At 43.0% G+C, this 57,671-nt stretch carries 54 protein-coding genes (1 of these 54 running past the window's edge); 30 read left to right on the top strand and 24 right to left on the bottom strand.

The window, feature by feature from the left end:
* The 6 genes from RMX89_RS09035 to RMX89_RS09010 all read left to right on the top strand — a co-directional run.
* Window positions 1–265 carry the final stretch of a (2Fe-2S)-binding protein gene (locus RMX89_RS09035; protein WP_322671617.1) on the top strand. The gene continues 359 nt to the left of window position 1, outside the view, so 265 of the gene's 624 nt are visible here — the last part of the coding sequence; its start codon lies off the left edge, out of view; its stop codon occupies window positions 263–265.
* Complete coding sequence (locus RMX89_RS09030) at window positions 252–1,235, top strand: xanthine dehydrogenase family protein subunit M (RefSeq protein ID WP_322688688.1); 984 nt, start codon at window positions 252–254, stop codon at window positions 1,233–1,235. Before RMX89_RS09035 ends, RMX89_RS09030 begins: the two co-directional genes overlap by 14 nt.
* Window positions 1,232–3,445, top strand: a complete 2,214-nt coding sequence (locus RMX89_RS09025; RefSeq protein WP_322688687.1) for a xanthine dehydrogenase family protein molybdopterin-binding subunit — start codon at window positions 1,232–1,234, stop codon at window positions 3,443–3,445. Before RMX89_RS09030 ends, RMX89_RS09025 begins: the two co-directional genes overlap by 4 nt.
* Before the next feature lie 157 nt (window positions 3,446–3,602).
* Window positions 3,603–4,541: a cation diffusion facilitator family transporter gene (locus RMX89_RS09020; protein WP_322671614.1), complete on the top strand. Its 939-nt coding sequence runs from the start codon at window positions 3,603–3,605 to the stop codon at window positions 4,539–4,541.
* Between the two features lie 311 nt (window positions 4,542–4,852).
* On the top strand, window positions 4,853–5,857 hold the full coding sequence (locus RMX89_RS09015) for a hypothetical protein (RefSeq protein WP_322688686.1): 1,005 nt from the start codon (window positions 4,853–4,855) through the stop codon (window positions 5,855–5,857).
* Between the two features lie 71 nt (window positions 5,858–5,928).
* Window positions 5,929–6,834: an S-4TM family putative pore-forming effector gene (locus tag RMX89_RS09010; RefSeq protein WP_322688685.1), complete on the top strand. Its 906-nt coding sequence runs from the start codon at window positions 5,929–5,931 to the stop codon at window positions 6,832–6,834.
* 178 nt (window positions 6,835–7,012) lie between these two features.
* Here the strand turns inward: RMX89_RS09010 and RMX89_RS09005 are convergent, their stop codons facing one another.
* Complete coding sequence (locus RMX89_RS09005) at window positions 7,013–7,387, bottom strand: hypothetical protein (protein ID WP_322688684.1); 375 nt, start codon at window positions 7,385–7,387, stop codon at window positions 7,013–7,015.
* A gap of 571 nt (window positions 7,388–7,958) precedes the next feature.
* Between RMX89_RS09005 and RMX89_RS09000 the strand changes: the two genes are divergently transcribed.
* From RMX89_RS09000 to RMX89_RS08985, 4 genes are all read left to right on the top strand, one after another.
* Complete coding sequence (locus tag RMX89_RS09000) at window positions 7,959–8,336, top strand: DUF6632 domain-containing protein (RefSeq protein ID WP_322688683.1); 378 nt, start codon at window positions 7,959–7,961, stop codon at window positions 8,334–8,336.
* A gap of 464 nt (window positions 8,337–8,800) precedes the next feature.
* On the top strand, window positions 8,801–9,697 hold the full coding sequence (locus tag RMX89_RS08995; protein ID WP_322688682.1) for an AraC family transcriptional regulator: 897 nt from the start codon (window positions 8,801–8,803) through the stop codon (window positions 9,695–9,697).
* 281 nt (window positions 9,698–9,978) lie between these two features.
* On the top strand, window positions 9,979–10,491 hold the full coding sequence (locus RMX89_RS08990) for a quercetin 2,3-dioxygenase (protein WP_322686206.1): 513 nt from the start codon (window positions 9,979–9,981) through the stop codon (window positions 10,489–10,491).
* A 99-nt stretch (window positions 10,492–10,590) separates the two neighbouring features.
* Window positions 10,591–11,496: an aromatic alcohol reductase gene (locus tag RMX89_RS08985; RefSeq protein ID WP_322688681.1), complete on the top strand. Its 906-nt coding sequence runs from the start codon at window positions 10,591–10,593 to the stop codon at window positions 11,494–11,496.
* Between the two features lie 491 nt (window positions 11,497–11,987).
* On the opposite strand, the gene RMX89_RS08980 is transcribed toward RMX89_RS08985, so the two are convergent.
* Window positions 11,988–12,149 (bottom strand): hypothetical protein, encoded by a 162-nt coding sequence (locus RMX89_RS08980; protein ID WP_322688680.1) that lies wholly within the window; start codon window positions 12,147–12,149, stop codon window positions 11,988–11,990.
* A gap of 156 nt (window positions 12,150–12,305) precedes the next feature.
* Here RMX89_RS08980 and RMX89_RS08975 point away from each other — a divergent pair, with 156 nt between their 5' ends.
* From RMX89_RS08975 to RMX89_RS08960, 4 genes are all read left to right on the top strand, one after another.
* Entirely contained in the window at window positions 12,306–13,019 is a 714-nt protein-coding gene (locus RMX89_RS08975; protein ID WP_322688679.1) for a DUF4142 domain-containing protein, read from the top strand.
* Between the two features lie 486 nt (window positions 13,020–13,505).
* Complete coding sequence (locus RMX89_RS08970; protein ID WP_322688678.1) at window positions 13,506–14,822, top strand: Gfo/Idh/MocA family oxidoreductase; 1,317 nt, start codon at window positions 13,506–13,508, stop codon at window positions 14,820–14,822.
* Window positions 14,823–15,306: 484 nt separating this feature from the next.
* A complete protein-coding gene (locus RMX89_RS08965) occupies window positions 15,307–16,464 on the top strand; it encodes an XdhC family protein (RefSeq protein WP_322688677.1) in 1,158 nt (385 codons plus the stop codon).
* A gap of 5 nt (window positions 16,465–16,469) precedes the next feature.
* Window positions 16,470–17,105, top strand: coding sequence for a nucleotidyltransferase family protein (locus RMX89_RS08960; protein WP_322671605.1), 636 nt, complete (start codon window positions 16,470–16,472; stop codon window positions 17,103–17,105).
* 307 nt (window positions 17,106–17,412) lie between these two features.
* On the opposite strand, the gene RMX89_RS08955 is transcribed toward RMX89_RS08960, so the two are convergent.
* From RMX89_RS08955 to RMX89_RS08920, 8 genes are all read right to left on the bottom strand, one after another.
* Window positions 17,413–17,823 carry a peptidoglycan-binding domain-containing protein gene (locus tag RMX89_RS08955; protein ID WP_322671604.1) on the bottom strand — a complete coding sequence of 137 codons (411 nt, stop codon included), beginning with the start codon at window positions 17,821–17,823 and terminating at the stop codon, window positions 17,413–17,415.
* A gap of 458 nt (window positions 17,824–18,281) precedes the next feature.
* A complete protein-coding gene (locus RMX89_RS08950) occupies window positions 18,282–19,649 on the bottom strand; it encodes an NAD(P)/FAD-dependent oxidoreductase (RefSeq protein ID WP_322688676.1) in 1,368 nt (455 codons plus the stop codon).
* A gap of 154 nt (window positions 19,650–19,803) precedes the next feature.
* On the bottom strand, window positions 19,804–20,049 hold the full coding sequence (locus RMX89_RS08945; RefSeq protein WP_322671599.1) for a hypothetical protein: 246 nt from the start codon (window positions 20,047–20,049) through the stop codon (window positions 19,804–19,806).
* A gap of 38 nt (window positions 20,050–20,087) precedes the next feature.
* Window positions 20,088–20,753 carry a heme-copper oxidase subunit III gene (locus RMX89_RS08940; protein WP_322686230.1) on the bottom strand — a complete coding sequence of 222 codons (666 nt, stop codon included), beginning with the start codon at window positions 20,751–20,753 and terminating at the stop codon, window positions 20,088–20,090.
* 165 nt (window positions 20,754–20,918) lie between these two features.
* Window positions 20,919–22,574 (bottom strand): cytochrome c oxidase subunit I, encoded by a 1,656-nt coding sequence (locus RMX89_RS08935; protein WP_322688675.1) that lies wholly within the window; start codon window positions 22,572–22,574, stop codon window positions 20,919–20,921.
* Window positions 22,564–23,487, bottom strand: coding sequence for a cytochrome c oxidase subunit II (locus RMX89_RS08930; protein WP_322688674.1), 924 nt, complete (start codon window positions 23,485–23,487; stop codon window positions 22,564–22,566). Before RMX89_RS08930 ends, RMX89_RS08935 begins: the two co-directional genes overlap by 11 nt.
* A gap of 32 nt (window positions 23,488–23,519) precedes the next feature.
* Window positions 23,520–24,125, bottom strand: coding sequence for a DUF2231 domain-containing protein (locus RMX89_RS08925; protein WP_322688673.1), 606 nt, complete (start codon window positions 24,123–24,125; stop codon window positions 23,520–23,522).
* A complete protein-coding gene (locus RMX89_RS08920) occupies window positions 24,122–24,616 on the bottom strand; it encodes a DUF2231 domain-containing protein (RefSeq protein ID WP_322688672.1) in 495 nt (164 codons plus the stop codon). The genes RMX89_RS08925 and RMX89_RS08920 overlap by 4 nt, the downstream gene beginning before the upstream one ends.
* 766 nt (window positions 24,617–25,382) lie before the next feature.
* On the opposite strand from RMX89_RS08920, the gene RMX89_RS08915 reads away from it, so the two are divergent.
* The 4 genes from RMX89_RS08915 to RMX89_RS08900 all read left to right on the top strand — a co-directional run bounded on the left by RMX89_RS08915 (window position 25,383) and on the right by RMX89_RS08900 (window position 30,261).
* On the top strand, window positions 25,383–26,195 hold the full coding sequence (locus RMX89_RS08915) for an SDR family oxidoreductase (RefSeq protein ID WP_322686217.1): 813 nt from the start codon (window positions 25,383–25,385) through the stop codon (window positions 26,193–26,195).
* Between the two features lie 143 nt (window positions 26,196–26,338).
* Window positions 26,339–27,277 carry a cation diffusion facilitator family transporter gene (locus tag RMX89_RS08910; protein WP_322688671.1) on the top strand — a complete coding sequence of 313 codons (939 nt, stop codon included), beginning with the start codon at window positions 26,339–26,341 and terminating at the stop codon, window positions 27,275–27,277.
* Window positions 27,278–27,350: 73 nt separating this feature from the next.
* Entirely contained in the window at window positions 27,351–29,747 is a 2,397-nt protein-coding gene (locus RMX89_RS08905) for a glycoside hydrolase family 15 protein (protein WP_322688670.1), read from the top strand.
* A gap of 55 nt (window positions 29,748–29,802) precedes the next feature.
* Complete coding sequence (locus RMX89_RS08900; protein ID WP_322688669.1) at window positions 29,803–30,261, top strand: cupin domain-containing protein; 459 nt, start codon at window positions 29,803–29,805, stop codon at window positions 30,259–30,261.
* 167 nt (window positions 30,262–30,428) lie between these two features.
* Here RMX89_RS08900 and RMX89_RS08895 read toward each other — a convergent pair whose 3' ends face one another.
* The 4 genes from RMX89_RS08895 to RMX89_RS08880 all read right to left on the bottom strand — a co-directional run bounded on the left by RMX89_RS08895 (window position 30,429) and on the right by RMX89_RS08880 (window position 33,158).
* A complete protein-coding gene (locus RMX89_RS08895) occupies window positions 30,429–31,337 on the bottom strand; it encodes a glycine betaine ABC transporter substrate-binding protein (RefSeq protein WP_322686220.1) in 909 nt (302 codons plus the stop codon).
* A gap of 3 nt (window positions 31,338–31,340) precedes the next feature.
* On the bottom strand, window positions 31,341–31,973 hold the full coding sequence (locus RMX89_RS08890) for an ABC transporter permease (protein WP_322671588.1): 633 nt from the start codon (window positions 31,971–31,973) through the stop codon (window positions 31,341–31,343).
* Window positions 31,970–32,728, bottom strand: a complete 759-nt coding sequence (locus tag RMX89_RS08885) for an ATP-binding cassette domain-containing protein (protein ID WP_322688739.1) — start codon at window positions 32,726–32,728, stop codon at window positions 31,970–31,972. The genes RMX89_RS08890 and RMX89_RS08885 overlap by 4 nt, the downstream gene beginning before the upstream one ends.
* Before the next feature lie 274 nt (window positions 32,729–33,002).
* Window positions 33,003–33,158, bottom strand: coding sequence for a hypothetical protein (locus RMX89_RS08880; protein WP_322688668.1), 156 nt, complete (start codon window positions 33,156–33,158; stop codon window positions 33,003–33,005).
* 60 nt (window positions 33,159–33,218) lie between these two features.
* Here RMX89_RS08880 and RMX89_RS08875 point away from each other — a divergent pair, with 60 nt between their 5' ends.
* Both RMX89_RS08875 and RMX89_RS08870 read left to right on the top strand, forming a co-directional pair.
* Window positions 33,219–34,562 carry an adenylosuccinate synthase gene (locus RMX89_RS08875; protein ID WP_322688667.1) on the top strand — a complete coding sequence of 448 codons (1,344 nt, stop codon included), beginning with the start codon at window positions 33,219–33,221 and terminating at the stop codon, window positions 34,560–34,562.
* A gap of 91 nt (window positions 34,563–34,653) precedes the next feature.
* Window positions 34,654–35,271, top strand: a complete 618-nt coding sequence (locus RMX89_RS08870; RefSeq protein WP_322686221.1) for a 50S ribosomal protein L25/general stress protein Ctc — start codon at window positions 34,654–34,656, stop codon at window positions 35,269–35,271.
* A 586-nt stretch (window positions 35,272–35,857) separates the two neighbouring features.
* Here the strand turns inward: RMX89_RS08870 and RMX89_RS08865 are convergent.
* The 3 genes from RMX89_RS08865 to RMX89_RS08855 form a co-directional block, all read right to left on the bottom strand.
* Window positions 35,858–39,073: a CHAT domain-containing tetratricopeptide repeat protein gene (locus RMX89_RS08865; RefSeq protein WP_322688666.1), complete on the bottom strand. Its 3,216-nt coding sequence runs from the start codon at window positions 39,071–39,073 to the stop codon at window positions 35,858–35,860.
* A 233-nt stretch (window positions 39,074–39,306) separates the two neighbouring features.
* Entirely contained in the window at window positions 39,307–39,516 is a 210-nt protein-coding gene (locus tag RMX89_RS08860; protein ID WP_322688665.1) for a hypothetical protein, read from the bottom strand.
* Between the two features lie 143 nt (window positions 39,517–39,659).
* Window positions 39,660–40,253: a hypothetical protein gene (locus tag RMX89_RS08855; RefSeq protein WP_322688664.1), complete on the bottom strand. Its 594-nt coding sequence runs from the start codon at window positions 40,251–40,253 to the stop codon at window positions 39,660–39,662.
* A 379-nt stretch (window positions 40,254–40,632) separates the two neighbouring features.
* Here RMX89_RS08855 and RMX89_RS08850 point away from each other — a divergent pair, with 379 nt between their 5' ends.
* From RMX89_RS08850 to RMX89_RS08830, 5 genes are all read left to right on the top strand, one after another.
* Entirely contained in the window at window positions 40,633–41,508 is an 876-nt protein-coding gene (locus RMX89_RS08850) for a hypothetical protein (protein WP_322688663.1), read from the top strand.
* Between the two features lie 176 nt (window positions 41,509–41,684).
* The gene (locus RMX89_RS08845) at window positions 41,685–43,214 is read left to right on the top strand and encodes an AAA family ATPase (RefSeq protein WP_322688662.1); all 1,530 of its coding nucleotides are present in this window, start codon (window positions 41,685–41,687) and stop codon (window positions 43,212–43,214) included.
* Window positions 43,215–43,345: 131 nt separating this feature from the next.
* Window positions 43,346–43,852, top strand: coding sequence for a hypothetical protein (locus tag RMX89_RS08840; protein ID WP_322671580.1), 507 nt, complete (start codon window positions 43,346–43,348; stop codon window positions 43,850–43,852).
* Between the two features lie 139 nt (window positions 43,853–43,991).
* Window positions 43,992–44,783, top strand: a complete 792-nt coding sequence (locus tag RMX89_RS08835; protein WP_322688738.1) for a YdcF family protein — start codon at window positions 43,992–43,994, stop codon at window positions 44,781–44,783.
* A gap of 129 nt (window positions 44,784–44,912) precedes the next feature.
* Complete coding sequence (locus RMX89_RS08830; protein ID WP_322671578.1) at window positions 44,913–45,134, top strand: hypothetical protein; 222 nt, start codon at window positions 44,913–44,915, stop codon at window positions 45,132–45,134.
* A 5-nt stretch (window positions 45,135–45,139) separates the two neighbouring features.
* On the opposite strand, the gene RMX89_RS08825 is transcribed toward RMX89_RS08830, so the two are convergent.
* From RMX89_RS08825 to rimI, 5 genes are all read right to left on the bottom strand, one after another.
* The gene (locus tag RMX89_RS08825) at window positions 45,140–45,361 is read right to left on the bottom strand and encodes a ferredoxin-thioredoxin reductase variable chain (RefSeq protein ID WP_409882227.1); all 222 of its coding nucleotides are present in this window, start codon (window positions 45,359–45,361) and stop codon (window positions 45,140–45,142) included.
* A gap of 517 nt (window positions 45,362–45,878) precedes the next feature.
* Window positions 45,879–46,205, bottom strand: coding sequence for a hypothetical protein (locus RMX89_RS08820; protein ID WP_322688661.1), 327 nt, complete (start codon window positions 46,203–46,205; stop codon window positions 45,879–45,881).
* Between the two features lie 349 nt (window positions 46,206–46,554).
* A complete protein-coding gene (locus RMX89_RS08815) occupies window positions 46,555–46,827 on the bottom strand; it encodes a hypothetical protein (protein WP_322671576.1) in 273 nt (90 codons plus the stop codon).
* A gap of 84 nt (window positions 46,828–46,911) precedes the next feature.
* Window positions 46,912–49,380 carry an ATP-dependent Clp protease ATP-binding subunit gene (locus RMX89_RS08810; protein ID WP_322648268.1) on the bottom strand — a complete coding sequence of 823 codons (2,469 nt, stop codon included), beginning with the start codon at window positions 49,378–49,380 and terminating at the stop codon, window positions 46,912–46,914.
* A gap of 576 nt (window positions 49,381–49,956) precedes the next feature.
* Window positions 49,957–50,508, bottom strand: a complete 552-nt coding sequence (gene rimI / locus RMX89_RS08805; protein ID WP_322688660.1) for a ribosomal protein S18-alanine N-acetyltransferase — start codon at window positions 50,506–50,508, stop codon at window positions 49,957–49,959.
* A gap of 92 nt (window positions 50,509–50,600) precedes the next feature.
* Here rimI and lysA point away from each other — a divergent pair, with 92 nt between their 5' ends.
* From lysA to RMX89_RS08790, 3 genes are all read left to right on the top strand, one after another.
* A complete protein-coding gene (gene lysA, locus RMX89_RS08800) occupies window positions 50,601–51,998 on the top strand; it encodes a diaminopimelate decarboxylase (RefSeq protein WP_322688659.1) in 1,398 nt (465 codons plus the stop codon).
* A 102-nt stretch (window positions 51,999–52,100) separates the two neighbouring features.
* A complete protein-coding gene (cdaA, locus tag RMX89_RS08795; RefSeq protein ID WP_322671573.1) occupies window positions 52,101–53,024 on the top strand; it encodes a diadenylate cyclase CdaA in 924 nt (307 codons plus the stop codon).
* Complete coding sequence (locus tag RMX89_RS08790) at window positions 53,021–53,770, top strand: isoprenyl transferase (protein ID WP_322671572.1); 750 nt, start codon at window positions 53,021–53,023, stop codon at window positions 53,768–53,770. Before cdaA ends, RMX89_RS08790 begins: the two co-directional genes overlap by 4 nt.
* A 300-nt stretch (window positions 53,771–54,070) precedes the next feature.
* On the opposite strand, the gene RMX89_RS08785 is transcribed toward RMX89_RS08790, so the two are convergent.
* Both RMX89_RS08785 and RMX89_RS08780 read right to left on the bottom strand, forming a co-directional pair.
* Entirely contained in the window at window positions 54,071–55,087 is a 1,017-nt protein-coding gene (locus tag RMX89_RS08785) for a potassium channel family protein (protein WP_322671571.1), read from the bottom strand.
* A gap of 132 nt (window positions 55,088–55,219) precedes the next feature.
* Complete coding sequence (locus RMX89_RS08780) at window positions 55,220–55,402, bottom strand: hypothetical protein (protein ID WP_229458098.1); 183 nt, start codon at window positions 55,400–55,402, stop codon at window positions 55,220–55,222.
* A 125-nt stretch (window positions 55,403–55,527) separates the two neighbouring features.
* Here RMX89_RS08780 and RMX89_RS08775 point away from each other — a divergent pair, with 125 nt between their 5' ends.
* Window positions 55,528–55,746 carry a hypothetical protein gene (locus RMX89_RS08775; RefSeq protein WP_322671570.1) on the top strand — a complete coding sequence of 73 codons (219 nt, stop codon included), beginning with the start codon at window positions 55,528–55,530 and terminating at the stop codon, window positions 55,744–55,746.
* Window positions 55,747–56,127: 381 nt separating this feature from the next.
* Window positions 56,128–57,408: an aspartate aminotransferase family protein gene (locus RMX89_RS08770; RefSeq protein WP_322688658.1), complete on the top strand. Its 1,281-nt coding sequence runs from the start codon at window positions 56,128–56,130 to the stop codon at window positions 57,406–57,408.
* Window positions 57,409–57,671 lie beyond the last annotated feature (263 nt).

Below are 57,671 nucleotides of genomic sequence, written 5' to 3'. Positions count from 1 at the left end.
AATCACAACTATTGAAGGGTTGGAACAAGGAAATAATCTGCACCCGATGCAAGCCGCGTTTGTTGCCCGCGATGCGTTTCAGTGCGGCTACTGCACGCCAGGACAGATTTGTTCGGCGGTGGGTTTGGTGAACGAGGGACACGCTAAATCAGATGCCGACATTCGCGAACTGATGAGCGGCAATATCTGCCGTTGCGGTGCTTATCCAAATATCGTGGCTGCTGTCCGCGATGTCTTAGAGGGAAAAAAAGATGCAGCCGTTTAGCTATAAGAAAGCAGGACAGGCAGAAAATGCCGTGGCGTTGGTTACTCCAGATGCCCAAGCTTCGTATCTCGCTGGTGGTACTAGCCTCATCGATTTGATGAAGCTGAATGTCCAGAATCCAAGAGAGTTGGTTGACATTAACCCACTCCCACTGAGCAAGATAGAAATGCAGGGTAACGGTGTGCGGATTGGAGCAATGGCAAGCAATAGCGAGGTTGCTTATAATCCGATAATTCAGGAGCGTTACCCGGTGTTGGCGGAGGCGTTGCTGTCTGGGGCATCACCGCAACTGCGAAATATGGCAAGTGTCGGCGGAAATTTGCTGCAACGTACTCGGTGTTACTACTTCCGCGATACCGCCTTCCCCTGCAATAAACGCGTTCCTGGTTCAGGTTGTCCGGCAATTGAGGGTTATAACCGCATCCATGCAATTCTTGGCGGTAGCGATCGCTGTATTGCTACCCATCCTTCTGATATGGCTGTGGCATTGGTGGCACTTGATGCCGTTGTGCAAACACGCGGGCCGAGAGGAGAGCGCAGTATCCCGCTGGTAGATTTTCATCTTCTACCTGGCGAAACTCCAGAAAGGGAGACGGTTTTAGAACACGGAGAGTTAATTGTTGCCGTTGATTTACCTGCTTTAAACTTCGCAAGGCGATCGCACTATTTAAAAGTTCGCGATCGCGCCTCCTATGCCTTTGCGATGACATCGGTTGCAGCAGCATTAGATATTCAAAATGGAATTATTCGCTCGGCACGCATTGCCCTTGGTGGCGTTGGGACAAAGCCCTGGCGTGCCTTGGAAGCGGAAAAAGTGCTTCTGAACAAGCCGGCAAACCAAGCAACATTTCAAGCAGCAGCATTGGCTGCGATCGCCGGTGCTAAACCTCAAAAATACAACGGCTTTAAGGTCGAACTGGCTAAACGCACAATTGTTAAGGCGCTGACAACAGTGGGAGGGATGGCATGAATACAGGGGATAAAAATATAGTTGTCGGCAAACCGCTAAATCGAGTTGATGGATACCTGAAGGTGACTGGTGGCGCACGTTACGCGGCTGAGTTTCCGGTCGCCAAAATGACTTATGGCGTGACAATTCAAAGTGCGATCGCCAAAGGTAAAATAGCCCAAATCGATACCAAGGCGGCGGAACAAGTACCGGGTGTATTAGCAGTAATTACCCACCTCAACGCGCCCAAAGCTTCTGGAGAAAAGGGCGGCGGTCGCAAGCTGCAAGTCCTGCAAGATAACATTGTGCTGTATAGCGGTCAGCATATTGGTGTTGTGGTTGCTGATACCTTTGAACGAGCGATGTATGCTGCTTCGCTGGTGCAAGTTCGCTATGACAAAGAGAAACCAACCATTAATATGCGGGACAATCTCGCTAAGGCATACTTGCCTAAAGGTAAAATCCCTAGAGAGGAACCGCCCGATTTAGAGCATGGCAATCTCAGCCAGGGACTAGCGGCGGCAGCTGTCCGCGTCGAGCAAACCTATACCACGCCAGTCGAAAATCACAATCCGATGGAGCCTCATGCTACAACAGCAGTTTGGCAAGGCGATGAACTGCTGCTGTATGACGCAACTCAGGGCATCTTTCAGGCTCAACAAAAAGTTGCAGGGGTATTAGGAATTGAGCCTGAGAAAGTGCGCATTATGTCTTACTTTGTGGGCGGTGGCTTCGGTTGCAAAGGGTCGGCTTGGTCGCACGTCCCGCTAGCGGCGATGGCCGCAAAGCAAGTTAATCGCCCAGTGAAATTAGTTCTGGGACGGATACAAATGTATGGGCCTGTGGGCTTCCGACCGGAGACAATTCAACAGGTTTCTCTCGGTGCAACCCGCGATGGCAAATTGACTGCTTTGCGACACGTCGGCACTTCCCAGACTTCAACTTTCGATGAATTTATTGAACCTGTTGGTAAAAGCGCCCGAATGCTCTACGCTAGCCCGAATATCGAAACTAGCCACCATCTGGTTCAGGTCGATCAAGGAACACCAACCTATATGCGGGCCCCAGGCGAAGCTTCTGGGTCGTTTGCCTTAGAATCGGCAATGGACGAACTAGCTTATGCACTCAATATCGATCCGGTAGAGTTGCGTTTGCGTAACTATGCTGAAGTCGATCCTAGTAAAGAAATACCTTGGTCGAGCAAGTCACTGAGAGAGTGTTACAAATTGGGGGCAGAAAAGTTTGGCTGGCAAAAGCGCAATCCTCAGCCCCGTTCGATGCGAGATGGTAATTATTTGATTGGTTGGGGTATGGCGACAGCTACTTATCCTACCAACCGTTCCCCAGCATCAGCGATCGCTCAAATTATGGCAGACGGTACAGCCGTGGTGCGAAGCGGTTCGCAAGATATTGGTACGGGAACTTATACTGTGATGACTCAAGTTGCAGCTGAAGCACTCGGTTTACCAGTTGAGAAAGTGCGGTTTGAACTAGGTGATACCAAGATGCCACAAACCCCTATTTCTGGTGGTTCCCAAACTGCCGCCAGTGTCAGTTCAGCCGTGCATTTAGCGGGAAATCAAGCACGCAGTCAGCTTTTGCAACTAGCACTTGCCGATCAAAAATCGCCGCTTTATAGTTCAAAGGCTGAGGATGTGATTGCTCAAGATGGCAGCTTTTTCTTAAAAAATAAATCCTCCGCCAGCGAAACATATCAGGCAATCTTGGCACGACATGGGATGAAAATGCTCGAAGCGCGTGCAGATGCCAAGCCTGGAGAGGAACAAAAGAAGTTCTCAATGCACTCATTTGGAGCGCAGTTTGCCGAAGTACGCGTTGAGCCTGATTTAGGCGAAGTGCGAATAACGCGCTGGGTGGGAACTTTTGGCGTAGGACGCATCCTCAACGCTAAAACAGCCAACAGTCAGCTGATCGGTGGGATTATTTATGGCATTGGCATGGCGTTAATGGAACATACGCTAACAGACCCCAACCGAGGACGCGTTGTCAACCATGATTTAGCTGAGTATCACGTACCAGTGAATGCAGATGTTCCTGATATTGAAGTGTTGTTTGTCGATGAACAAGATCCACATATCAACCCGCTCGGTGTCAAAGGAATTGGTGAAATTGGCATTACCGGCACTGCGGCGGCGATCGCTAATGCTGTCTATCATGCCACCGGTAAGCGCATCCGCGATTTGCCAATTACCTTAGACAAGCTGCTGTAGATATGGCGATCGCAACACTTGTAGAGACGCGATTTATCGCGTCTTAAATTTATCGCGTCTTGAAATACCAATCAGTAGAAGACTCAAGATTGATGACCGCTCAAGTAAAATTTGGTACTCTTAGCTCGGAATCACTGTAATTACGTCCGTGACCGAGATGAGTAGTCCAACAGCCCGATCCTACGCTTTCTTATCGATTGCAGCAGCAATCATCACTATTGCCTTGAAATTTGGCGCTTACCTGCTAACCGGGTCAGTAGGTTTGCTTTCAGATGCTATTGAGTCAATTGTAAATCTCGTAGCAGCATTGGTTGCTTTATGGGCATTGACCTATGCTGATAAACCAGCCGATGCCGAACACGCCTTTGGGCATTCTAAAGCCGAATACTTCTCCAGTGGTGCAGAAGGTGCGTTGATTGTAATAGCCGCTATCAGCATTGCTGTTGAAGCTTGGGGACGCTTGCTGCATCCAGAACCATTAACACAGCTGGGATTAGGGTTGGCACTTTCCCTCATTGCAACCGCAATCAATGGCGTTGTTGCCTTTATCTTGCTACGGGCAGGGCGGCGGTTGCGTTCCATCACACTCAGGGCTGATGCTCACCACCTGTTTACTGATGTGGTGACTTCGGCTGGTGTGGTAGTTGGAATCTTACTCGTCAAGCTAACAGGCGCTCTCGTGTTCGATCCAATTATTGCACTGATAGTAGCAGCAAATATTACTTGGACAGGATTTCGTATACTGCGGGAAACCAGTAGCGCTTTACTGGATGCAGCTTTACCTAAAAAAGAAATTGACGCAATCAAGAGCATCCTTAACGAGTACAAAGGTCAAGACATCCAGTTTCATGCCTTGCGAACCCGCGCTGCTGGAACCCGTCGCTTTGTTTCCTTTCATGTTCTTGTACCTGGATCTTGGACAGTGCAACAAGGGCATGATTTATGCGAAGCAATTGAGCTTGCGATTGTTCGGGTGCTGCCTTCAACCCACGTTACAACTCATTTGGAACCTGTAGAAGATCCAGTTTCTTGGGAAGATTTGGAGTTAGAGCGTTCGAGCAATCAGCAAATGCAAGATATGAGCGCAAGAGATTAATTGCTGCCGTTGAGCTTTCAGGAATGACGCGATAGCGAAGCGCTGCCGCCTTTGGCAGTTCGCATATCTCATCAACTGCAACGCCAAATACTGCACGCCAATTTCTAGGCCCAGGCGGCTAAGATTGTTGCTGAATAGCTGTTCTACAGCTTTGAAACTAAAGCTAAGTACGGTTATCTCTATATCTTAATTAGTACACATGTACGAATTGATAAGCTAAAATCTCAAGAAATCCCAAGTTTAGCATTCACCACTGAAATAATAGGCTAAACATGGGGTTACTTTCTGAATTTTAGTATGCCTAAACGAACATGGTTAGAACAGTTAACGAAGCTTTCAACATTTTTTTGAAAGATTATGTCAACTTAGACCCAGATGAAACTCAGTTAGCAAGAAGTAGTCGGGATTGGCTTTTAGACCAAATACGCTTGTTCCCTAGTAGGGAGATAACTTTTCCAAAGTTGTACTCAGAAAAAGATATATCTTTTGGTTCTTTTGCTAGACGCACCAAAAAGAGAGAACTTGATGACATTGATATAATGATTGCCTTCATTGCTGAAGGAGGTTGTTACCAAGAATACATCGATAGGATTGAAATATATGTCTCTGATTATGCTTACAAACTGAAACCTCTCTGTTATGACAACACAAATACACTCAATTCCCGAAGAGTCATCAATAAACTTATAAGCCTACTTGATCGAGTTCCACAATATGACAAGGCTAATAAAAAACGTAATATGGAAGCCGCCACTCTTAATTTAAAAAGTTATCCCTGGACTTTCGATCTTGTACCTTGCTTTTTTACACAAAAAGACTGGCTAAACAAAGATTACTATCTTATTCCAGATGGTAAGGGACATTGGAAAAAAACAGATCCAAGAATTGATAGGAATCGAGTAACTGAGGTCAATCAGCTTAATAATGGGAATGTCTTAAATGTAATAAGATTGATGAAATATTGGAATGAGAGACCAATTATGCCCTCAATGTCTTCGTACTTGATCGAGAATATGATACTAGATTTATATTCCACACAAAGCTATACAAAAGCCTCTGTATATGTAGATTTAGAGGTTCCCAAAGTGCTGCAATATATTCAAGACAAAATTTTCTCTCCAGTAAACGATCCAAAAGGCATTCAAGGTGATATCAATAAACTGAATAGTGAGGAGCGAAATAAAATTTTTACTAGAGCGTATATTGATTATAAAAAAGCTTTAGAAGCTAGGGAATTGGAGAGTAAAGGTGATCAAAAATTATCCATTGCAAAATGGGGTAGTATATTTGGATTTAACTTTCCTACTTATATTTAATACAGTATTTAAGTTTAAAAAGACAATCTTTTTTGTCTCTGAATTTTAAAGTTACTTCATCAAAACTATTTATGAACAATATTCCCCAAGAACAAAACACTCAGCGACAGCTAGATAAATTGGCTGCACAACGCCAACTTTATTCTGATGCAAAAGCCTTACAAGTTATTAGTGTAGTTATTAGCGTTCCACTGGTAATTGCCTGGTCTATTTTGGTTGCAATATTTCCTAAAATGGCAGTTTATGCTGGCTTATGGGGGATTAGCGTCACTTTCCTAGAACTTCTTATTTTTTCTCGGTTACAAAATTCTTCTCAAGAGAAAGCTGCAAAAATTCAACAACTTTTTGATTGTGAAGTCCTCCAATTTAATTGGTTAAATTTAAACTGTGGAATTCGTATTGAGCCAGAAACTATTATTGATGCTTCCACTAGGTTTAAACGTAAAAATCCAAACTATTCAACTCTTAAAAATTGGTATGCAGTTAGTGTTGGAAAATTGCCAATTCATCAAGCACGAATTATTTGCCAACGTTCTAATATCTGGTGGGATGCTCAACTGCGTCGTCGCTATTCTAAGTGGGTGATTTCCATATTGGTTACTTTAAATATTATTGTCTTTCTGATTGGTTTAATTGGAGGTTTAACTCTTGAAAAGTTTTTGTTGGCTGTTCTAGCCCCATTGACACCTGCGTTTGTTTTTGGGTTGCGTCAATATATTGAGCATAACGAAGCTGCAAACAGACTTGATAGGCTTAGAGAAAATGCTGAGGCTCTTTTACAAGAAGTAATTAATGGAAGATTTACTCCTCAAGACCTTGAGAGAGAATCATACAGCTTACAAGCTCAAATTTATGATAACCGTCGTCGCAGTCCATTAATTTTTGACTGGCTCTACTCTCGCTTGAGACGCAAGGATGAGGAACAAATGAATAGAGGTGCAGAAGCTATAATCCAAGAGTTGAGCCAAAGTCCTTAACACCATTTGTTGTGAGCGGCATAATAAATTGCTGTACCGGAAGTGAGGTGGTAAATTGAGTTGCAAAGGTTATTTGTGTCACGCTAGCTTTAAAGAATGACGCGATCGCATTTTTATATAAACTACAACGCCGAATACTGCAAATGCGATCGCCAATTTTCAAACTTAATTAAGTTAATTAACTTGCGATCGCAACTGTCTTTTTCCGCGAAGGACGTTTGCGGTCTGATTTTTTCTTCAATCCCACAGCTTGAGCTTGATCGCTATCTGAACCATATTGCCCGCGTACAACTTCTTTCATCGCTAATACGGCATTATGAAATTCCCACTCTGCTAATCGCGCAGCATCAGCAGCAGCACGGTATAAAGCTAATTTCTCGGTTTCGGTTTGTTGAGAAATCAACATTGCCTGATAAGCTTCTTGTAAATTAGCAGATGAAGCATCAGCACGAGTTGTGTTGTAAGTGCTGACGGTTTGTAAACCGTGGAATGAGTCAATATCTTGACTAATCAGTAGAGGACGCAAACGGTTTGTTGTATTTTGGGGAGGCATATATGCATACTTAGTAAATTGTACATTTAACGTACCCATTAAAACAAAAAAAGTTATCAGTAAGATGAAATTTTCAGATAGAGCAAGGTTAAAAAGGATAGTTTAAGATAACAGGTCGATGTATTGGCATAACAGACCGATGTATTAACATAACAGACCGATGTATTGGCATAACAGACCAATGTATTGGCATAACAGACCGATGTATTGGCATAACAGACCGATGTATTGGCATAACAGACCGATGTATTGGCATAACAGACCGATGCAATTACAAAACTGTTAGACGATACTAAAAACACGTGAGTTCGACAGACCTCTCCCTCCCAGCCTCCCTCTCCTTTTAGGAGAGGGAGGAGTAACGAAAAAAGAAAAGTTTTTTCCCCTCTCCTGGTAGGAGAGGGGCTGGGGGAGAGGTCAAAATAGACCCGTCGAACTCACGTTAAAAACCATGAGGAGCATTAAAATTTCTAACACTCTAAAGCTGAAGTGTCACTAGTCGGAATACAATCACAAAATGATGCAGTTTTGTTAGTAAAGACTGCACTAGAAAATAGTGGAGGTTAAAGCAATGGATGGGCGCGATCGCTACTTACGAATCGCTCTGGTTCTTGTTGGCATAGCTTTTCTACTTATATATCCGCTAACTCAAGTCTGGGCATCAGGCTGGTTATGGCAACCAGGTCAGCACGAATACGAACAGATGATCGTTGGTGTTTATGCGACGCTTGGTGTATTTTTGCTGTTGGCTTCAAGACAACCAGAAGCTCACCTCAGTTTAATCTGGTTCACCGTCATATCAAGTGCAATCCACGGGCTGATCATGGCGGTACATGCAGTAATTGACCCTGTTGAACAGGGACATCTGTTTGGTGATGTTCCAGCATTGTTCTTGGTAGCGATCGTCCTTGGCTTTTTAGCGCCCCGCAAAGTGGTGTCAAGTACATGAACGGGCGTAGAATGTCTGTGTATTTCCCATCATTAAAGAGATACAGCACATTTTAGATAAATATAAAACCTAAAACCTTGTAGAGACGTAGCAATGCTACGTCTCTACGTGTATTCGATTAGAGCGCAATTTGCTGTCAGCAGCTACCAGTCTATCTAAATAGCTGATTAACCAAAGTTTTACCCCACCCTAACCCTCCCCTTATAAAGGGGAGGGAACTAGATTTTCCGGTCTCCCCCCAATATATCGGGGGGATTAAGGGGGGTAATTCGACTTGTGTGTACACCGTAGCCTTTTAGGAAAGAGAAATATGAAGTGAGGTTTTCCAGATGCCGTGAAAAGTCAGTTCTACAAGAAGTAATTAATCCTAACTCCAGATAGATATCAAGGGGTAAGAATGAGTGCTATTTGTAACCAAAGTATTTATTAAATTTAGTGAGACTTTAACAGCCAGTAAAAGAAGCATGACTACAGAACAGCCGTTAATACTTGACGCTGCCAGCGACGAATTCATTTCAAAAATTGGTTCAAGTGCGCCTGTTCTTGCTAGTCAAAAAGGATTCTGGAATGGAGTCAGAGTTAGCTATTACGAGTACCACAATGCTGTTGAGACTCCTGAGCATTGTTTCTCGCAGCATTTGATCACAATTCATCTCAATCACGCCGTCGCGATCAAAGAGCAATTGCTAAATGGTCATTTACGATGCGCGAGCTTCAGCAACGGCGATATTTGTTTAACTCCTGCAACTGCTCCTGTATCAGTGCGTTTACAGGATGCAAGCGAGTGGATTGCTCTACACCTTGAACCTACGTTTATCGAGCAGATCGCGGCGGAAGTGGTCGATCCGGATCGACTTGAGATTATACCCCAATTCAAGTTAAATGACCCGTTAATTTATCAAATTGGAATTGCTCTAAAAGTAAATCTTGAATCTGAGAATGCCTGCGATCGCTTCTACACCGAGTCAATGGCAACCGCACTTTCTGCTCATTTACTACGGCACTACTCGACTCAAAAGCCCAAAATTGCAAGCTATTCTGACGGATTATCGCAGGCTCGATTACGACAAGTGACTGAATATATTCACCAGCATTCAGCGCAGAATCCTAGCCTGACGCTCATGGCTGAAATGGTGCAGATAAGTCCTTATTACTTTAGCCGTTTGTTTAAACAATCGACCGGATTAACACCACACCAGTATTTACTCAAATGCCGCACAAAAGAGGCGAAACAGCTACTCAAGACTACAAATCTCTCGATCGCTAACATTGCAATTCAAGTAGGCTTTGTCGATCAAAGTCACCTGAACCGCCATTTCAAGCGCCATTTTGGTGTTTCACCCAGCCAGTTCCGCGCTTAGGAACGTGGATTAAATAAAATGCAAAACTTCATCCTGTCTCTAGCTTCCCTCTCCTTTATAAGGAGAGGGATTGAGGGTGAGGTAAGCCAGGGACATAAACATAAATTGTATGTTGTTTAATTCTTATTCCTTAGAGCAAGAATGTACTGTTAAAAAGCAAGATCGTCCAAGACAGTCAGGCTTTATTTTTCCTACGATTTCTAGAGATTGGTTAATCAAGGGATAAAAATAAAGCTTTTTCTACCATGAAATTCTAACTAATTGAAATAAAGGATTTATACATGAACGCACAAAACAAGCCACAAGCTTTTCAAGTTAATAGTGCCGAAGGTCGCGCTTATTGGGGTATGGGCATTCTCTGGATTATGCTGGCAACTGCCGAAGATACTGATGGACAGTATTCTTGTATAGAAGAAATTATACCGCATGGGCCGGCAGCACCACCTCACATTCATGAGGCGGCAGATGAAACCTTTTACATTCTCGAAGGCGAAGCCACCTTCTTTGTCGAAGACCAGCCGATTAAAGCAACTGCTGGATCGTTTGTGTCAATTCCACGGGGTACAAAACACGCTTTTCAAATCGATTCTGAAACGGCTCGACTACTCAATACTTATGTCCCCGCAGGTTTTGAGTATACAATCATGGCAACGACAGTGCCCGCAGAGGCACGCACATTGCCTCCTGCTTCAATACCTTTTCCCGATCGAGAACAAGCTAATCAAGCGCTTGAGCAAGTCATTCAGCAGTATCCTGCCGCTAAAACAAAATTCTTACAAGGCTTTGCAAGCTAAATTACCCAACACCAAATTATTCGAGTTTGGCTCTGGCAGATCGATCGCTTTTCAAGTAACGAGTCTGCCTCATTAAATTCTGTAAATACAAAGAAAATCATGACAACAAAATTGACGGTTCTAGTCGCTGGCTCTACTGGGATGCTGGGTTCTAAGATTGTTTCTGCTCTACTCGACAAAAGCAACCTTGATATTCGAGCAATGGTGCGCTCAATCAACGACAGCAGTGCAAAAAATCGTCAAAAAATTGAGGCGATGCAAGCTAAGGGTGTCACGATCGCAGAAGGCGACTTAATGAAACCTGAAACGCTGCTGTCTGTTTGTGACGGGGTTGATGTGGTCGTCTCTGCGATCGGCAATAATGACGTGACTGTGCCAGGGCAGAAAAACCTGATTGATGCTGCCAAACAGCAGGGCGTGAAGCGGTTCATTCCTTCCGATTACTCCGTGGACTATCGCAAACTGGATTATGGCGACAATGATAACCTGGATATGCGGAAGGAAGTGTTTGAGTATCTCCAGCTCATGGGTTTGGAATATACCCTAGTTCTCAACGGGGCATTTATGGAATTCATCACCTATATGCCACTGTTTGACCTAGAACATCAGATATTTCAATACTGGGGCGATGGTGAAACACCGCTCGATCTTACCACTACTGATGATACCGCCAAGTATGTGGCGGAAGCGGTGAGCGACCCAAGCTTAGGAAACACGGCATTGTCAGTCGCAGGTGACACTTTAACCGCGAAGCAGTTGAAAGCCACTTATGAAGCGGCAACAGGCAGCAAATTAACCGAAAAATCATTGGGCAGTATCGCCGAGATGAAAGCTTGGATTGCTAACAAAAAAGCGTCAGCCAGTTCACGCGAAGAGTACGTTTACCACCAGTATATGTACGCGATGGTATCGGGTAAAGGCAAACTCGATCGGATTGGGAGCGATCGCTATCCCCACATTAAACCTAAGACGGTTAAGCAATTTCTAAGCAAAGGAAATTCGTAAAATGGCACAACAGCAGGTTTAGTGGAAAAAGTGGTGGTGCTTTCGTCTCTCGCTTGCGAGTTTGTTACGAGGCAAAAAACAGAGGGTTTTCCTGCTGCCCTTTAATATCATGTCCGGTTAAAGACTTATCATTAAGACGGCAGGGGAGCAGGGGGCAGGGGGAAAGAGGGTTTCCTGGTTTTTGCACAGATGCGGGAATTATAACTAATTAGGCGGACATGATATAACTCCTACTTTTATTGATAAAGTTTTAAATCAAGCAAGTTTAAACAAAAAGTAAGTTTTTACAATACATCGACTTGCATTAGGAATACATCGACTTGCATTAGGAATACATCAACTTGCATTATGAATGCATTGACTTGCATTAGGAATACATCAACTTGCATGGTGAATGCATCGATTTGCATTGTGAATGCATCTTGCGGAGTATATTTAAAAGCACACCTTAGCTAGAGTCTCTGTGCCAGATAGCAGTGATAATATACGGCTCATTCCTGTTGGTGCTTGTAGGAGACAATTATGGAAATCAGTAGACGCAGGTTGTTAAAAACTGCTTCTGCTTCGGGATTAGTGGCAGCATTACAGTTTCGGAAAGATTTTTGCAACCGCTCCTCGCCCAAACAGAACTCAACCAGATGATATCCCTGCATTCAATCGAGAAATCTTGAATCTATTTGCACAATTTGCACCACCGGCATCTGCTTCACATTAATCGGCTTTGTTTGTAGCTTACTCAACTGTGCGATCGCGTTTAATTTTTCATTCAACGTTTCAAAATATAGCTTTATCCAAGGAGAACACTAATTATGTCTAACTTCAAAATATTTTCTACTGGTATAGTAGCGATCGCTTTATCTCTGGCGACTGGTTGCACACCGACTACTCCGCACGACCAGACTACATCTGAAGTTCCAGCTGCTGTACCTGTACAAGGAACTGAGAGTCCATCCCCAACTGTATCGCCAACTACCTCACCAACTCCATCAGGGCAAAATAACCTCAGTTCGGCAGACAGACAGTTCATGACTCAAGCCGCTCAAGATGGTTTAGCAGAAGTCCAACTAGGACAACTGGCATTACAACGTGGAGCTAGCAATGTGGTAAAACAGTTTGGACAGCATATGGTTGAAGATCATACGCAAGCAAACAATCAACTTAAACAGCTGGCGGCTCAAAAAGGTGTGACGCTGCCAACTACTATTGGCGCCAAAAATCAGCAAGTAAAGCAACGTTTATCCAAACTTTCTGGTGCTAACTTCGATCGTCAATATCTGAACCAGATGCTTCAAGCTCATCAAAAGGATGTCGCCGCATTCCAAACTGAAGCTGAACAAGGACAAGATGCAGACGTGAAAGCATTTGCGGCTCAAACGCTACCAACCCTCCAACAACACCTGCAAGAGGTTAGTTCTCTTGTTAATCCTGGAAGTTCAACTAGCACCCCAACTCCAACTAGCACCTCAACTCCAACTAGCACCCCAACTCCAACTAGCACCCCAACTCCAACCACTACCCCGTAAGGCAATAAAGTTCAGTTAAGCATTTCTTCTTTCCCTTTGTATCTGCTGCGCGTACTCTTGCAAACAAGCAAGCTACGCGTAGCGTTTTGTAGAGAAGGTGGTAGGGGTACAGCAATGATTAAACTTCTTGGCATTGTAGGGAAAAGGGTAAGGGGTAAAGGTATAGGAATTTTCCCAAACCCAGTAACCTTTCTAAAATAGCTGAGTAACCAAGGTTTTACCCCACCCTAACCCTCCCCTTATAAAGGGGAGGGAACAAGAAATCTTGTTTCCCCCCAATATATCGGGTGGATTAAGGGGGGTAATTTGACTTGTGTATTACAAGCCGATGCTTTGGGGTGGGGTAAAGCGTTTGTGGGACAAACGTTTGAGCTTAAGTTGACAACAATGAGCAATCATGTGTCCCTACGACAGATGTGGTTCAAATATATGAAAACTGCTGGAAGCCGAAAATTTCATCATTAAAGAGAATTTTAAGGAACCACGATGTCTAAATTGTTTAAAGGAAAAATTTCTCGTCGTCAAATTCTAACTACAGCTGGGTTAGGAGCCGTTTCAGCCGCCGCAATTGGTAGTATGGGCGAAGAGGTTACTGCCCAACAACCAACGGGACAAGCCACTCCTCGCGGAGGTTCGTTGCCGCCTCAGATTGAGTTTGCGCCCATCTCAGAAAAAACTGAGGTTGATACGGGTGGGCCACCAACTGCATTACCTCCAGAGCGACGTTTGGGATTTGCGATCGTTGGACTTGGCAGACTGACATTAGAAGAAATCATGCCTGCCTTTGCAGAATGTAAACTAGCAAAGCCAACTGCATTAGTTAGTGGTGATACAGCTAAAGCAAATCTTGTTGCCCAGCAGTATGGCATTAAACCGCAGAACGTTTACAACTATCAGAATTACGACAATCTCCGCAACAATCCAGACGTTGATGTAATTTATATTGTACTGCCTAACAGTATGCACCGGGAATATACGGTGCGTGGTGCGAAAGCTGGAAAGCATATTCTGTGTGAAAAGCCAATGGCAACCACAGTCGAAGATGCTCAACAAATGATCGACGCGTGCAAACAAGCCGATCGCAAGCTGATGATTGCTTATCGCTGCCAATATGAGCCGCACCATCGCGCCATGATTCAGATGATCCGTAGCAAAGAATTGGGAACTGTGAAGGTGATTCAGGCAGACAACGGACAAAACCAGGGAGGTGACTTAAATCAGTGGCGATTGAAACGCGCCTTAGCTGGAGGTGGCTCTTTACCGGATGTAGGAATTTATTGCTTGAATGCAACTCGCTATTTAACGGGAGAGGAACCGATCGCAATTAGCGCCCAAATCTTCAGTACTCCCGGCGATCCGCGCTTCAAAGAAGTAGAAGAAAATGTCACCTTCCAGCTGCGGTTTCCCAGTGGAATACTAGGGATTTGCTCCACCAGCTACGGCTTTCATGAAGGGCGGCGGTTTCGCGTTTTCGGCTCTGATGCTTGGGGACAACTCGATCCGGCGTTCTCCTACAATGGCTTGCGAATGATGATTTCGCGCAAATCCCCAACCAACAGCATGGCAGAAAATATTAGCGAAGTGCGGATAGGTGAGAAGAATCAGTTCGCCTTAGAAATCGATCACATGGCGGATTGTGTGATTCAAAATAAACAACCTCATACACCTGGTGAAGAAGGTTTGCAAGACCAAAAACTTATAGCGTTGATTTACGAAGCGGCACGAACAGGCAAAACGATTACCTTGCCTCGTGTCTCAGGATTGGATACCACTCGCGGCCCCGCTCCGCGAATGCTGAAGTAATCTGTGCATACCGCAGTCATGACCAAAGAGGGGGAAGGGGAAGGGGTACAAGTCCCTGTTTTTAAACATGGAGACAGAAAAAGATGTATTTCGAGATACGTAGTACGAGAAATACAGCGTCATAGTATCAAGCCCCTAACTTTAGTTATGGGGTTCCCTTTTCCCTGCCCGAAGGGTTTGACAACCTCTGCTTGAAGTCTGCTGCGTAAATCTTTGTTTCGCGATCGCCCGATTGCCTAAAGTTGGCAACTATCCTGTGGGGCATGATTTCAGTAGTGTTTTCGCTTATCTTGGATAGCAGAACACCGCGATGCTTGCGGCGGTAAACAACGCACCTCAATCTAACGTACTATACTGTAATCGTTAAAAGGCAGCAAATCTAAGGAGTGTTTGACACTAGCAGCGATGCACAATGGCACAGCGATCGCATTGTTTGCATTGAGACTACCTACTCAACTTCATAAACTGCTAGAAACAGAAACAAATGAACGAATTACAAGCAATTTTAGAAGGCTTCCAGTCAAGTCAAAAAAATGGTGAAATTACTTTTCTTGCTACTGTAGTCAAAACTCAAGGTTCAACCTATCGCCGACCGGGTGCCAAAATGTTGATGACAGATACAGGTCGGACGATCGGAACAATCAGCGCGGGTTGCTTAGAAAATGACGTATTTGAGCATACTCAACAACGAATGTCGGACGGCGAACCAATTGTTGTTACTTACGATAACACCGCCTCGGAAGATATTCTTTGGGGCTTTGGTTTGGGGTGCAATGGGACAGTGCAAGTTCTGATCGAACGTCTGGAAAAAGAAAGTTCACCAAATGCGATCGCTTTTATGCAAGAGTGCTTTCATCAAAAACATTTGGGTATTATTGCTACAGTCATTGCTTTTGAAGGCGAGGTAGATGTGAAACTTGGGTCGCGTTTACTGCTGTATCCTGATGGTAAAATTATCGCTGACATCAAAGATCCAAATTTAATTCAATCTCTGCAAGTAGATACTCAAGCAGCTTTTATTAATCAAAAGTCTAGTGTAAAAAACTATCAGTTACCTTTAGGCAGTGCAGAAGTTTTTATTGAAGTCATCCAACCACCCACGCCTTTAGTAATATTTGGTGCTGGTTATGATGCTGTACCCGTAGCACAGTTTGCTCAAGCATTAGGTTGGGACGTTACTGTAGTCGATTGTCGGGCTAATGAGGCAACTAAAGCGCGATTTCCGACAGCTTGTGACGTGATTCTGACTCAGCGAGAAATTGTCCAAAAACAAATATTTATAGATGTCAAGACAGTTGCCGTAGTGATGACGCATAATTATCTTGATGACCTGGAAATTTTGAAAACATTGCTGCCATCTCCCGCACGCTACATAGGGGTTTTAGGCCCAAAAGCACGTACTGAAAGATTGCTTGAAGATTTACGTTCGCAAGGAATAGTTTATACTACTGAACAATTAACCAGATTGCATGGCCCGATTGGGATTGATATCGGAGCAGATACACCTGAAGAAATAGCGATCGCGATTATTGCAGAAATTCAAGCAGTGCTAACAAACCGCAATGGTAGTTTTTTAAAAAATCGCAATCAACCGATTCACCAATGTTATGAAAGCAACTCAAACTTACTACTTACCCCATAGTTTTTATGACTGCTATAGACAACGAAAAATCAACCATAGCCGTTATGATTCTTGCTGCTGGTGCATCTACTAGGATGGGTACACCGAAACAACTATTGCTTTACCAAGGGCGTAGTTTTTTACAATATATTACAGAAATAGCGATCGCTTCAGTTTGTCAACCTGTGGTAGTAGTACTTGGAGCCAACGCAGAACAGATTCATCCCCAAATTAAACAACTTCCCGTTAAAGTAGTTAAAAACTTAGATTGGGCTTGTGGAATGAGTACCTCAATCAAGAGTGGTATTGAATTGTTAAATAATCTTCCGCAAAAAATAGAAGCAGTAGTTATTACACTTTGCGATCAGCCATTTGTTTCTCCCCAAATTCTCAATCAACTTGTTGATGCATATTATTCGACAAAAAAACCGATTATTGCTTGTGAATATGGAGATACATTAGGTGTACCTGCTCTATTCAGTCAGACATTTTTTTCAGAACTTGCCGCTTTAAAGGAAACTTCAGGAGCGAAAAAAGTTATTAATCATAACCTTAATGAAGTGTTTTCTATTCCGTTTCCATTAGGGGATATAGATATTGATACACCAAAGGATTACGAACAATTGCTATCAATTACTAAAGGAATTTTTGAAGCATCTTGAACAAGAACGCTAAAAGCGAACAAGTAGAAAAGACCGCGCTAGCTCCACAATGCAGTGCCTCCCCGACCTATACAGATAGAAAAATAGAAAAAGTTGGGTTAGTATTTTAAGGCTAGAATTTTTTTCCTAGCCTTTTGTCTTTAAAGCATTTTAGGAATGAGGATATAGGACTCCTATTTTATTTTTAAACAAGACTCAGTACGGATCTATGCCTTCTTTCCTGTTCCCTATTCTCTATTCCCTGTTCCCTGCCCACGCGCAAGTAAATTCTCCGAATCAAACCGGATTCCTATATTAGGAAACAATTTTATTTAAGAGCTGCTAAAGTTCTGCGTCCAATTATTCCGTCTGCTCTTAATCCCTTAGACTTCTGAAATTTGATCGCAGCGGCACGAGTCTTGTTATCAAACACACCATTCACACTTCCTGTATAGAATCCTTGCTGTTTTAAAGAATTCTGAACAGTTTTCACTGTCTCTCCTTTGCTGCCTACTGTTAGTACAGTACCAGTACTACGCTTTGCCAGATGATTAGACTTGTGCTTGGCACTAAGCTTTGGTACAGCATTAGGCTTTTTCATGGTATTGCCTTGCTGAGTACTTTGGGCAATGTGGGTAGCAGTAGCCGAATTTTGGTTTTTATTATTAGTTAAAGAGTAAGCAGGTACAGCAGTAGCTAGAGTCAAAGCAGGGAGCAAAGCAAGTACTTTCCAATTCATTTTCTTGTTCCTTACAACTGTATGAGATTTTGCAATTTCTATCTGAAGAGTCATCTTCATAAGGTACTGTGCCTTAAGTGATTCTCCTCTGTAGATTCTGGTGTGTGGATTTAGTCTGAGACTATTTCTAAAGCCAGAGCTATAGCATCACACGTCGTATTGACAAAGCTATTGCGAAATTGTGACAAAACCATGACTAAATGTATTAAAATTTATGTCGCACGAAATTGCGCTAGTACCGCAAGGCGGAATTAAAAATTAAAAATTAAAAATTAATACAGCGTAAGCATTTCATTGGTTTTGAATGGAATGGCACGCTTGTTAAGATACAGCCCTTGCCCCAACTGGTTCCCAACCTGGAGGCTGGGAACGAGGATACACGAGGATACAATAAGTGTTTGGGCTTTACAAGCGTGCCATTCGGTTTTGAATGCGTGGTTTATTTACGCCGTACTGTACTAATCTCTTTTATCTTCCGAACCCAACATTTTCAATAATTTTCTGGCAGCTAAAACACCCATAACTCCTGCGCCAACCACCTCCACTGCTTGAACAACTTTTTTGCCCACATCATGAGGATCGAGATGGTGATGAAAAATCTCTTCATCCACCCATTCAGTTGTTGCTTTAAAGTCATGAATTGGTGTTGGTAATAGCGTTAAATAAGTTCCTTGACGAATTAAATGCCCGGATTCTCCTGCAACTTCAAAAATATTGAATAAGTTAGCGGCAGCATCATTTAACCCTAATTTTAAGAGAGTTCCGCGTATATTTACCTTTACTGATTTGAGGGCTTCGCCTAAAGCTAATGCTTTTAAATTTTGGGCAATATTGGCTCCTTGCTGATAAGCAACTTGGGCTGTTGGCGGTAGTGAATTATCTTGAACTGCTACACAATCCCCGCCTGCAAATACTTCTGGAAAGTCGAGTAGTTGCATTGTAGAATTCACTAGGAGGCGGTTGTGGCGATCGCGATGTTCTTGAGAAATTGGTAAATCTTTAATTAGTGGGTGAATAGAAGTGCCAGCTGTCCAGATTGCGGTGTATGTTGGCAATGTTTCAATTTGCTCATTGCGTTTATATTCAATGGCATTGGCATGAATAGTAGTGGCTTCTGCTCCGGTAAGTATTTCAATTGGGATCGTGCGTTTTTGTAATTCTTTCTCAGCAATTGGACGCAGAGGATTGTTAATATCACCATTGAGAATTTCTTGTCCGTGATTGAGCAATACCACCCGGATTTCACTAGAATTTCCTCCCATAGCGTTATACCAATGTGGCAGTAAATCAGCTAGAGTGGCTGCCATTTCTACACCACTTGCACCACCACCAACTATAACTACTGTTAGCAGTTGACGACGTTGTTCTGGATCTTCAGTTTTGATTGCTTTTTGCAAACAATCACCTAAATGCCGATCGAGAGCGATCGCATCTGCTTCTGTCCAAAAAGGAAAAGCGTATTCTTTAGCACCTTCAAGATGATGATAACTAGTAACACTACCCAAAGCTAAGACTAAGTTACTGTAGTTGTATGAGTTTCCCGAAGCTAATTTGACTTGTTGTTGATGCAAGTCTATCGATTCCACTGCATCTTGAACAAAAATTACACCACTACCTTTAAGCAATTCTGTAAAATGCGGTACTACTTGAAAACCATCCATCTCGCCACTGAAATATTCGTAGAGTAATGGCTTAAAGCAAAAGCTTTCATTGCGATCAATCAAAATTACAGAGCGAGGATAATGTTCGTGAGCTAGGTGTAAGGCTGTAAATAAGCCAGTGAAGCCACCACCAAGAATCACAGTTTGATAAACTGGGCTGTTCATAAAATATTCTCCAAACTCTCAGGAATTTTTTAGGATGTTACGCATTTAAATCCAGATTTTTTGGTCTCACGCCAAGGCGCAGAAGTGGAAAGAAAAAGTCTAAAAATAAGACTTTTGCGAAAATAAAAACCACAAATGGCAAATGACAAATTCGCTATACGAATAAAAATAACGCAATTAAAAAGACGCTGAGGAATAAAGCGAAAGCAATAGCGTATTCGACTCTGCGACTAAAAAATCCCACCGCAGCAATTAGAGCGATCGCTAGCCCAATAATGCCAATATATTGCTCTTTTTGTAAACCTTGTGCAATCAGTGGGTCTTTACCTGGTGCGGGAGTTTCTTGAACTGCTTTTGGCGCGAGTTCTGATGCTGGTAATTCTTGAATGAATAAATTCATAAAGTTACTCCTGAAAATACTTAGTGAACTGAAAATCTTTATGCCCGCCAAAGGTAGAGAAGCGAGAAAAGGAAGACCCAAACTACATCAACAAAGTGCCAAAATAGAGTTGTCGCACTTGTACCGAAGTGAGTTTTATTATAATTGCCTGGAATGAATGAGCGAATCAGCATAATTATCTGAAGCACTACACCAGCTAGAACGTGTAAACCGTGGAAACCTGTTAGCAAATAGAATGTGGAACCAACTAATCCCGTAGTGAGCTTGAAATCGAGATTTTTCCACTCAATTAATAGACCAATTAAAAAGTAGATTCCCATTGCGATCGTTATCAACCAGAGCCAGCGAAATTTACCCAATTGATTACGCTTGAGGGCATTTTCTGCTGGTTGAATCACAAAGCTACTAGAAAGTAAAACTACTGTATTAATAATCACGAGTTTAGACAATTCTGGCCCAGAAACACCAGGTGGTAGCCAGTTAGTAGTATTCAGTCGTAAAGCAACATAAGTAAAGATAAAACTCAAAAAAATGATACTTTCCGACAACAAGAATACACTAAACCCAAACATTCCTTTGCCATGATGATCTTCATGACTTCCGCCACCACTTGGCAGAAAGCGCTGTAACCAATTCGGTAAGCGTCGCCGCCACCGATCGAAACGGATCGGGCTTTCATCTATATGGATGCTGCGCTGTTGCATAATTCGTAATTCGTAATTCGTAATTAATAAATTCAGGTTCCATCTGATTTTTCGGACATAGCGAATTATCTTTAAAAAACCTCCGCGTCCCTTTGCGCTAACCTTTGCGTACCTTTGCGTTAAAAAAAAAGCTAAAATTTAGCGCAGCTTTATAAAGAAACGCAATTACTCACCATTATCAGAATTTTCCACGAATGAATATTTTGGATCGCCATAGTCGTAAGGAGGTCTGGTGACAACAGGAATCTCTTCAAAGTTATCTCGCAAAGGTGGTGAAGAAGTTGTCCATTCCAATCCTGTTGCGTGCCAGGGATTATCAACTGCCTTCGCTCCATATAGCCAAGAACCGACAATGTTAGCAATAAAGGGCAGCGTAGATACTCCCAGTAAGAACGATCCCAGGCTAGCGATAACATTCCAACCTTGATACTGGGGATCGTAGGAGGAAATTCGGCGTAGCATTCCTTGCAAACCTAACGGATGCATCGAGAAAAAGGTGATATTGGCAGGAATAAAGGTTAACCAGAAATGCAGTTTACCCCAACCTTCGGCGTACATCCTGCCAGTTATTTTGGGAAACCAGAAGTAAATTCCGGCAAAGATTGCCATTGTAATTGTATTAAAAACGATGTAATGGAAGTGACCGACGACAAAGTAAGTATTATTGACGTGGATATCAAATGGCGTAGCGGCAAGCATTACACCAGTGACACCGCCAAAAATAAACATCGCTGCACCTCCCATCGCAAACAGCATTGGTGTCTCTAGGTGTAACTTGCTCCTCCAGATTGTGGCAGTCCAAGCGAATGCTTTAACACCAGTGGGTATGGCAACTAACATCGAGGTGGCCATGAAGGTCATCCGCATCCAGCCAGGGGTTGCACTGGTGAACATGTGATGCACCCAAACGAAGATGCTGACTACAGCAATACCTAAAGAAGCAAGAGCAACTGACCGATAGCCAAATAAAGGATTGCGAGAAAAGGCTGGGAGAACTTCCGCAATAATACCGAAGGCTGGGAGCGCCATGATATACACTGCGGGATGAGAGTAGAACCAAAATAAATGTTGGTAAACGATCGGATCGCCACTTCCTTCCGGTTTAAAGAATTGTGTACCGAAGGAGAGGTCAAGCAACAGCAGTATCAATGCACCCGTCAAGGAAGGTAAGTTAATCAGCTGCAACAACTGGGCGCTAAAAACTGACCACACAAAGACGGGCATCCGAAAAAATGTCATCCCTGGCGATCGCATCCAAAAGATAGTAGTAACAAAGTTGACAGCCCCCATAATTGAAGAGATGCCGATTAGTACTAGGCTAACTATCCAAATAAATTGACCGTTAATCAACTGACCGGCTGGAACTTGCAGACTAACTGGTGGATAAGACCACCAACCAGCTTGTGCAGTCCCGCTTGGTAGTAAGAAACTAGATAGTAGTAAAAGACCAGCTGGTGGCAAAATCCAAAAAGAGATGGCGTTGAGCAGGGGAAAAGCCATATCCCGCGCTCCAATCATCAGCGGTACTAGGAAGTTAGCAAGACCTGCATTGAAGGGTATAATCCACAGGAAAATCATGATTGTCCCGTGCATGGTGAATAAACCATTGTAGAGGGGGCGGTCAACTAAATTTGCTTCCGGGGTGAGCAATTCAGCCCGGATAATCATCGCCAACAGCCCGCCAAGAAGAAAGAAAATGAAGGTCATCACCATGTACTGAACACCGATTACCTTATGGTCAGTACTGAAGCTGAAATATTCCCGCCAGTTGTTCTCAGGTTCTCTATTGTTGGCTATAGCTTCACTCAAATCATGTGTCATTATTTATCTTCCTTTGATTGGCTACAGCAGGTTGAGCAGGTGCGACGGTGTACCAGCCGCTTTTGAATAATGTCTTTGGCGGTTGAATATTTTCGGCAACTGCCTGATTTTGAGTGTTTGTAGTTTCGCTAGAGACTGTTTGCGCGAGCCACTGATTATACTGATCGAGGGATTCAACGTATACATCTGCTTCCATCAAGGCAAAATAAGTACCACTGAATTGAGAATCTTTCAGCCGATATTTACCTGGGCGAATGGGTGTTAGCACAATGTCAATGTTCCGCCCTGGAACAATATCTTGCTTTAAGCGAAACTCAGGAACGTAGAAACCGTGGATTACTTTCTCTGCTTGCATATTTAAGCGAGTGCTGCGATCGCTCGGCAAATGTAATTCCTTACTAATAAGATTATTTGGATAGTGGAAAGACCAATCCCATTGCTTAACGAAAACATCAATTGTTTCAGACGCAGGTTTGGGGACATCGCTAACCTTTGCAGCATAGGCGGGTGCAGATTCTAGGGGCGAGTGCAAATGCACAATTTGGTTTAGACCGAGAATATTTAATTGCTGATAAATATTGAAGCTTTGGAAGGCAATCCATACTACTAATAAAGTTGGGGTCGCTGTCCACAATATTTCTAACTTCCCATTACCTCTAGAAGGGTGTCCTTCGCTGTAGTCTTCTGGGCGGGCGCGATGAAAGGCGATCGCATACACGATAACACCAACTAGCCCCAGCAAAATAAATGCTCCAATTGAGACTAAAAAGCTAAATAAATCATCTACCCGTTGTGCTTCTGCTGTCGCCTGGGGAGGCATCCAAGAAAATGCCTGTTGTCCAATCCACCGACTGACAATCAGCAGTCCTGCGACATAAAACGCTATTAGTACATATTCCCAGGAACTAAACATAATAATTTCATCTAAGAGTACTTCCCGCTTGATTATTTGGGTAGTAAGTTTGGGCTTCTACCTTCTTGGAGTAACCTCGCAGCAGTAACGTGTATTCCAAACTCTTCTCCCAATTGCGCCCCCAAAGTTCCGTGAACAAACAAGATGCCCAATATTGCAATACCTGCTAATAAGTAACTCCACTGCACCTGCCTAGAAGCATCCTTGCGCCAGCGATAGCGTTGTAAACCTCTCCATACAGTCATGGCAACAACGATCCCCAACAATGAAATGCCACCCAAACCATGCAAAAGCATCGTCCAACCAGCAGTTAACCCCCAAACGCTCTTTTGATCGATTGGTGGATTTGCTAGCAATAGCTCGAAAAAACCAGCTGCAACGGTGAAAAAAGTGATAAAAGCTGCTCCAATGAGGTTATACCAGCCGACATCAAAAAAACCAGAACGGAGGGTAGGCAAACCCAAAAATTTGAAGATTGGTTTTTCTAAAGCAAAAAGCGCTCCCGCGATATCAAAAATAATCGCAAGAATGAATAAACCCAATGTTAGATGCACAAATTGCGGATGTATGGGAATCTCATAAGGTAATCCGTTAGCATTCAGCTTCAATCTCAACTGGTCAATCAATTGCCAGTTCATGGCACAACTCCCTGCTTCATCCCTTGCACGACTGGCTCGATATGTAACCCATACACCCAAACTAGCTTGCTTCCTAGATAGACTTGCAAGCACACTAGGCAGACTAAAAACGTTGCTACACCAAGGTAAGCTGGCGGTACTTTCCGTGGAGTACGTTTGCGAATCACGAAACGCCAAGCTGTAATGCCAACAACAATAGCCGCCAGCGACCAACCCATCACCGTATGAAAATTCAGTGTTGGTTGCACTGCTGGGTAGATGTTCGCCAGACCTGCTTCAAACTGACCAAGAATCACCGCTATAAAGATAGCTGCTGAGGCCACAAACATATTCCAGAAACTCACCTCAAACAACCGCACGTTACGGGTAAAATAACCCAGCACATCGCACACAAAAGAAAAAAGCACCATCGCAATTACGAAGTGAACAACGATCGGATGTAGAGGGTCAGGGTATGGTAAATTTTGGTTATTCAGAGACAGAGCAGGCATCGCTTTCTCCTTCATAGGTCAAATATATATATATGCGTTGCATGGAATTGCCATCCGCTTAACGTACCATTCATATTTTCCAGAATACTGTGCTAACGTCACAGATCGACCAATTAAAAAACATTGAGAATTCCCGATACACTGCAATAATTTTTCAAGTAGCTTTTGAAATAAAAATACATAATTACTCTTTTTCAGTAATTATTTTCTCCAAAGGTAAAAACTCACTAAAACAACTACATTTCTGATTGATATCATATCTTGATTAGTATTTCCAAAAAATAAAAATTTTCTTTTTGATTAGATGGTATTGCTAATAGCCAATCTAATCAGACCCTTGAGAGGCGCGTAAAGAAAAATATTTAATGTCTTATATAGTTCTCTGATTAACTAAAAAATTTACTTTAATCAATAATCAAACTTGCTTTGAATATACCATAAATCTTTATTGAGATTGATATAAGCTTGAAAATCACATTTTTACAAATCTTAAAAATAAAAACATACTATTGTCACAGAAATGACAAAGGATTTCAATATTTTTTAGTAAAAAATATGCTGTTTATCTTTCTCTAGATAGATTAGAAAAATACTAAAGGTTTTTAAAATCGTTAAAAAAGCAAAACTTTTTTAATCCATAATTTCCTGATTTAAAAATTAAAGTTGTCAGGGTAATACTACGCGCAAAAAGCAAAAATATCATGAAGGTCTTGCAAATATTGAGATATTCACAACGAATACAAGTCTTAAAAATATCGAAAGCATTATGAGTTATTCCCCTTACCTGCTCAAAGGTCAAAAAGCACTTGTGACGGGTGCTAGTTCTGGTATTGGTCAAGCGATCGCTCGCTATTTAGCTTTATCGGGTGCAGCAGTAGTCGTCAATTATCGTTCGGAAGCTGAATCAGCCCAAAAACTTGTTGATGACATCAAAGCGGCTAATGGTGAAGCATTTGCTATTCAAGCTGATGTTAGCAAAGAAGACGAAATAAAGGCGATGTTTAGCCAGACAATCGAGCGATTCGGCACTATTGACATTTTGATAAACAATGCAGGTCTTCAAAAAGATTCACCGTTTGTAGATATGACCCTCGATCAATGGAATAGAGTTATTGAGGTGAATCTGACAGGACAATTCTTATGTGCTAGGGAAGCTGCAAAGGAATTCTTACGCCGAGGTATACAGCCCGATATTTCATCTGCCGCAGGTAAGATTATTTGTATAAGTTCAGTACATCAAGTAATTCCTTGGGCGGGTCATGTTAATTATGCTGCGAGTAAAGGCGGTATAAATATGATGATGCAAAGTATTGCTCAAGAACTTGCACCCCATAAAATTCGCGTTAATAGTATTGCGCCTGGTGCAATCAAAACCCCCATTAATAAATCAGCTTGGGATACTCCAGAAGCAGAAGCAAAGTTATTAAAACTGATTCCAGCAAAACGTGTGGGTGATGTAGAAGATATCGCTAAAGCAGCGGTTTGGTTAGCTTCGGATGACTCAGATTATGTCTATGGTACAACTTTATTTGTAGACGGTGGTATGACCTTGTATCCAGGTTTTGCAGACAATGGTTAATTGATAATGCCTACAAAAGTTAGTGTTAACCCTGGTTTGATCGCAATCAAGGAATTAAATTTGGCTGTAGGAGACGTTTTGGCACAATGTCGAACAAACCCAATGGTGAATTAGAAGTTTCTGCATAATTATTATTAACTCTCATGGCATCTGATTTATCTCATAAAACTATATTTGCAGCGATGGGCGCTAACTTAGCGATCGCTATTACTAAATTTATCGCCGCCTCCATTACTGGCAGTTCCGCCATGATATCTGAAGGGATTCATTCGGTGGTAGATACTGGCGATCAACTAGTACTTTTGCTGGGAATTCGCAGAAGCCAAAAGCCAGCAGACGATCGCCATCCCTTTGGTTACGGTCTAGAACTTTATTTCTGGACTTTTATCGTTGCTATCCTCATCTTTGCCCTTGGCGGCGGGATGTCAATTTATGAAGGAATCACTCATTTAATTCATCCCAGCCCTTTAGAAAACCCAATGTGGAATTATATTGTATTAGGTATTGCAATATTATTGGAGGGGTTTTCTTGGACTGTAGCTTTAAAAGAGTTTTTGCCGACTAAGGGTAAACAAAATTTCTGGCAAGCAATCAAAAATAGTAAAGACCCCACAGTATTTACAGTATTATTTGAGGATTCGGCGGCAATTTTAGGCTTATTCGTGGCCTTAATCGGAATCTTCTTAGGACATTTATTTAATAATGTTTATTTGGATGGCATTGCTTCGATTATTATTGGCATTATCTTGGCTATAGTAGCAGTGGTATTAGCGAGAGAAAGCAAAGGATTATTAGTTGGTGAAAGTGCCGATCCTCAAACTATAGCCAATATCCGGTCTTTGTCCAAAACAGAACCAGGAGTGCAAGAAGTTATCCGGGTGCTAACAATGCAGCTTGCTCCCAAAGAAGTATTACTTAACTTAGAAATTCAATTTTCTAAAAATCTTACAGGTGAGGAAATAGCCTTAACTGTAGAAAATTTAGAAGCAAGTATTCGCCAAAAGCATCCTGAAATAAAACAAATTTTTATTGAAGCAAAATCCTTTACTGCCGCTCGGAAATTTTCGCCAACTTCTCAATAAATTTATAATCGCATAAATATCAAACACAGCATTTTCTCAATGTACTCAAAGCTTATCGGCACAACAATGCAGTATGGTAAAGATTATTGATCGAGCAAAAGCTTTTGGCTCACCAGGTATTGAGCCTCGATGGACTCATGCTAATAAAGATGGAGTCGGAACAGCCTACTCTACCTCTAGTAACATTTGGTTTACTCTTTGGAACGGTATTGTCACTGAAATCTACCATCCCACAGTAGACAAACCTCAAATTCGGGATTTGCAGTATCTAATTTCTGATGGGAAAAGCTTTTTCCACGAAGAGAAACGCCATCTCGAATCCAAAGTGGAACCGATGTGGACTCATGGTTTAGGATACCGCATCACTAATTCCGATCCCCAAGGACGTTATGCCGTAATCAAAGAAGTGATTGCCGACCCGCATTTTCCCTGTATCTTACAGCACACCACATTAACAGGAGAGAGCGATTTTATTTCCCAACTCCATTTATATGCTTTGTGTGCGCCGCATCTGGATGTTGAAGGTATGGGTAATAATGGTTACGCTGTAGAGGCTGCTGGACATCGGATTTTGATCGCCGAGAAACAAGGAACATGGCTAGCGCTGGGTGCAACAGTTCCCTTTAGCCGCCTTTCTTGTGGTTACGTTGGTGAAAGTGATGGTTGGACAGATTTAGCTGATAATTTCCAGATGGATTGGGAGTTTGATAATGCTGTAGATGGCAATCTTGCTTTGACTGGAAAATTAAATCTAGATAGCACTAAAGAATTTACTTTAGGACTGGCGTTTGGTACAAACTTGCATAATGCAATTTCTACACTATTTCAGTCGCTCAATATTCCTTTTGAACAGCAGAAGCAGCAATACAACGAACAGTGGAAGCGATCGCGCCGCAATCTCCGACCGCTAGAATATGTTTCATGCAATGATGGAAAGTTGTATCACAACAGCATTAGTTTGTTGTTAGCACATGAAGACAAAATTTATCCCGGTGCGTTGATTGCATCCCTGGCTATCCCTTGGGGTGAAGCCAAAAACGACCAAGACCAAGGAGGATATCACCTTGTCTGGACGCGGGATATGGTCAGTAGTGTAACAGGTTTGGTGGCTGCTGGCGAAACAGAAACGGCAGTGCGATCGCTAATTTATCTTGCAACCAGCCAGCAGGAAGATGGCGGTTTTGCTCAAAATTTCTGGGTTGATGGCGAACCTTACTGGAAAGGTATTCAACTAGATGAGGTGGCATTTCCGATTCTTCTAGCATGGCTATTGCACCAGCAGAAGACTTGCTTAAAATTCGATATTTATCCGATGGTTTTGCGGGCGGCGGGTTATTTAATTCGTAACGGCCCGGTTACTCAACAAGAACGCTGGGAAGAAAATAGCGGTTATTCACCATCAACACTAGCATCCAATATTGCCGCTTTAATCTGTGCTGCTCAATTTGTTCGCGAACGTGGAGATGAAGCAACAGCAAAGTTTATAGAAGAATACGCAGATTTTTTAGAATGTCACATTGAAGCTTGGACAGTAACTACTGAAGGAACTTTGGTTCCTGGGATCAAACGGCATTATATCCGAATTACTCCTTCAGATATTAATAATCCTCAAGCCGACGAAAATCCTAACCAAGGAACTCTTTTCATCAGCAGTCAGCCACCTGGTGAACCAGCAGAATTTCCCGCCAAGGAAATTGTCGATGGCGGATTTCTCCAATTAGTACGCTATGGAATTCGCAAACCTGATGACCCGATTATTGTTGATTCTGTCAAAGTAATTGATGCAGTTTTAAAAGTAGATACACCCGTTGGGCCTTGTTGGCATCGTTACAACCACGACGGTTACGGCCAGCAAGAAGACGGAAGTCCTTATGTCGGTTCGGGTAAGGGACGCGCTTGGCCTCTCTTGACAGGAGAACGAGGACATTATGAACTAGCTGTTGGCGGCGATGTCAAAACATATATTAAGGCAATGGAAGGATTTGCTTCAGATACTTGTTTGCTACCAGAACAGGTTTGGGATCAGGCAGATATCCCTGATATCTATATGTTTTTAGGAAAACCAACAGGTTCAGCGATGCCTTTAATGTGGGCACACGCAGAGTATATCAAGCTGCTACGGTCAACTGATGACGGACAGGTGTTTGATTTTATTCCAGAAGTGGCAAATCGTTATCTAGGCGAAAGAAAGCAGTGTAAATCATTGGAAATTTGGAAGTTTAACCGACAAATCAGCCAAGTAAAAAAAGGTCAGACATTGCGAATTGACGCTTTAGCATCTTTTCAATTGCACTGGTCAGATGATGATTGGCAAACTACACAAGATATGCTTTCTACTTCTACAAAGTTAGGAGTGAATTTTGTAGATATTTCTATTTCTGATAATCAGCAACAATCAATTAACTTTACCTTTTTCTGGATTGAAAGCAGCAAATGGGAAGGACACAATTATACGGTTAAAATTTCGTAATTCCTAATTTCTAATTCGCCTTTCAATACATTTCGGATCGAAAAGAGCCATTATTATGCAGAATAACTCATCATCCAAACCAACAATTGAATACTGGCACGTCTGGACTGACAACGACGGTATAAGTCATCAATCCCGTTGTCAAATTGAAGACTTTATCGAAAAAGGCATAGCCCCGGATACCTCACCGCAGTGGCTTTCTAATTTGAAGCAGTCCGGTGCTACAATCACCTTTACTGTGCTACCTGTGGGATGGGTTGGTAACTGGCATGAAAACCCAAAACCCCAGTGGATTATACCTTTGTCAGGACGCTGGTTTGTGGAGACTATGGACGGTCAGCGAGTCGAGATGGGGGAAGGCGAAATTTCCTTTGGAGAAGATCAAGGTACGAAAACAGACGCGCAAGGTCATAAAGGTCACTTATCTGGAACAGTAGGCGATGCGCCAGCTGTTTTAATAATGGTGCAATTTGAAGAGACTCCGACTGTAAACCAATCTTGTCGATTTAGGTAAATAAGTTAGTATAGTGGCTTCACTCACTGCCCAAAACTTGCTCCTCACCCAGAGGAAATCTAGTTCCCTCACGCCACTTGCTTCAAGCCGGGAAACCCGTCCAACGCAGTGGCTCCCCTTTATAAGGGGAGGGTTAGGGTGGGGTAAAGCCTATCCTTAATTACGAATTACGAATTATTTAACCCCTTCGATTTCCGAAACTCCTGGACAACATCTTTAACATCACGTAATTCCCCTTCAACTAAATAGTTTAATTGCCGCATTTCATCTGCTGAAATCTTTCCAGCTAGTTGTGCGATCGCTGTTCTTAATTGTGGATATTTTTTTAAGGTTTCTTGTCGGACAATTGGTACAGTTTCGTAAGGTGGAAAATAATGTTTATCATCCTTGAGTACAAATAAACCCAAGCGAGAAATTTGCCCATCAGTGGAATTTCCTGCCACCATATCCACTTGTTTTTGAATCAAAGCACGATATATTAAACCCAAGTCCATAATTTGGGGTGGTTTAGCAAAACGTAAATCGTAAGTTTTAGCTAATCCTGGAAAACCATCTTCTCTTTCTAAAAATTCGTAACCGAAACCGCCACGCCACTGTGGTGTATATTGAGTAGCTTGGGAGAGAGTTTGAATATTGTTGAGTCTAGCATCTTCAGCCCGAATAATCATCGCAAAAGTATTTTCAAAACCCAAGCTGGGCATCACTTCCAGATTGAATTGCTGGGCGTATATTTGTTTGATTATTTCGTAAACTTCTTTGGAGTTATTAACTGGTTTTTGCTTTAAAATTGCAGTCAAAGCTGTGCCTGTATACTCAATATAAGCATCAATTATGCCAGCTTTAATAGCGTTATGACAAACAAATGAACCACCTAAACGGGGACGACGAGCTACTTTTAACTTAGTTGTTGCCTCGATTTGCTGCGCTAACAATTCACCTAAAATATCTTGTTCGGTAAAATCTTTGGAAGCCACAACTATATTAGCATCGTTATTACTATTGATATTTGCCGTGCAGCCAGCGATTACCAGTAACAAAGCAAAAGTTAAAAAGCACAATGCCAAAAATCTTTTCATTACTTAACTTTTAATTTTTAATTTATTCTCCATCAAACCAATTGCGAAGTCAGCTAGTAATGCAATTGCCGCCGCCGGAACTGCACCAGCTAAAATTAACTGATTATTCACTACTGATATGCCGCGAAAAATAAATACTCCTAAACCACCGGCACCAATAGCCGCTGCAATAGTTGCAATACCAATGGCAATAACTGTTGCGACTCGCACTCCTGCTAAAATGACTCCCAGTGCTAAAGGAATCTCAACTTGCAACAATAATTGTCTATCCGTCATTCCCATGCCTCTCCCAGCTTCTCGAATCGCTGGATCTACGCCAGTAATACCTGTGTAAGTGTTACGAATTATCGGCAGCAAGGAATATACAGTCAGGGCAACAATTGCTGGTACTGCACCAATGCCGCCAATTATGGGAACAGGAATGAGTAAACCAAACAGTGCCAAACTGGGAATAGTTTGGAAAATATTTGCTATGCCGAGAATTGGTTGACGAAGAAAGGTTTTACGTGTAATTAAAATACCTAATGGAATGCCTACAATGATGGCAATTCCAATGGCGATGCCTACTAAAAATAGGTGTTCTAGAGTATGCTGAAGAATTTCTGGGGCATACTTAACCAGGAAGAAATTTTTCATAAAGTATCTTGCAGGGAACGCAGACATTGCAGAAAGGCGAGGCTTTCTGGGTGTTGCGATCGCATAAATTCATCTTTCGTCCCCAATACTATCAATTCTCCGGCATACATTAAACCAATTCTCGATGCCAACACAAAGGCTTCTTGAATATCATGGGTGACGAAAACAACTGTTTTACCTAACTCTTGCTGCAAATGCCGAAACTCTTGTTGCAGTTCGAGGCGCGTAATCGGATCGAGTGCGCCAAAGGGTTCATCCATCAACAACACTGGCGGATCTGCTGCTAAAGCCCTAGCTACACCAACTCTTTGCCTTTGTCCTCCCGAAAGTTCGTGCGGGTAACGTGTGGCGAATTGTGCTGGTTCTAAGCCTACCAATTGCAACAGTTCATAAACTCGCATTTTAATTTGTTTTGGTTGCCACCCTTCTAAAGATGGGACTAAACCAACATTGCGTTCGACAGTGAAATGGGGAAATAAACCAATTTCTTGAATAACGTAACCAATTTTTCGCCGCAGTTTAATTTCATCCCATTGAGTTGTGGGAATGCCATCAAATAAAACTTCGCCTTGTGTAGGTGTAAATAGGCGATTAATTAACTTCATTGTCGTGGTTTTGCCGCTACCACTGCGCCCAAGTAATACCAGTGCTTCTCCTTGGCGAATAGTGAAATTGAGATTTGACACCAATGGGCGATGATTGCGGCTAAAAGTGACATCGCGGAATTCGATGGCGGTTTGACTATTTTGCGGCATGAGTGACTTTTGGGGGACGCTAGCTATTGTATTATGTGCTGATTTTGCTAGCGTGCTAACGCCCATTTGCTTTTCCTAAAATTAGTCTGAGTGGTTATTTTCTCCAAAGTAGGGATTACCTAAAGCTTTCGGGGGTGTAGATTTTCCCAGCTTACCGACTAATGCCTATAAGTAAGGAAAAAATCACTTTCTCGTTTTTGATAAGCTAAAACACATATTTCTTGCATAGTGAAGGAGTGAGGTTTTTTGACTGCTGATAGTTAACAGTCAAGAATTAACACTCAACAGCCAACACGACCATATATGATTTAAAAAGTGTGGAACAGCTTAAATAATGTTTAAACAGTGTTGCGATCGCAGAAGTTGAGCTTCTAGTTGTTTCTGTTGCGTAATTTCGGTGTTCGCGCTCAAAATAGATTTTGGTTGACATGATTCACGCAATATGTTAATAATAATAGTTTGTGGAAACTTTACTTCTTAATTTAAGCTCTTGGCTAACGTCATTGTCATAGGTGCCCAATGGGGCGATGAAGGAAAAGGTAAAATAACTGACTTACTCAGCCGTTCCGCAGATGTTGTGGTGCGTTACCAAGGGGGTGTCAATGCTGGACACACGATTGTAGTTAAAGGTCAGACCTTTAAACTGCATTTGATTCCCTCTGGGATTTTGTATCCAAATACCGATTGCATTATCGGCTGTGGAACAGTGATCGATCCACAGATTTTGATCGCAGAACTCGACCAACTAAAAGAGTTAAATATTTCCACTGACCACCTGCTGATATCTGAGACAGCCCACGTAACCATGCCTTATCATCGATTGATTGACCAGGCATCTGAAGAACGACGGGGAAGCCATAAGATCGGCACAACAGGTCGGGGCATTGGGCCGACTTATGCTGACAAATCTGAACGTACAGGGATTCGGGTTTTAGACTTAATGGACCCGGATGGGCTACGCGAGCAGCTGGGGTGGACGATTAATTATAAAAACGTCATTTTAGAAAAGCTTTACAACTTGCCGCCTCTAGATCCACAAGAGGTAATTGAGCAGTATTTGGGGTATGCAGAACGCTTGCGACCTCACGTTGTTGATACATCGTTGAAAATATCCGATGCAATTTGGCGACGACGCAATATTTTGTTTGAAGGCGCACAAGGTACGCTCCTAGACTTAGATCACGGAACTTATCCTTATGTCACCTCCTCTAACCCAGTGGCGGGTGGGGCTTGCGTTGGTACTGGGGTAGGGCCGACAATGATTGACCGGGTAATTGGGGTGTCAAAAGCCTATACAACCCGTGTCGGAGAGGGGCCATTTCCCACTGAATTAGATGGAGAGTTGGGAGAATTGTTGTGCGATCGCGGTGCCGAATTTGGTACAACCACCGGACGCAAACGGCGCTGTGGCTGGTTTGATGCGGTCATCGGTCGCTATGCCGTGCGGATTAACGGCATGGATTGTATGGCGCTGACCAAACTAGATGTTCTCGATGAATTAGAGGAGATCCAAGTTTGTGTCGCTTATGACATAGATGGACAACGCAGCGAACACTTCCCCACCAGTTCTCGTCAATTTGCTAGATGTCGCCCCATCTACAAAACCTTACCGGGGTGGAAAGTGTCAACAACTCACTGCCGCACCCTAGAAGACTTACCACAAGCAGCATTGGATTATCTGAAATTCTTAGCCGAATTGATGGAAGTTCCGATCGCGATCGTCTCATTAGGAGCCAGCCGCGATCAAACCATAATCGTAGAAGACCCCATCCACGGGCCCAAACGCGCTTTATTGCACCCTGACGGTACACCTGCTACCCTACTTAGTGCGTAAATTTAGTCATTAGTCATTTGTCATTGGTCATTAGCAAATGACTAATGACAAAGGACAAAGGACAACTGACAACTGACAAAGGACAACTTTTATGGCTATTACAGTCGAATCTCAAAAACGTCCAGAAGGTAGCAAGCCAAAAGCTTTGCGCCGTGCTGGATTGATACCTGCCAATTTGTATGGTCATAAGGGTACAGAATCCATTTCTTTGACCATTGAAGCCAAAACTGTTGAGCGTTTGCTCAAAAGAGCTTCCGTTAACAACACCTTGATTGAGTTGAATATTGCTGATGCACCTTGGCGCGGTAAAACCTTGCTGCGGGAACTTCAGATTCATCCCGCAAAAGGTACGCCTTACCACCTCAGCTTTTTTGCAGTTGCTGGCCACGGCGACACCACTGTAGAAGTACCGCTGCGTTATGTGGGAACTGCTGTTGGTGTTAAACAAGAAGGTGGTTTTTTAGACACTGTTATCACTGAATTACAAGTGAGCTGTGCGCCAGAAAACATCCCAGAAATAATTGAAATTGATGTCTCTAACCTGCAAATCGGAGACAGCTTGCGTGTTCACGAGCTAGTCTTGCCTCAAGGCGTCACAGTTCTTGGCGATACGGAGCGAGTTGTAGTTAGCGTCTCGCAGCCGCAAATCAGCGCTGCTGCTGAGGATGAAGCTGAGGCAGGGAGTGAAACAACCTCTGAAGCTACGTAAGTGTGTAATAATTTTTGATGATAGCCAGGGGGAAACTCCTGGTTTTTTTGTATTTGAACCTGCACAAAGAGATGATATCATCTCCGCTAAATTACCCTTAATTCCCTCGGAACCCCACCCCGCCAACGCTACGCTTTGTCTCCCCTCCCCGCTTGCGGGGCTACGGTGTACACACAAGTCTGAAATAGCTGAAAAACCCAAGGTTTTACCCCACCCTAACCCTCCCCTTGTAAAGGGGAGGGAACTAGATTCTCCTGTTTCCCCCCTTTACAAGGGGGGATTAAGGGGGGTAATGTGACTTGTGTGTACACCGTAGGGGGAACCGGAATCAAAGTCCCCCTTTTTAAGGGGGATTTAGGGGGATCTAGAACGTTTTGTTACCGAGAAGAAAACTTTTCAAACATCCTCTAACGCACTTACAGCAGATTGCAAGTAATTGAGGTACAAAATTCAGGACTGATTTATCAAATATAAACAGTGTTTACCTCTTCCCTCCTGCCTCCTGCCTCCTGCCTTCTGCCTCCTGCCTCAAAACCCGTAACTTTGTACTTCATGCAAATGAAAATTGCTGTAATTACGAATTACTTTAACGTGCATCACCAATCAAGACAAATGGCGACCAATAATAAGGATGGTCTTTAATTAGCTTCAACTTAGCTTTTTGCAAAGCTTCTCCTTTGGTCATACCTTGCTTGAGGTTTTGATAAAATTGAACCATCAATTGCTGAGTCGCTTCATCATCAACCGCCCATAAACTTGCCATCACAGCTTTAGCACCAGCACGCTCAAATATATAAGCAACTCCTGCAAGTCCTGTGCTAGCATCATTCAAATTAGTGTCTACAGCAGTTTGACAGGCACTAAGAGTAATCAGTTGTGTGCCTTGTAACCCTAAAAGAGCAGCATTGGCAATGTCTAAGGGTTTATCAGCAAATAGTAATGTATTCTTTTTTAACTTGACTTTTTTGCAATCTTCAGTTTTGAAACAGCCGTGAGTTGCTAAGTGCAAAAAGTCAAAGCGCAATGCTTGGGATCTAAACTTTTCTAGGGTAGCTTCATTGTGGATATAAACTTCACTGTCTGGCAGTATTTCCTTAATACTTCTGACTTCTGCCTCTGCACCTGGGAGATTTTGTGGGTCACTGGGTACTGGATTACCAAATGCTAAAACAGCTTGTAGTTTGGGGGGTACGGGATTTTGCATACCTGGAGATTTTAGGGAATTATTGGAAATGCGAGTGAGATAGTTGACAGGATATTTCTCGATTAGAAATTGGTTGGTTTTACTGTCGGAAAGAGTTTCAAAAGGTAGATGGCGCAGTTGACCAGTAGCGATAATACTTAGTTCTTTGGGGGATAAAGCTTTAATTTTGTCTTCTATAGGACGAATAAGAATATCATAAAGTTTGCCGCCAGTTTCACGGTAGTTAGAATTACTTTCATCTTGTATTTCTTTCAAGTATTGGGTGAGAAGTTTATTAAATTCAGTGGGATCAATAGATTTTTTTATAACGCTCAACTCGCCTTTTGTGAAGATAAAAATTGCGACGTTATTAGGCATATCTCTGACATTAGTCAGCAAGACAGGTTGAACTACAACCGTTCCTGCGGGTATAGACGATGTAAGATTTTTAATATCTGCGGGTGTAGTTTCAAATAGTTCTGCCACTTCAGGAAAACGGCGAGAGATATTTTCGGCTTCTGAGTAAACTTGTGCTTCTAATTGCCGAATTTGTTGAGTTAATGTTTCAGAAAAATTTTCTTGCAGTTGTTGTCGCAGAAATTCCAATTGTTGATTTTTTTGACTCCAGTTATCAAGGCTCTGCTGTGCTTCTGGGTTGGTAACTTTGGCATTAATGAGACGAGTATAATCAGCAAGGTCGGCTGTAGTGAATAGGTTAACCCATTCAAAGGCTTGAGCATATTTTTTTTGATTAATCAGGACATCGACTAAAGCAATAGCACTTGCACTTACATTATTATCCTGTAAAAACTTTTGGCGATTTTCTCGTTGCAAACCCCGGCGCATTTCTAAGCTGATTTGAACAGATTGCTTTAAATTAGTAATGGCTTCAGTTGGTCGATTTGTACTTTGGAAGAGTCCACCAATATTACCCAAAGTAACAGCAACACCAGAGCGATCGCCCACAGCCCGATATAGGGGCAGAGCTTGGTTGTAAAAATCGAGGGCTTTTTGCTTTTCTCCTAAATCGTCGTAGACTCGACCGATGTTATTGAGTGTAGTCGCAACACCAGAGCGATCGCCCACAGCCCGCCTAAGGGGCAGAGCTTGGTTGTAAAATTCGAGTGCTTTTTGCTTTTCTCCTAAATCGTCGTAGACTCCACCGATGTTATTGAGTGTAGTCGCAACACCAGAGCGATCGCCCACAGCCCGAATAAGGGACAGAGCTTGATTGTAAAAATCGAGTGCTTTTTGCTTTTCTCCTAAATCGTTGTAGACTAGACCGATGTTATTGAGTGTAGTCGCAACACCAGAGCGATCGCCCACAGCCCGCCTAAGGGGCAGAGCTTGGTTGTAAAATTCGAGTGCTTTTTGCTTTTCTCCTAAATCGTTGTAGACTAGACCGATGTTATTGAGTGTAGTCGCAACACCAGAGCGATCGCCCACAGCCCGAATAAGGGGCAGAGCTTGGTTGTAAAAATCGAGTGCTTTTTGCTTTTCTCCTAAATCGTTGTAGACTACACCGATGTTATTGAGTGTAGTCGCAACACCAGAGCGATCGCCCACAGCCCGCCAAAGGGGCAGAGCTTGGTTGTAAAAATCGAGTGCTTTTTGCTTTTCTCCTAAAGCGTTGTAGACTGCACCGATGTTATTGAGTGTACGAGCCTCACCTGTGCGATCGCCCACAGCCCGATATAGGGGCAGAGCTTGGTTGTAAAATTCGAGTGCTTTTTGCTTTTCTCCTAAATCGTTGTAGACTGCACCGATGTTATTGAGTGTAGTCGCAACACCAGAGCGATCGCCCACAGCCCGCCAAAGGGGCAGAGCTTGGTTGTAAAAATCGAGTGCTTTTTGCTTTTCTCCTAAAGCGTTGTAGACTGCACCGATGTTATTGAGTGTACGAGCCTCACCTGTGCGATCGCCCACAGCCCGATATAGGGGCAGAGCTTGGTTGTAAAATTCGAGTGCTTTTTGCTTTTCTCCTAAAGCGTTGTAGACTGCACCGATGTTATTGAGTGTAGTCGCAACACCAGAGCGATCGCCCACAGCCCGCCTAAGGGGCAGAGCTTGGTTGTAAAATTCGAGTGCTTTTTGCTTTTCTCCTAAATCGTCGTAGACTCCACCGATGTTATTGAGTGTAGTCGCAACACCAGAGCGATCGCCCACAGCCCGCCAAAGGGGCAGAGCTTGGTTGTAAAATTCGAGTGCTTTTTGCTTTTCTCCTAAATCGTTGTAGACTAGACCGATGTTATTGAGTGTAGTCGCAACACCAGAGCGATCGCCCACAGCCCGCCTAAGGGGCAGAGCTTGGTTGTAAAATTCGAGTGCTTTTTGCTTTTCTCCTAAACGGTTGTAGTTAAACCCAAGCCCAAGCAGTGCAGTTGCTTCAAGTTTTTGGTCTTTGAGTTCTCGTGCAATGGTTAAACCCTGCTGGAATATTTGTATTGCCTGTTGGTGTTCCTGTTGCTGTGTCAGTTTTATCCCTTGCTCTAGCAGTCTTTCTGCTTCTTGCGATCGCGAGTTTTGAGTCTGTCCCCAGGTGGATTGAGCCATTAGCATCACTGTTAAAGGCGTTAAATAAAAGCCCACAGCCAAAAAACTGGTAAGAAATTTTTTCATAAAATAGCGCAGAGGTAGCTGTTTTTAATTGGGTGTTAGCAGAAGTTGTCGTTAGCAACATCAAAAGTATTTGGTCAAGTCTGGGATTGTTACTTTACAGGAACGCTAAGAGCAAGCGGAGCGATCGCAAGAACAAAAATACCTTAACTTTGCGTAAGTCCTATAAAGGTTGAAACATTTATTGCCGACATCGGAGCATTTGTTATAAACGTTGGGACATTTCTTGCAAATGTTTAAGCATTTGTTGGAAATGTTTGAACGTTTGTTGCAAGCGTTTGAATATTTGTTGCAACTACTTGAACCTTTGTTATAGATATTTGAATACTTATTACAAATACTTGAACATTTGTTAGAGATGTTTGAATACTTGTTACAACTACTTGAACATTTGTTGCAAACATTTGAACACTTGTTGCAACTGCTTGAACATTTGTTGCCAGCACCAAAGCATTTGCAATAAATGTTCAAACATTTGTTGCTAGCATTGAAGTTTTTGTTATCAACATCAGCAAAAGTCTAAATTAGGGATTTACGTTGAGTAGACACAAATGTGATATTGAAGCGTACAGCTAAAATAATTCACGAATCAATAAGGGTTTGCCAGAATGTTAATCGTTCTTTGTTGCGAATTGAACTGGATTTCATTTACCACATATTGCCGATTTCTAGCCACTGACTGAATACCCAGCAACTGTGCTGTGGAAACTACAGGTGGTTTAAGTTTCACCACCGCTTGACCCTGAGTAGGATTTTTTACGGTAAAAGTATTTAGGGGTATACCATTCCAAGTTACAAGCTGACCTGTGGGACGGTCTCGCTCACCCCGGATAATTTGCCGCCCATTGCTTCTGTAAGCTAACGCCCCATTCTTGAAGACTACTTTTTGAATTTTGCTCAGGGGAATTGTGGCTGTTTTGCCACTACGCTGAATTGATAGTGCTTCTGTCTGTACATCAATTCCGATTACTCGACCACTGTTTGACCCACCTGCTTTTAGGATGACTTCTGCTAACTCTGGTAAAGCCACTGGAAGTTCTAATTCATCTGCGTTGACTGGTGTCTGTGCTAAGAAGAAATTTTCCGTTGTGACATCCTTGCTAATTACAGCTTGGATGTTCCCTGCTAGTGCTGCTGCCATTACTAAGATTGCCACAACCGATCTTTGGAAAAAAACTTTCATGGCTTTAACAGTGTATTTGACTAGATTTAACTTTCTCATTAAACTTCAGAGGCGTATACTAAATTTCCGTAAAATCACAAAAACAAACTGATTATTCATTTATAAGTGTTTGTTTGTTCCCAGTCTCCGACTGGGAATGCTGTCTTAGAGGCTCTGCCTCCCTTGCTGGCGGCAGAGCCGCCAAGAACAGCATTTCCAGCCAGAGGCTGGAAACGAGGTTTTAAAGGAGTTTCAGCTTAAGTTGACACCAATGGCGTCTCGCCCGTCCGGTGCGGGCTAGAGAGCTTACACTACAAGAAAATTTATTGCACTTTTAGCCTTGCCACGCCACTACATTGTTTCTTAATTACGAATTACGAATTACAAATTACGAATTAGTATGACCCAAACCCCTAACCAAGAAACCAATATTTTAGGTAAATTCACAAGTGTACTTGGCTTACTGGGTGCGGCGCTTTTCTTTGCAGGCTGGATTTACCGTTGGTCATATTTCTACTTTTTTCAGCTAGAAGTCAATACCCTCGACTTACCCGCACAGTCTTTTTTGATAGTTCCCCTGCAAATATTTCTCGGAGATGGTTGGACAATCTGCAAAAGTGCGATCGCTTTTTTTGTAGCTGCGATCGCTATTCAGGCAACATTATGGTTAATTAAAATCGTTAGTGAGACTGTAGTCTCTGCAAGCCAACTACTATTGAGTCGCATTATCTCTGCAACCCAACACAAACGCTCATGGACAGCTAAACGGCTAAAATCTCTGGCTGAATTTAGTTCTGGACAACTGCGCTCAGTGGAATTTCTGCGATCGCTAGTCAATGAGATAGTAATAGTATCCTGGGTATTAATTGTGATATTTTGGTTAGCTCGTTGGCAAGGCATCGCAGATGCACAAAGAGACGCTGGTCAAAACTCCACCTTACCTGTTGTAGCTTTAATTACACCTGAAGAAAAGTTTGCTGTGGGACGCAAACTTGATGATATATTTGCAGATCCATCTTTGAAAGGTTATCGCATTATTGGCGATCGCGGTCTATTCGACGACTTGCGAGGCAGAGAAGATAATGACATCAGCAATCCACAGCAGCCGCGAGTCTGGCGCTTACTCCTAGAACGTGGCGGCTGGATTTATTTGTTTCGAGCATTACCCTCAAACGCAAAACCTGGCGAGATTCCATCTGTGTTAGCTATTCAAGAAAGTGAGAAGGGACATATCATCATTCGCAGTCCAGAAGCTTCTAAAACGAGTTCTCCTTGATATGCTGATATCTTGCACCATTCTCAATTGACCAATGACCAATGACTAATGACAGTCTTCACAGAAAATAGCGCATTAGCTGATCAACACTCAATTGGTAAACTGTGTAATAATTTTTGATGATAGCCAGGAGGAAACTCCTGGTTTTTTTGTATTTGAACCCGTAGAGCAAAGAGATGACAGAAGCGACTCTTCCAGCTTTTATCGAGCAAATGTTGCAGGCGGGATTTTATCCCCATAAGGTAACAGAACCTATTCAACTAGTTCAAACCCACGCTTCTTATGTGCTGTTAACTGGGGATTACGCCTATAAACTGAAAAAATCTGTGAATTTTGGCTTTTTGGACTTTTCTACCTTAGATAAGCGGCAGCATTTTTGTCAGGAAGAGTTACGGTTAAATCAACGGGGTGCTGGTGAATTATATTTAGAAGCTTTGCCCATAACTTTGGTAGGGGAGCAATACCAGTTAGGGGGAACGAGCAAGGCTGTAGAATATGCGCTGAAGATGCGTCAGTTTCCTCAAGAGTCGCTACTAAGTATCCTTTTTGAAGAAGGTAAGTTAAATGAGACACTTCTAAATGAGTTGGGGCGAGTGGTTGCTCAATATCATGCCCAAGCACAGACGAATGATTACATTCGCACTTTTGGCGAAGTGCCAAATATCCGGGCTGCCTTTGATGAGAATTATCAGCAAACTGAGAAGTATATTGGTGGCCCCCAGACTCAGGCGCAATTTACAGAAACAAAGCAATATACAGATAAATTTTTTGCCGAACGTCCAGAATTATTTGCTAGCAGAATTCACAACGGTTATATTCGTGAATGTCATGGGGATTTACACCTGAGAAATATTGCCCAGTGGCACGATAAAATCTTGTTGTTCGATTGCATTGAATTTAATGAGTCGTTTCGCTTTGTCGATGTGATGTACGATGTGGCGTTCACTGTGATGGATTTGGAAGCTGGCCAGCGTCAAGACTTGGGTAATGGGTTTTTGAATACCTATATAGAGCAAACTGGAGACTGGGAAGGCTTACAGGTGTTGCCCTTGTATTTAAGCCGTCAGGCTTATGTCCGGGCGAAGGTAACATCATTTTTACTAGACGATCCGAGTGTACCCGCAACGGTGAAAGAAGAAGCGACAAAAACCGCCACTGATTATTACAAACAAGCTTGGGAATACACTAAACCCAAGCAGGGACAACTAATTTTGATGTCGGGGTTGTCGGGTTCTGGTAAAAGTACCACAGCAAGACATTTAGCTCGTCAACAGGGAGCAATTCACCTGCGTTCTGATGCGGTGCGGAAGCATTTAGGGGGAATTCCGTTGTGGGAAAAGGGTGGCAACGATTTATATACACCAGAGATGACCGAGAAAACTTACACACGACTGCTGGAATTGGGAATTATTCTGGCTAAACAAGGTTTTTCGGTAATTTTGGATGCCAAGTATGATAAACAGCAGTTACGCCAAGAAGCGATCGCCCAAGCTACAAAACATCAACTTCCCCTTCAGATTATCCAATGCACAGCACCACTTGAAGTTCTAAAAGAGCGTTTGAACAATCGCACTGGTGATATTGCTGATGCTACCGCCGATTTATTAGCCTCACAAATCAAACAAGCTGAACCTTTCACTGAAGAGGAACAACCTTATGTAAAGATTTGGGATACAACTCAACCACAACAGGCACAATTAAAATAATTTGTAATTCGTAATTCGTAATTCGTAATTGAATCGAAAATTAGGAATTACGTTAGAGTCAGACGCTCCTACGTCGCTAAGGCTTTGCTATCGAGCGTCATTAGTAATTTGTTAAATAAGTTATTTATTTTATGGCAGACAAAAAGAACGACTTATTCAGTATTTCTCCCAGCTTCTTTTCTCAACTATTATTTGGGGCATTTTTAACATTTATATTAATAATGACCGGCTCTGCACCAGCCCTAAGCATCTTCTTAGGAATCATGGGCGGTTTCATCTTAAGCTGGATCGCAAATGTAACTGATAATAGCCCCCAAGCACCAAATGTAGCCTCCTCTGATGGTGTTGATGCAGGATTGAAATACTGGTTATTTTTCATGCTAGGTTTTGTATATTTAGGCTATCCAGCACCTATGAGTATCTTGCTTGGTGGATTAGGTGCTTTAGGTGGAGGCTGGATTACTGCTTGGTGGGGAAGTAAGGAAGAAACTAGAACTCAGTTGCAAGTTGAAGAATCAGAAGAGGTTGAAGTTGAACCAACGAATGAAAGGATCAACAAACGGCAAATCAGAAGAGCCGGTCGCCGTTACCGTCGCACTCCTGGAAGTAGTTTCAATTACAAGTTTTGGGAAAGGTAATAATTTGGGGATTGGGCATTGGGGATTGGGGATTGGGCATTGGGCATCGATCGATAATCAATAGTTTTTCTTCATCACTTCCTCATCTCCTATTCCCCATGCCCCATTCCCCATGCCCCATGCCCCATGCCCTAATAATATGTTTTTATATCTATCCAAATTACTGCCACTATTTTTTTATCCACTAGGATTAGCCTGCGTGAGCTTGGTAGTAGCATTAGTGACTCTGTGGAAACGACCCCGGACTGCGGCGATTGCAATTGCTTTTTCCCTAATTTTATTGCTATTTTCTAGCAATGCTTGGATCGCTAAATCATTAGTGCGATCGCTAGAATGGCAAAATCTTCCACCCGCCCAAATACCTAATGCAGAAGCAATTGTGGTTTTAGGTGGCGCAACTAAATCAGCTTTTTTCCCAAGACCTACTGTCGATTTAAGTGAAGCAGGCGATCGCGTCATCTACGCCGCACAACTTTATCGCCAAAAAAAAGCGCCTATAATCATTCTGAGCGGCGGTCGCATTGATTGGCGTGGAAGTGGTTCGCCAGAATCGGCAGATATGGCAACAATACTTACATCTATTGGTATTCCATCTGAGGCGATCGTCCAAGAACCGGACTCTCTCAATACTTATCAAAATGCTGTAAATGTCCGAAAGATTTTGTTATCTCGTGGCATTCGTCAGGTATTATTAGTAACTTCGGCAATGCATATGCCGCGATCGCTTCAGATTTTCCAGCGTCAAGGAATCAATGCTATTCCTGCACCTACTGACTTTCTAGTTAGTGAGGGTGAGTTGCAAGAACTCGGTAGTACTCCCAAAGCCGCCATACTAAATTTATTACCTGATACTGATAACTTACACCAATTTACCATCGCTTTAAAAGAGTATATTGGTTCTTTAGTTTATCGCTTACGCGGTTGGCTTTAATTAAAGTTAGGAGTTAGGAGAGACGCGATTAATCGCGTCTGTACAGGAATTATGAGTTATTAATTAAGAAGTGCGGTAATTATCTCAATTCAAAACAGACGCGATCGCGTCTCTACGACTCTTAATTTTATGTCAAAAAATTTACCTTATATTATTCCAGTTGCTCAACCTCAAGTTGAAGAAGCTTTTGCCTCTTACCAAACAACCCATGAGTTCTACCATGAAGTTCGGTCGCGATCGGAGTTTCAGCGTTATTGTGATTGGTATTATACAACAGCAGAACAAAACCGCCAAGAACTTAAAAGAATGCGCGGCGAACTGAATATTTTCCAGTGGTTTCGCCGCCGATAAGTGATTTAGATGACTTCTAATTCGTTTTCACGTAAATGGGCTTTAAACTTTTTACTAAACTGGACTACAATCGGTAGATTAGCGCTTACTGGTCTGTCTCGCCATTGGGTGGCAATAGCTGTAACTTCGCCTTCTGTACCTTTGATGTCAAAAGGCTGATTCCGATGTTCAGGATGATGATACACCACTACCGAATCTTTAACGCGGACGCGATCGCCAACTTTCATAACAACATTTACACCTAGCATTTTCTTTTCCACAAGTATCTGCTACAAAATATATGATTAAATCGCTTAGAATTTGATTTAATCAGCTATTTCTTGACGCTTCATCGGGGTGCAACGGCTTAACCCTCTGCGTCCAGGCACGTCTTAGCAATCCGCGCGTACTTTTTTCTGTTTTTTGCCACGTTAATAAGTATCGCCCATAGCCTTTCTCTTTAACCCAAAAGCAGGGAAATGAAAGAAAATCAGGCGATATCGGATGTGCTTAGTACTTTGACAAGATATCCAACCCTTTTATCTTGACCCTAGGATGTTCCCCAGGTCAACTCTCTCACGAATGTTTCGTCTATGGCAGATGCTTGGTGATTGCGATCGCTCCTTTGTATGCTGTAGAATTTGACCTCACTTCCATTCCTCTCTCCTAAGAGGCGAGAGGCTTTGAATCTTACTCCCCTTCCCTATAAGGGAAGGGGTTGGGGGTTAGGTCTTTATTTGACTCAATACCGAAGCGCTATAGAGTCTAAGCAAAATTTACTTGCTTGCTTAAGAAATCTCGGAAGCTGGAATGATAAAGACTGTAGTGGATTTCTCCATCAATTTCCTGGAGTGTTAAAAACTCACGCCAATTTTCTAGAACTTCTTCGACATCGTATTCATCAGCATCAATTGTACTAGCAATGCTTTCTGCTGATACGACTGATGAAACTTGTGCTAACTTCTTCAGTACAGATGATTTTAATTCCCTCTCAAGACTTGGCGAGTTGGGGGGAATCATCTTGTGCAAATGCTGCTGATAATACGCTTCTAAAGCAGGGGGGAGTTGTCCCGTTACGATCGCTTCTCTCAAATATCGACCAAGGTCTGAGCCTTCTCAACCCTTATCAAGATTACCTCCTCAGTCGCTGGAATAGCGGTAACTACAACTTCACTCCCCTATTGAATGAGGTCGAGGAAATGCAAAGTATATTAGTTGCTAGCTTAAACAAACTCAAAGCTTGAATTTATTACTTCTACCCTTCCGAGTTCTGCCTTCTGCCCTCTGCCTTCTGCCTTACCCCAACCTAGATCGCCAAAAGTTGCCAAGAACAAAAATATACCTAACACAGCTTAGAGTCAAGAGTCAGAATATAAAGTTCTCCTGAATTATGGTTTCGGACTCCCCAATAATCAAGCGTATTGCACCCAACTAAGAACCGCTATAATTCCGCAGCTAACATCCTACCTTGAACTGATTCAAACTCATCTTCTAGTAAATATAACTTGGCTTCATCATAGTTATTAGTAGAAAATACAACTTTATAACCCTGTGCCGGATCATAAATCTGACAGTTATCTTCACTGTCGCAAAGCAATAAAAGAACATATGGAAGGGAATGACTTGCATCTATCCATACTTCCATAAATTCCCACTTATTCTTCATTGGATCTTGTGGGGGAATAACGCGGTATTCTTCGTCTGCATTAGACATATTCAAACAAAAAACGGTAGAGCAATTAATACTCTACCGTTTTTTAATTTGGGATCTAATCTAAAAAATCCCAAACCCTAAATCTTACTCAACACCTTGGGGTAACAATTCCCGACGCTGTTGAGAACTAACTTGTACAACGCCATTTTCATCCACATCAACAAGGGCTGTATCGCCATCCTTGATACGACCAGACAGAATTTCTTCTGCTAGGCTATCTTCTAACAGGCGCATAATTGCCCGACGTAATGGCCTCGCGCCGTAGCTGGGACTGTAACCTTCTTGGATCAACCGATCCTTGAAGCGATCGCTGACTTCTAAGGTGATACCCTTTTCAGTTAGACGACCAAATACTTCCTTGAGCATAATTTCGGCGATTTGGGTCACTTCTGGCTTGCTCAACTGACGGAAGACGATAATTTCATCGAGTCGGTTGAGGAACTCTGGACGGAAGTACTGCTTGAGTTCTTCGTTGACCAAAGAGCGAATCCGGTTGTAAGTTGACTCGCTGGCATCTTCGGAGAATTCAAACCCGATACCGCTACCGCCTTTTTCAATTACCTTAGAACCAATATTGGAAGTTAAAATCAGCAAGGTGTTCTTGAAGTCTACCGTGCGACCTTTGGCATCAGTTAACCGACCGTCTTCCAAAATTTGCAGCAGCATATTGAAAACATCGGGGTGCGCTTTTTCGATTTCGTCGAACAACACCACGGTGTAAGGACGCCTCCGCACGGCCTCGGTCAGCTGACCACCTTCGTTATAACCAACATAACCAGGAGGGGAACCAATCAGCTTGCTGACGGTGTGACGCTCCATGTATTCGGACATATCTAAGCGGATCATCGCTTCTTCGGAACCGAAGAAGTAAGCAGCTAAGGACTTCGCCAACTCGGTTTTACCTACACCAGTAGGCCCAGAGAAGACAAAGCTAGCTATGGGTCGATTGGGATTCTTCAAACCAACACGAGCGCGACGAATTGCTCGTGAAACTGCTTTGACAGCTTCATCCTGACCGATTAAACGCTGATGCAAGGTATCTTCCATGTGCAACAGCTTTTCAGATTCAGATTCGGTGAGTTTGTTCACCGGTACTCCAGTCCAGGAAGCGACAATGTGAGCAATGTCTTCTTCTGTAACTACAGGTTCTTCATGTTCTGTGCCAGTTGCATTGGTCTTGCTTTGAGCGATCGCCCGGATTTCGGCTTTGATTTCCATTTCGCGATCGCGCAGTTCTCCAGCTTTATCGAAGTCTTGGGAGCGCACTGCATCATCTTTTTCTTTTAATATCTGACGCAGTTCTTTGTCTAACTCTTTGGCTGCGGGTGGCAGCTGGGAGTTAATCAAGCGCACTCTAGAACCAGCTTCATCAACTAAGTCGATGGCTTTATCTGGTAGGTAGCGATCGCTAATGTAACGGTCTGACAATTTCGCCGCCGCTACCAATGCTTCGTCGGAGATTTTCAGTTTGTGGTGTTGCTCGTAGCGTTCGCGCAAACCATATAAAATTTCAATTGTTTCATCAACTGTAGGTTCGCCAACCATTACTGGTTGGAAACGTCGCTCTAGGGCTGCATCTCGCTCGATGTGCTTCCGGTATTCATCTAGGGTTGTAGCTCCGATGCACTGCAACTCACCTCTAGCCAAAGCTGGCTTGAGGATATTTGCTGCGTCAATCGCACCTTCTGCTGCACCCGCACCAATTAAGGTGTGTACCTCATCAATCACGAGAATGACATTACCCGCCGAGCGGATTTCATCCATGATTTTTTTCAAGCGTTCTTCAAATTCACCTCGATACTTGGTTCCTGCTACGAGCAAACCAATATCTAAGGTGACGACGCGTTTATCTTCGAGGATGTCAGGGACATCTTTGGTGGCAATGCGTGAAGCTAAACCTTCAGCGATCGCAGTCTTACCAACCCCTGGTTCCCCAATCAGCACTGGGTTATTTTTGGTTCGGCGACCCAATATCTGGATCACTCGCTCAATTTCCTTGGCGCGTCCTACCACCGGATCGAGCTTATTGTCTATTGCCATTTGGGTCAGGTTTGAGCCAAATTCATCCAGAGTCGGGGTTTTTGTGCGCCCGGATGAACCGCCTGGTGAAACTTCGGCAGTTTCTCCCAACATCCGAATAACTTGGGTTCTTACCTTAGATAGATCCACACCGAGGTTTTCTAGCACCCTGGCTGCGACGCCTTCCCCTTCGCGGATTAGGCCCAACAGCAGATGCTCGGTGCCAATGTAGTTATGCCCCAGTTGGCGTGCTTCTTCCAAGGAAAGTTCTAAAACTCGCTTCGCCCGTGGCGTAAACGGAATTTCCACGGCAACAAAGCCCGATCCCCGTCCTATAATTTTTTCAACTTCAATTCGGGCATCTTTGAGATTGACGCCCATTGATTTCAGCACCTTAGCAGCCACTCCAGTGCCTTCGCCAATCAGACCCAGGAGGATCTGCTCGGTTCCGACAAAGTTGTGACCTAAACGGCGGGCCTCTTCTTGGGCCAGCATGATTACCTTAATGGCTTTTTCTGTGAAGCGCTCAAACATGGCTTTATCCCATCATCTGCGGTCGTGCCGGTATGCTGATTTTAGCACAGGCAAAGCTTTTGGATGCCTGTATAACAGATTATAGACATCCTGAACCTATGACTTGGGTTGATGGGCTAATTGTTAACTATTGACTACTTCTATCTTGCTAGTGTACTGAGGAGCTTTAGTTTACCAGCGTTTTTGGGATTTATTGGGATTTATTACAAATAGTTGACCGTTTAAATTAAGGGTTTTTTGACTCAATCCCAAACATTTATATTTAACATATGTATTTTTTAATATCAAGCAAAAATAATTAATATACGATTTATTTATAGAATTTACTTTTTATATAAAATATTTAAATAAAAATAGGTGCGACAAATTTACATTTTTTTGCTGAAGCCGATCGCAAGCCCTAATAATCCAAAATTACTCATACCCAACTAAATAGGTAGGCAGAAATAAAGCTAACTATATAACAAAATGTAAAACCTTCAAAACCCATGTAATTGCTTCACTTTTCTTTGCTCCGTAGCCAACGGGAACGCCAGGGGCGAACGCAATAATATAGTTATAAATCTTCTCGCGGACTTACTTAAAAAGCAAGTGCCAAGAGGATTTTTCGAGGCGATCGCTGACAATGGAATACCATTGGTCTAAAGTTGCTTTAAATTTGCGGTGTTGTAAATCTGGGAGCCAAAGGATTAAAGCATCCTCATCGTTATCTTGGTAGTAACGCCGCCGCCGCCCAGCTGTTTTGAAGCCAAATTTTTGATATAAAGATATTGCCGCCAAGTTGGAAGCTCGGACTTCGAGGGTAGCTCGCTCCATTTTGCGATCGCAAGCTGTCTTAATGAGTGAATATAATAAAGCCGCACCCAAACCTTGACGGTGATATTGAGGATGAACCGCCAAAATTGTAATGTGCGCTTCATCTAAAATTGACCAAAAGCAACCCATTCCTAGCAAACTTGTGCTGGAGGAGGAAGAAAATAAACCGAGTAAATCGCTGTTGGGACTATCCAATTCTCGTTTGTAGCCCTCCAGAGTCCAAAGTCTGCCAAAACAGGCTCGATCGAGTTCCAGAATAGCACTGAGATTTTCTAATGTCAGTAATTTAATTTCTAAGTCTAATGCAATCACATTTATTGAATAACGTTACAAACCCTTTGTACACTGGGAATCGGGAGACGAACTCAAAGCCCGTAATTTGAACAAGGAAAACTTTTATAGTTATGGTATCGACTCACCCCACTGGGGTTCAACATTCTGGAAGTCAATATTTACCTCAAAGACACGACACCAGTGCAAATCCTTCGCCTAATCAAGAACTTTTACCCTTGACTGCCAGAGTTCATCATCATGACCTCTTGGAAATTGGTGGGTGTGATGTCACAACCCTAGTTGAGCAGTTTGGTTCACCTTTATATATTTTAGATGAAGAAACCCTACGTTCGGCTTGTCAGCAATACCGAGATGCTTTCAAGCAATACTACAAGGGTGAATCTCAAGTATTGTACGCCTCAAAAGCTTGGAATTGTTTAGCAGTTTGTGCGATCGCCGCCTCTGAAGGACTGGGAATTGATGTAGTTTCCGGAGGCGAACTTTACACCGCCCTACAAGCGGGTGTTAGTCCCAATAAAATCTACCTTCATGGAAATAATAAATCTCGTGAAGAATTAATTTTAGCGATCGAGTCTGATGTCACCATTGTGGCGGATAATTGGTATGAGTTGCGTACCCTTGTCGAAATAGCCCAACCCTCTCTTCCAATCCGCATCATGCTACGGTTAACTCCCGGTATTGAGTGCCACACTCACGAATATATTCGCACGGGACACTTAGATAGCAAATTTGGCTTTGATCCCAACGATTTAGATGAAGTGTTTGCTTTTGTCAGTCAACAACCTATCCTTCATTGCGTAGGGGTACACGCTCATATTGGTTCCCAAATTTTTGAGCGCCAACCACATCAAGATTTGGCCGCCGTTATGGTGCAGTGGCTGCGGGATGCCAGGAAGTATGGTTTAAATATCACAGAGTTAAATGTTGGTGGCGGTTTAGGGGTTAAGTACATAGAATCAGACGATCCCCCTAGCATTGAAGAGTGGGTGAAGGCAATTTGTGAAGTAATTCAAGCAGCTTGTGCGGCCGAAAATCTGCCTTTGCCGAAATTACTTAGCGAGCCGGGGCGATCGCTAATTGCCACAGCTTGCGTCACTGCTTATACTATTGGTTCATCCAAAGTTATCCCAGAAATTCGTACATATGTAGCGATCGATGGGGGAATGTCTGATAATCCCCGCCCGATTACTTACCAATCAGTTTATCGGGCAGTAGTTGCCAATAAAATGTCTTCACCTTTAACCCAAACAGTCACCATTGCTGGTAAACATTGTGAATCAGGAGATATTCTGATTAAAAATGCTCTCCTCCCAAAGACTGAACCAGGGGATATTCTCGTAGTTATGGGAACTGGTGCGTACAATTACAGTATGGCATCTAACTACAACCGCTTGCCTCGACCGGCAGCAGTCGTAGTGGCGAATGGCGAAGCAAATTTAATTTTGCAACGTGAAACTTATGAAGATTTAATTCGGCAAGATCGCCTACCAGAAAGACTCAAGAAATAGTCATTTGTCTTTGGTCATTAGTCATTAGTCATTTGCAAATGACGAAGGACAAATGACAAATGACCAACTGTAAATTAGAGGCAAAAGTTTAATCCAGATGTCATGAGAGATTGGTGGAAGCAATGGCTGACAAACCTGGGGTGGTCACAGTCCTTGCTACTTGGGACTCTGGATATTGTGTTAGTGCTGGCGCTGACGTACATGATACTAGTTATTATTAGTGAGCGCCGGACACTATGGATGGTGCGGGGATTCATTATCTTAATGCTAGCCTCAGCACTCAGTGGCAGATTCGGACTACCTCTGCTAAGTTTTGTACTAGAAAAGTTGGTGATTGGTTGTGCTGTGGCGATGGCAGTTGCTCTACAGTCAGAGTTTCGACGGTTTTTGGAGCAATTGGGGCGTGGCGAATTCCGCCAGCTGTTTCAACCCGACCGTCTGGCAATCCCCAAATCTGATAGCGTAATTGATGAAATTGTTGAGGCTGTTAAAGAATTGTCAAAAAACCGCATTGGAGCTTTACTAATTGTGGAAACCACAGGGCCAATTGATGAGCGAGATTTTTCTGTGCCAGGAGTAAAGCTAAATGCGGAAGTTTCTAAAGAACTAATCCAGACAATTTTTCAGCCAAAAACTTTGTTACACGATGGAGCGACATTGATTCGTGGCTCACGGATTGTGTCATCAGGTATAATTTTACCACTTTCGGGACGCACAGCCTCGCGCCAGCTGGGAACACGCCACCGGGCAGCAATGGGAATTACTGAGCGGGTCGAAAATTGCATTTGTGTCGTTGTCTCTGAAGAAACGGGTTCTATTTCCTTAGCGGAACGGGGAACCCTAAATAGACCGCTGACGAATAGGAAACTGAAAGAGTCATTAGAGGCTGTTTTGTCTCCAACCGTGGATAGGGAAGCTGTTGCTCCTGGTCTGTTGAGTTTTGTTCGTCGGATAGGTGGGAAGACACTAGCACTGGTTTCACGTTTACTCAGATTACCATCGACCGCTTCTCGAGATAAAAAATGACACTACAACAAACTAAACTGCAAGATTTACCTACCGATTTAAAACGAGAATTATTGCCGCAGCACGTTGCGGTGATTATGGATGGTAATGGTCGATGGGCTAAACGTCAGGGTCTACCCCGAATTATGGGTCATAAGCGAGGAGTAGATGCTCTCAAGGATTTACTTCGCTGTTGTCAGGATTGGGGAATTCAGGCGTTGACAGCTTATGCTTTTTCAACAGAGAACTGGAAAAGACCGCAGGAAGAAGTAGATTTTTTGATGACTCTGTTTCAAAGAGTTTTGCGTCAAGAACTGCGGGAAATGGTCGAAGAAAATGTTCAAATTAAGTTTGTAGGGAATTTGCAAGACCTGCCACGATCGCTTCAACAAGAAATTTCTCGTTCAATGGAAGAAACTAAGAATAATCGCGGTATCCGGTTTTCCGTGGCAACTAATTATGGTGGACGGCAAGAAATTTTACAAGCTTGTCAGGCGATCGCTAAGCTTGTCCAGCAAGGTGTGCTACAACCCAATGAAATTAATGAACAGGTGTTTGAGAGCCACTTGTACACAGCCGGAATTACTGACCCAGATTTGTTAATTCGCACCAGTGGAGAAATCCGCCTCTCAAATTTTCTTCTCTGGCAAATGGCTTATGGAGAAATTTATATTACCGATGCTCTCTGGCCCGATTTTGACCGTGCCGAATTTCATCGTGCCTTGTGTGCCTACCAGCAACGGGAGCGGCGATTTGGGAAAGTCTAAATCTGTTTACGCAATTAGACTAAGTAGGTCGGCGTAAAAATTTGTCGTTGGCATCAGGCAGGAGGAAAAAGGGTTTTAGTCTAGTTTATCTTTCTTCACATAGTTTGGTTTTCTTGTGCCAACTTATTTATATAGCAAGGGACTGGGGACTGGTGACACTTCGACAAGCTCAGTGCATTGCTGGGGATTGGGTGAAAAGTCTTGTTGTGTCTAAGTTTTATCATCTGTTAATGTCCTAACCACAAAGGCTTGTGCTATACAACCAATACCTAATTGGGATAAAAAAGTAATTAAATAAAATCAACTATTTTTCGGTCGTCGCAGTTTCTTGGAATTCATTGGGCCGAGAATTTGATTCAGGCTACGCAATTGCTCTGCTGTACCCATACCAATTAGTCTGTCTCCCGACATTAAAATCGTATCGCCAGTGGGGCCACCGATTAAAGTTCCATCAACACGGTGAATTGCCAGAACCAATGCTCCAGTTTGCGATCGCAATCTCGCCTTTTGCAAACTTTGACCCACAACAGGACAAAAAGCAGGGTCGAGTAAAAATTCTTCCATATACAACTGGCGGTCTGCACCAGTCAAAATCCCATCTACAAAATCCAATACTTGGGGCCTGAGAGCCGCAGCAGCCATGCGTTTCCCGCCAGTAATATAGGGGGATATCACTTCATCTGCACCACCGCGTCGTAACTTCTGCAAAGCTTCTTCTGTACTTGCCCGTGCGATCACCCGAATTCCTGAATTCAGCGTTTTTGCTGACAAGACGATGTATAAATTTTCAGCATCAGAGGGAAGGGCTGCAACAATACACATCGCCCGTTCAATACCAACTTTTAGGAGTGTGTCATCTAATGTAGCGTCACCTTGGTATGCTGTATAACCTTCAGCTTGCGCCCTTTGGATTGATTCTGTCTCCGAATCAATTACTACAAAAGCTACACCTTCTGTCCGAAATTCCTTGGCAATTTGCCGACCAGTCCGACTAAATCCACAGATGATGTAATGTTCTGATAGGGATTCCATTAACCGCCTCTGTTGTTGTAGCCGAATTCCTTCTTGAAAGTACCCTTGAATAATCGCTTCTGTAAATCTATTGACAATGTAACCGATATTGACTACACCTAACAAAATCAGGGCAATTGTAAACAATCGTCCTCGACTACCGAGTGGTTGCGTCTCTCCGTATCCCACAGTCGCCAAAGTGATAACTGTCATGTAAGCTGCATCTTCCCATGACCAGCCCTCCACTAACCAGTACCACAAAGTGCCAATCAAGAAAACACCACCAAGAGCGATCGCCCCAGCCATCAACTCTTTTTGGATACGTTGATATTTTTGCTCAAGTGTTGAGAATGAGGTAAAAATAGTATTTTTAGCCTACTTTTTCTAGTTTTCTACTAACTTTAAAATTATCTATACTAATAGTCCAATAACTCAGGACTACTTACCTTTTTTCTTATCTAGTGCTTCTTGGATAGCGCGTCTACAGAATTCTGGAGGGTCTTCTTGTGCTTTCACCTCTTCCTTCATTTCCTTAGTAACCCGGAAACTCAGATTATCGGTTAACTCTCTACTTGGTTGAGATGATTCAAAATTTTGAGGGTTACCCTTGGGGTTAGGCATTGTTGAGAGATATAAATAAGGCTTGATTTGATGTATACAAGGAAATAGAGTTTAAATCGGTAGGTATCATCCCTGGAAAAGTTGTTACCTACCGATACCACTTTTACAAGAGGTAACTCTATTTTATGTTCACGCGTTCCGAGTTAGAAATCAAAACCATCCCAGAATTACGTGACTTATGCCGTCGATACGGTGTTAAACCTACAGGCAGTGCGGCATACAAAGTCAGCTACCTTACTTCTCTGATGGCATTCCCTCAGCTAGCACTTGGGCAGCTAAGAGAAGGAAGGGGATTAAAATCTCCTGGACTTAGCGCCATTCAATTTTTTGAAGGGATGAGATGAAATGAATTCACCCACAGATGAGCAAGCAGCACTCATCAAAATAACCTTGGAAGGTACGAGAATGGCTTACCCCGATAGGTTTGACCAAGAGAACCTAGCTGAATTTGCACAAAGCTAAGATGCACCTTGAAATGGTTGTTGGGCTACTGGGTCAATCGCGATCGAGAAGATCCCCGACTTTTTAAAGAAGTCGGGGATCTGTGGCTTTAAATTGCTCAAGTGTTGAGTACAAAGTTTTTTTCACCACCACCAGGCCTTTGAGGTCATATAAACGTTAGTTTAAGAAGAAGTACGAGTTGTGCTAAATAAAAAGTATTTTTTAGGGATTTCTAGGAAACTAGTAAATAACTATATAATGAAAAACTTTCAGGAGGAGCGGTAGTGAGCCTACAAACTCTCGTTGACCAAGCCACCATCCCCCCAGATTCAGGGTCAGCATCTAGTCCCTTTGATACAGATAGCTTTAATGAAGCTGTCATGTCTACCTACGCCCGGTTTCCCTTAGCCCTAGAACGGGGTGCTGGATGCCAAGTTTGGGATACGCAGGGACGGGAATATCTGGACTTTGTAGCGGGAATTGCTACTTGTACTTTAGGACATGCCCACCCAGCGATGGTAGAAGCGGTAACACGCCAAATCCAAAAGCTGCACCATGTCTCTAATTTGTATTACATTCCTGAGCAAGGTGAATTGGCAAAATGGCTTGTCGATCGTTCCTGTGCCGATCGCGTATTTTTCTGCAACTCTGGTGCTGAAGCTAACGAAGCCGCAATTAAACTGGCGCGGAAATACGCTCACACAGTATTAGACATTGAAAAACCGATTATTTTAACCGCCAATGCCAGTTTCCACGGACGGACTTTGGCAACCATTACCGCTACAGCACAACCCAAGTATCAAAAATACTTCGATCCCTTGGTTCCTGGGTTCCACTACGTAAATTACAACGATATTAACGCTGTGGAAGTAGCGATTAGCGAGTTGGATGAAGGCGATTATCGGGTAGCAGCAATTCTGATTGAGCCATTGCAGGGAGAAGGCGGTGTCCGTCCGGGAGATGTTGCCTACTTCAAAAAGCTCCGGCAAATTTGCGATGAAACTGGCGTTTTGTTGATTTTCGATGAAGTGCAAGTTGGTATGGGACGTAGCGGCAAATTATGGGCTTACGAACATCTCGGCGTTGAACCGGATATTTTCACCAGTGCTAAAGGCTTAGGTGGAGGTGTCCCTATCGGTGCAATGATGAGCAAGAAATTTTGCGATGTTTTTCAACCAGGGGAACACGCTAGCACTTTTGGCGGAAATCCTTTTGTGTGTGGTGTGGCACTCAGTGTTTGCCAGACATTGGAACGGGAAAATATTTTGCAGAATGTCCAAGACAGGGGCGAACAGTTGCGAACTGGATTGAAGGCGATCGCAGCAAAATATCCTCAGCACATTGGCGAAGTTCGGGGTTGGGGTTTAATCAACGGTTTGGAGTTACGAGCCAACATCGAGATAACCGCAGCCGATGTCGTCAATGCTGCTATCAAGGAGGGTGTATTGCTGGTACCAGCCGGGCCAAAAGTAGTCCGGTTTGTGCCACCGTTAATTGTTACAGAGGCGGAAGTCAATACTGCCTTGCAAGCTGTGGACAAGGCGATCGCAATTCTCGCCAAATAAAACAGGAGTCAGAATTCACCAATTCAGAATTGGTGAATACTCTACCTATAAAGAGATAGAGTTTTAAAGCGAGAATATTTTAATTTTTTCCGCCCACTATTCCACTCGCTTTTAACCAATATTCGTCACCCACTCGTACAGAATTCAGTATGAATTCTGACGCCTTAGCAAAGCGTCTCCGGCTTTGCTCCTAAGTTCTGAATTCTTCATATCCCTCTTCTGTCACTTTCCGACATAAGCAAGTAGTAAATAACTGAAATTAT

Source organism: Nostoc sp. DedSLP04, from assembly GCF_034530775.1.
Lineage (GTDB): Bacteria > Cyanobacteriota > Cyanobacteriia > Cyanobacteriales > Nostocaceae > Nostoc.
This window is presented reverse-complemented; position numbering and strand designations above follow the sequence as displayed.

Coding starts and splice junctions, on each gene's coding strand:
- RMX89_RS08970 (WP_322688678.1), top strand. CDS start 13,506: ATGTCTAAATTGTTTAAAGGAAAAATTTCTCGTCGTCAAATTCTAACT.
- RMX89_RS09010 (WP_322688685.1), top strand. CDS start 5,929: ATGAACAATATTCCCCAAGAACAAAACACTCAGCGACAGCTAGATAAA.
- RMX89_RS08930 (WP_322688674.1), bottom strand. CDS start 23,487: ATGTTTAGTTCCTGGGAATATGTACTAATAGCGTTTTATGTCGCAGGA.
- RMX89_RS08855 (WP_322688664.1), bottom strand. CDS start 40,253: ATGAAAGTTTTTTTCCAAAGATCGGTTGTGGCAATCTTAGTAATGGCA.
- RMX89_RS08950 (WP_322688676.1), bottom strand. CDS start 19,649: ATGAACAGCCCAGTTTATCAAACTGTGATTCTTGGTGGTGGCTTCACT.
- RMX89_RS08995 (WP_322688682.1), top strand. CDS start 8,801: ATGACTACAGAACAGCCGTTAATACTTGACGCTGCCAGCGACGAATTC.
- RMX89_RS08835 (WP_322688738.1), top strand. CDS start 43,992: ATGTTTTTATATCTATCCAAATTACTGCCACTATTTTTTTATCCACTA.
- RMX89_RS08845 (WP_322688662.1), top strand. CDS start 41,685: ATGACAGAAGCGACTCTTCCAGCTTTTATCGAGCAAATGTTGCAGGCG.
- lysA (WP_322688659.1), top strand. CDS start 50,601: ATGGTATCGACTCACCCCACTGGGGTTCAACATTCTGGAAGTCAATAT.
- RMX89_RS08965 (WP_322688677.1), top strand. CDS start 15,307: ATGAACGAATTACAAGCAATTTTAGAAGGCTTCCAGTCAAGTCAAAAA.
- RMX89_RS08885 (WP_322688739.1), bottom strand. CDS start 32,728: ATGCCGCAAAATAGTCAAACCGCCATCGAATTCCGCGATGTCACTTTT.
- RMX89_RS08865 (WP_322688666.1), bottom strand. CDS start 39,073: ATGAAAAAATTTCTTACCAGTTTTTTGGCTGTGGGCTTTTATTTAACG.
- RMX89_RS08955 (WP_322671604.1), bottom strand. CDS start 17,823: ATGAATTGGAAAGTACTTGCTTTGCTCCCTGCTTTGACTCTAGCTACT.
- RMX89_RS08960 (WP_322671605.1), top strand. CDS start 16,470: ATGACTGCTATAGACAACGAAAAATCAACCATAGCCGTTATGATTCTT.
- RMX89_RS08810 (WP_322648268.1), bottom strand. CDS start 49,380: ATGTTTGAGCGCTTCACAGAAAAAGCCATTAAGGTAATCATGCTGGCC.
- RMX89_RS08975 (WP_322688679.1), top strand. CDS start 12,306: ATGTCTAACTTCAAAATATTTTCTACTGGTATAGTAGCGATCGCTTTA.
- RMX89_RS08840 (WP_322671580.1), top strand. CDS start 43,346: ATGGCAGACAAAAAGAACGACTTATTCAGTATTTCTCCCAGCTTCTTT.
- RMX89_RS09030 (WP_322688688.1), top strand. CDS start 252: ATGCAGCCGTTTAGCTATAAGAAAGCAGGACAGGCAGAAAATGCCGTG.
- RMX89_RS08895 (WP_322686220.1), bottom strand. CDS start 31,337: ATGAAAAGATTTTTGGCATTGTGCTTTTTAACTTTTGCTTTGTTACTG.
- RMX89_RS08890 (WP_322671588.1), bottom strand. CDS start 31,973: ATGAAAAATTTCTTCCTGGTTAAGTATGCCCCAGAAATTCTTCAGCAT.
- RMX89_RS09020 (WP_322671614.1), top strand. CDS start 3,603: ATGAGTAGTCCAACAGCCCGATCCTACGCTTTCTTATCGATTGCAGCA.
- RMX89_RS08900 (WP_322688669.1), top strand. CDS start 29,803: ATGCAGAATAACTCATCATCCAAACCAACAATTGAATACTGGCACGTC.
- RMX89_RS08850 (WP_322688663.1), top strand. CDS start 40,633: ATGACCCAAACCCCTAACCAAGAAACCAATATTTTAGGTAAATTCACA.
- RMX89_RS08920 (WP_322688672.1), bottom strand. CDS start 24,616: ATGCCTGCTCTGTCTCTGAATAACCAAAATTTACCATACCCTGACCCT.
- RMX89_RS08775 (WP_322671570.1), top strand. CDS start 55,528: ATGTTCACGCGTTCCGAGTTAGAAATCAAAACCATCCCAGAATTACGT.
- RMX89_RS08880 (WP_322688668.1), bottom strand. CDS start 33,158: ATGTCAACCAAAATCTATTTTGAGCGCGAACACCGAAATTACGCAACA.
- RMX89_RS09015 (WP_322688686.1), top strand. CDS start 4,853: ATGGTTAGAACAGTTAACGAAGCTTTCAACATTTTTTTGAAAGATTAT.
- RMX89_RS08780 (WP_229458098.1), bottom strand. CDS start 55,402: ATGCCTAACCCCAAGGGTAACCCTCAAAATTTTGAATCATCTCAACCA.
- RMX89_RS08990 (WP_322686206.1), top strand. CDS start 9,979: ATGAACGCACAAAACAAGCCACAAGCTTTTCAAGTTAATAGTGCCGAA.
- RMX89_RS08905 (WP_322688670.1), top strand. CDS start 27,351: ATGGTAAAGATTATTGATCGAGCAAAAGCTTTTGGCTCACCAGGTATT.
- RMX89_RS08825 (WP_409882227.1), bottom strand. CDS start 45,361: ATGAAAGTTGGCGATCGCGTCCGCGTTAAAGATTCGGTAGTGGTGTAT.
- RMX89_RS08945 (WP_322671599.1), bottom strand. CDS start 20,049: ATGAATTTATTCATTCAAGAATTACCAGCATCAGAACTCGCGCCAAAA.
- RMX89_RS08785 (WP_322671571.1), bottom strand. CDS start 55,087: ATGGCTGGGGCGATCGCTCTTGGTGGTGTTTTCTTGATTGGCACTTTG.
- RMX89_RS08915 (WP_322686217.1), top strand. CDS start 25,383: ATGAGTTATTCCCCTTACCTGCTCAAAGGTCAAAAAGCACTTGTGACG.
- RMX89_RS09000 (WP_322688683.1), top strand. CDS start 7,959: ATGGATGGGCGCGATCGCTACTTACGAATCGCTCTGGTTCTTGTTGGC.
- RMX89_RS08815 (WP_322671576.1), bottom strand. CDS start 46,827: ATGTCTAATGCAGACGAAGAATACCGCGTTATTCCCCCACAAGATCCA.
- RMX89_RS08830 (WP_322671578.1), top strand. CDS start 44,913: ATGTCAAAAAATTTACCTTATATTATTCCAGTTGCTCAACCTCAAGTT.
- RMX89_RS08980 (WP_322688680.1), bottom strand. CDS start 12,149: ATGCAGGGATATCATCTGGTTGAGTTCTGTTTGGGCGAGGAGCGGTTG.
- RMX89_RS08910 (WP_322688671.1), top strand. CDS start 26,339: ATGGCATCTGATTTATCTCATAAAACTATATTTGCAGCGATGGGCGCT.
- RMX89_RS08925 (WP_322688673.1), bottom strand. CDS start 24,125: ATGAACTGGCAATTGATTGACCAGTTGAGATTGAAGCTGAATGCTAAC.
- RMX89_RS08985 (WP_322688681.1), top strand. CDS start 10,591: ATGACAACAAAATTGACGGTTCTAGTCGCTGGCTCTACTGGGATGCTG.
- RMX89_RS08870 (WP_322686221.1), top strand. CDS start 34,654: ATGGCTATTACAGTCGAATCTCAAAAACGTCCAGAAGGTAGCAAGCCA.
- RMX89_RS09005 (WP_322688684.1), bottom strand. CDS start 7,387: ATGCCTCCCCAAAATACAACAAACCGTTTGCGTCCTCTACTGATTAGT.
- RMX89_RS08790 (WP_322671572.1), top strand. CDS start 53,021: ATGACACTACAACAAACTAAACTGCAAGATTTACCTACCGATTTAAAA.
- cdaA (WP_322671573.1), top strand. CDS start 52,101: ATGAGAGATTGGTGGAAGCAATGGCTGACAAACCTGGGGTGGTCACAG.
- RMX89_RS08940 (WP_322686230.1), bottom strand. CDS start 20,753: ATGCAACAGCGCAGCATCCATATAGATGAAAGCCCGATCCGTTTCGAT.
- RMX89_RS08935 (WP_322688675.1), bottom strand. CDS start 22,574: ATGACACATGATTTGAGTGAAGCTATAGCCAACAATAGAGAACCTGAG.
- RMX89_RS09025 (WP_322688687.1), top strand. CDS start 1,232: ATGAATACAGGGGATAAAAATATAGTTGTCGGCAAACCGCTAAATCGA.